Consider the following 57,671-nt stretch of genomic DNA (forward strand, 5'->3'; position numbering starts at 1 on the left):
GCGTCTTCTTGATCTGCAAGATAGTGAAGAGACAATCTTCCATGGTTACCATAGTCATCAATTAGAGAGTAATATAGCGACAATTTTAGTCGATGGCGAAAGTGTTCCCGCTGTTGCAGAAGGAATGGAAGCGATTCTTATTTTGACAGAGACCCCTTTCTATGCAGAAGCAGGTGGACAAGTAGGTGATACCGGCACTATTATCGGCGATGGATTTGAATTCTTGGTGAAAGATACAAAGAAACAGCAAGATATCTTCCTCCATATAGGCGTTGTTAAATCGGGCGAGATTAAGGCAGAATCGGTCGCTTCTGCAAAAGTTGATCATACTCGTCGTGATCTGATCAAGAAGAATCACTCAGCAACACATCTTCTTCATCATGCACTTCAAACAGTTTTAGGGGATCATATCGAACAAAAAGGTTCACTTGTGACTGATGATCGTCTTCGCTTTGACTTCTCTCACAATAAGCCTGTGACATTTGAAGAGTTACAAAATATTGAGCGTCTCGTGAATGGAGCGATTCGTGAGAATTCATTAATTGAGATTAATGAGATGCCGATCGATGCTGCAAAAGAGAGAGGCGCTATGGCGCTCTTTGGCGAGAAGTATGGCGATGTTGTACGCGTAGTTGAGATGGGAGATTCTATCGAACTTTGTGGGGGAACACATGTCTCTGCAACAGGTGATATTGGCCTCTTTAAAGTTACGCAAGAGACCGGCATTGCTGCTGGTGTTCGCCGTATTGAAGCAGTGACCGGTGGAACAGCAGTTGAGATTATGCTTCAGCAGAGCGCAACATTACATCACTTAGCATCAACTTTGAAGACAGATCATGCACACATTGAGAGCCGTGTTGATCAAGCGCTTGATGAAGCTAAATCACTTCGTAAAGAGATTGCTGCGTTGCAATCAAAACTGGTCTTTGCAAGTCGTAATGAGATCCTCAATAGCGCTATCGAAATCGATGGTATCAAGGTTATAGTTGCCGATATTAAAGGCGCTGATAACCGCTCACTGAGAGAGCTTTGTGATAACTTACAAGCAGAGACAGCGGGAATCACGCTTCTGCTCTCTGAAGTTGATGGGCGCGTTGCATTAGTCAGTGGTGTCGCCAAAACATTAACAGACCGTATCAAAGCAGGTGAGCTTCTCAATGCGGCAGCACAAGAGGTTGGTGGTAAAGGGGGCGGTCGTCCCGATTCTGCAACAGGTGGTGGTAGTGAGCCAGCACACATCAAAAAAGCAATTGAAGTTGCAATGACCTTTATCAAAGAGAAGTTATTATAGATAAAAAAGGCTTTTACATACTGAAAGTACTGTAAATACTGATAGAAACGGTGCATATCTAATCGTGATATTGCACCGTTTTTTTATTCACAATTGATCTCTTCCCTCCCCTTCTGAAGAATCCCCTCTTGCAATGAGGTAATGAGGTAATGGGGGCAATGGAAATTATTTGGTATTGATGATGACGGCACGATAAGATGTATCAAGTTATCTATAAAAAAGCTATAAAAGCATCCATAAAAATATCCATAAAAGCATCTATAGAGATAGATGTGGAAATAGCAATTACCAAGGGAAATGTTCACTATTATGAAACTTATCACTCAAGAAGCATTAAAGCCTTATGAGGCAAAGCTGATCGCCTATCGTCGCCATCTCCATCAATATCCTGAACTCTCATTTGAAGAGTTTGAAACAAGTCAATTTATTGCTAAGGAGATGTCCAAGCTCCAACATGCGGAGATCCTACCTCTGACTAAAACATCTCTTTTAGTTAAATTTAGAAGTGGGAAGCCTGGTCCTAAAATTGGTCTGAGAGCTGATATTGATGCCCTGCCGATTCATGAAGAGCGAATCGATTGTGATTTTATCTCTAAAAATCCCGGCAAAATGCATGCGTGTGGTCATGATGCTCACACCGCAATCTTAATGGCTGCTTGCCACTACTTTAATGATCATTTTGAGGAGTTAACAGGAGAAGTTTGGGCTGTCTTCCAACATGCTGAAGAACTTCTTCCCGGCGGTGCTAGAGAAATAGTGGCATTAGGTGTTTTAGATGAGCTCGATTTTATGTATGGACATCATCTCTGGTCGATGCTTCCTACCGGCGTTATCGATCTTAAAATAGGCGCAGTTACAGCAAATACCGATATCTATAAAGCAAAAATTATCGGCAAAGGAGGACATTCCTCAGAGCCTCAAAACTGTATCGATCCCGTCTTAATTGCCTCTCAAATTGTCTGCCGATTACAGAGTATTGTCTCCCGGCAATTAGCCCCTTTAGAAGCAGGTGTGATTAGCAATACCTATATTCGTGCCGGCAATCCCCTAGGACTCAATGTGATTCCCGAATATGCAGAGATCGGTGGGAGTGTTCGCTCAACAACGCCAGAAACGCGAGCTCTCTTTAAGCAGCAGATTGAACGAATTATTACCTCAAGCTGTGCCGATTTTGATGCCTCTTATGAAATTGATTACACCATCGGTTATGGTATTACAAAAAATGATGCAGATAAGACGGAAGTTGTTAAAAAGATTGCCGAGATGATTGGGGAAGCTAAGGTGATTGCCGATCCGCCCTACCTTTGTGGTGAAGATTTTAGCGCTTATTCAGACATTCTTCCCACTACTTTTGCCTTTATTGGTGCCGGCAATCAAGAAAAAGATTATATCTACCCTCATCACCATCCTCAATTTGGGCTCGATGAGGATTCCTTTATCTATGGGTTACAGATGTTTATCAATGTCGTTTATAACTTTTCAGACGAAAATAGCAAACTCAAGATCTAATCAAGCGCTTATTAAGAGAGGAAAATAGAAAAATAACTACGACATAACCCTTAAATTTTAAAATTATATTTCTACATACAAAATAGTTACGCTTAATATTATGAATAAATCTTATAAATAAGCAGGTTATGCGTTTTCTCTCTTCTCGCTGAACAACCCTTATTCTTCTAGGCTCTCTTTTATTTTCCCGTTAAGGTAAAATGGGTGTTAAAATTTAGAGATAGAGATAATAGAAGAGGAGCTTATTGAGGGCTCCTCCTTGCTTCACATTCTTATAATTTAGATAGATCTGAGGTTTGTTCTAATGCAAAAAAATAATCGAAAAAAATATATTATCGGTGGCGTTGTCATCCTCGCCCTTATCGTGATTGCCAATATGTTCTTAAATCGTGATGAGATGGCGGGATTTATCAAGAGTAATGGCCGAATTGAAGTTACGCCGCTCGATATTGCGACCAAGTTTCCCGGTCGTGTTGACCATATTTTAGTGGATGAGGGAGACTATGTTGATGCTGGCGATCTTTTAGCGGTGATGCAACTCGGCTCGCTTGAAGCGCAACTTTCAGAGGCTAAAGCATATCTTGAACAAGCAAGACATCAAGCAAATTCAGCTGAAGCGATTATCAAATCGAGAGAGAGTGATAAAGTTGCGGCAAAAGCAGCTGTTTCCGCAGCAGAGAGCAAACTCTATGCCGCAGAACGTAAATTAGCCCGTATTCAGACTCTAGTGAAACGAGGCGCAGCAACGGAGCAAGATCTCGATGACCAAGAAGCTTACACTCGTGTCTTAAAATCTGAGATTGCAACAGCAGAATCGCAAGTATTAGCTGCGCAAGCTGCGATCGATGCCGCAAAAGCACAGTTTGTTGCCGCAGAATCTCAGGTTTCTGCAGCAGAAGCAACGGTTAAACGTGTTGAATCCGATATTGAAGAGAGCAATCTTGTCGCGCCTGTTAGTGGTCGCATCCAATATCGTATAGCAGAACCTTCAGAAGTTTTAGGCGCTGGTGGCAAAGTCCTCAATCTTCTCGATCTCTCTAAAGTCTATATGACCTTCTTTGTGCCAACAGAGTATACCGGGCAATTAATTGAAGGAGAGAAAGATGGTACGGAAGTACGAATTCTTCTTGATGTCGCTCCCGATTCCCCTATCCCTGCTCGCGTAACCTTTGTCTCGCCTGAAGCGCAATTTACACCAAAAACAGTCGAAACCCAAAATGAACGTCAAAAATTGATGTATCGCGTAAAAGCGAAGATCGATGATGATCTTTTAGAGCGCTATCAAAAATATATTAAAACGGGCGTTACCGGCGAAGCATATATCAAGCTCGATCCTGATAAGAAATGGCCTAAATTTCTTCAAGGACCGCTCACTGAAGGCAATGAGGAATAATTAAAAAGCCGCGAAAAAGTCGTGAAATAGCCCCTAAAAAAGCTATTAATGCCCCTTTAAATCACCCCTTAATCATCATCTTCTGTAGATAAGGATGCTTAAATGAGTATGAAAGAACCTGTAGTCACCATTAAAGATGTCTCCTTCTATTATGGCGAAAATCGAGCATTAGAATCATTCTCCATAGAGATACCGCAAGGCGTTATGATGGGACTGATCGGTCCTGATGGTGTAGGGAAATCAACTCTACTCTCCCTTATCGCCGGTTCCCGCGCTATCCAGACGGGAGAGGTGATGGTTTTAGGGGGAGATATGCGTCAAAAAGAGGTTCGCGATAGAATTTGCCCTCGGATTGCCTATATGCCGCAAGGTCTTGGGAAAAACCTCTACCATACCCTCTCTGTAGAGGAGAACCTTCAATTTTTCGGACGTCTCTTTGGTCATGATGCTAAAGAGCGCCGGGAACGTATCGATGATCTGACTAAAAGTACCGGACTCTACAACTTCCTCGATCGTCCTGCCGGGAAACTATCAGGGGGGATGAAGCAAAAACTAGGACTCTGTTGTGCGCTAATTCATGATCCCGATCTTCTTATTCTTGATGAACCAACAACAGGGGTTGACCCATTAGCACGGGCGCAATTTTGGGATCTCATCAGTAGAATTCAGAAAGATCGCCCGGAGATGAGCGTTATTGTCGCAACAGCCTATATGGATGAAGCCGAACGCTTTGAGTGGATCTTAGCGATGGATGATGGGAAAATCTTAGCAACGGGGACGCCTAAAGAGCTCCTCGAGCGTACCGATAGTGAATCATTAGAATCCGCCTTTATTAAACTCCTCCCAGCAGAGAAACGTGCAGGATATGAACCGGTTGTGGTCCCGCCGTTAGAGATTGATGAAAATACAGCAGTTGCCATTAAGGCTGAGGGTTTAACTAAACGTTTCGGAACTTTTACTGCCGTTGATAATGTTAGCTTTGAGATTCAAAAGGGGGAGATTTTTGGCTTCTTAGGCTCAAATGGTTGTGGAAAATCGACCACAATGAAGATGTTAACAGGTCTCTTGCCGGCAACTGAAGGGGAAGCTTGGCTATTTGGTAATCCGATCGATTCGGAAGATATCAATGTCCGTAAACGAGTGGGTTATATGTCACAAGCTTTCTCACTCTATAGTGAATTGACGGTGTTACAGAACCTTGAACTACACGCAAAACTCTTTCATGTCCCTAAAGAGAGAATTGATGAGCGGGTTGCAGAGATGGTCAATCGCTTCGATCTTCGCTCTGTGTTGAACAAATTACCCGATGATATTCCTCTGGGAATGAGGCAGCGTCTCTCTCTTGCCGTTGCGATGGTTCATAAACCAGAGTTACTGATTCTCGATGAACCTACCTCCGGTGTAGATCCTATCGCACGAGATAATTTCTGGCGCCTATTGATTGAACTCTCGCGAAAAGATGGTGTGACGATCTTTATCTCTACCCACTTTATGAATGAAGCATTGCGATGCGATCGAATGTCGATGATGCATGCCGGAAAAGTTTTAGATAGCGATACCCCTCAAAATCTGATTATCAAACAGGGAACAGAGACGCTCGAAGAAGCTTTTATCAAATATCTTATCGATGCCGGCGCCGGGGATGATATTCCGGCAGATAACGCCAATAATGATGTCGCACAAGAAGCACTCAAAGAAGCGGTTGATCAGCCCGATGAAACGACTCCTCCGAAACGATTTAGCCTGCAGCGCCTTCTTAGCTATACATGGCGCGAGGCCTTAGAATTACGCCGAGATCCTGTTCGAGCAACATTGGCGCTTTTGGGATCACTCATCTTAATGGCAACGATCGGCTATGGAATTACCCTAGATGTGGAAGATCTTCCCTACGCGATCTTAGATCGAGATCAGACAACACTCAGCAATAGCTATGCCAATAATATCTCAGGCTCTCGTTATTTTATTGAACAAGATCCCCTCTACGATTATGAAGAACTTGATCGGCGAATGCGAAATGCAGATATCGCCTTAGCGATAGAAATTCCGCCCAACTTTGCACGGGATGTGGCAAAAGGTCACCCTGTCTCTATCGGTGTCTGGATCGACGGTGCGATGCCCCAAAGAGCGGAGACGATCCGAGGATATGTTCAAGGAATGCATCTCGATTGGCTCAAAAAAGAGGCGAAATATAGCCATGGTATCGCCCTACCTAGTGACTTTAATATCGAAATGCGTTATCGCTACAATCCCGATGTTAAGAGTTTAGTCTCCATCGTACCTGCGGTGATTCCCATTCTACTCCTAATTATTCCGGCAATGTTAGCAGCGCTCTCCGTGGTACGAGAAAAAGAGCTTGGCTCCATTCTCAATCTCTACGTCACCCCTGTCACTAAATTTGAGTTTCTATTAGGGAAACAGATTCCCTATATTGTCATCGCTATGCTGAACTTCTTTATCATGGTGATATTGGCGATTCTTGTATTTGGTGTACCGATAAAAGGAGGACTACTCTCCTTAACATTTGCCGCCCTGCTCTTTTCAATCTTCTCTACCGGCTTTGGTCTCTTTGCCTCAAGTTTTACCAGTAGCCAGATTGGAGCGATGTTCTTCACCTTAGTAGGGACATTAATTCCTGCGGTTCAATTTGGAGGGATGATCAATCCTGTCAGTTCAATGGAGGGCTTCTCTCGACTCTTTGGGGAGATCTATCCGGCATCACACATGTTAACAGTCTCTCGCGGAATCTTCAGTAAAGCACTCTACTTCAACGATCTGACAGGAGAGATGATGATTTTAGCGATTGGAGGTCCTCTCATTGTGCTCTGTAGTGTCCTTCTTCTTAAAAAACAGGATTCCTAAACGATGAAAACAAAGTTTGCAAATATCTACAATTTGGGAGTAAAAGAGCTTTGGTCACTCTTTCGTGATCCAATGTTACTTATTCTTATTGCATTTACCTTTACCGTTTCGGTCTATACAGCAGCAACAGCTGTACCTGATGGCTTACAGAATGCCGCAATTGCGATTGTTGATGAAGATCGCTCCACTCTCTCTGAGAGAATTCAGAGCGCGTTCTATCCCCCTCAATTCACATTACCCGAGGAGATCACCCTAAGTGAGATGGATTCTGGTATGGATCGTGGGAAATATACTTTCGTTCTCAATATTCCACCCTCTTTTCAGCAACATCTATTAGGTGGAAGAGAACCAACGATTCAACTCAATATCGATGCAACGCGTATGACTCAAGGTTTTACCGGCAATATGATTATCAATCAGATCATCAATGCTGAGGTAAGAGAGTATCTTAAACGTGAACGAATTGATGCCGATCTCCCGGTCAATATTGTAGAGAGAATGCGCTTTAACCCGAATCTCACCGCCTCATGGTTTGGTGCCATTAATGAAGTTATCAACCTGGTGACGATGCTTTCGATTATCTTAACGGGAGCGGCAGTTATTCGAGAGCGGGAGCGTGGAACGATAGAGCATCTTCTTGTTATGCCACTAACCCCATTTGAGATTATGTTATCGAAAGTTTGGGCAATGGGCTTAGTGGTTTTAATCGCATCGAGCCTCTCTTTAATCTTTGTCGTTCAAGGAGCTTTAGATGTCCCTATCGAAGGCTCTATTTTGCTCTTTATCTTCGGCGCAGCGCTAAATCTCTTTGCCACAACCTCTATCGGCATCTATCTGGCAACAATTGCACGAAATATGCCTCAATTTGGGATGCTATTACTTCTGGTTTTAGTCCCTCTACAGATGCTCTCAGGAGGAATGACGCCGAGAGAGAGTATGCCGGAGTTGATTCAAAACATTATGTTATTAGCGCCAACAACACACTTTATCGAATTAGGTAAAGCGATCCTCTTTAGAGGTGCAGGATTAACGATTGTTTGGCCATCGATGATCTATCTGATTCTAATCGGTGTTGCTTTCTTCTACTTTGCAAATCGTCGCTTTAAAAATACGATTGGGCAGATGGCATAGCGATCACCTCAAGGAAGGATTAAATTCCATAAATATTTTTCCTCTAAAAAAGAGAGATAAAAAATGCCGCTTTCTAATGAGAGTGGCATTTTAATAATTGACTAGATAGTAACCTAAAAAAATATAGCGTAATCTTTAAGACTACTGTACTACATCAATTTTTCATTAATAGCTTCTTAATACTATAGGAAACTTCTTCTCTAAATTGTATCCAAGAGGGATGTTCTTCTTGAAAATATTGATATTGGATAAGAGGCTCTAAAATCATTCCCGTATAGAGAGAAGTTAATGTCGCTAATGAAAATCGCGAATCGATCTCATCTGAAGCTATCCCCTCTGCCAATAGCTGTTGCATCCAAAAATGGGGTTTTAACTCATCTTCTACCATTGTCCAAAATTTATATTGAGAGAGTAGTGCAAACTGGACACTTGCAGAATCGGCATAATAGAGATCATAGGTATAACGCTGCATCTCTTGTAATCGCTCAATAATACTTAAGGAATCATTACGCGCAATCATGCCAATTTCAGCAGTATATCGTTTTAAAATTAAGCGAAAGAGGTAGAGCGCCATCTCCTCTTTACTCTTAAAATGTTTATAGAGGGCTGCTTCTGAGGTTCCCGCCTCTTTCGAGATATCGCGTACCGAGACAAGATCATAACCACGTTCAGCAAAGAGTGTTAAAGCAGCAATGAGATAACGGCTTTTGCTCCCCTCATTTGAAAAATCAAATTTCATACGCGCCCCTTTTCAATTATTTGGAGTTTTAATTTAAAGTTTTAACTTTGAGTCATATACTTTGTGATGACAGCCTGATAGAACGCTCTCAATTGAGTAAAATTAATCCCCAAACGAGTCATTCAAGCTAACAATTGTTAACGTTTAGTATAGCAGAAATTGTCACTCATCCCCCCTGTTTCTCTATCGCTTGACTCCCTCTCTTTGTCTAAGACTTTATACACTCACTACACTGACTGCACTTGCTACAATTAGGCATCATCGAATGACTAAAACTAATAAAGTTAACAGTTGATTACTTTTCTGCTTGACTTCAATGATAGAAGAGCATAATCTAGCCGAAGTTAACTATCGTTTACCTTACGCTTCATCTTCTAATTAAATGGTAATAGAGGTCCGCTATGCGCCGATTCTTATATCTTCTCTTTAAATTGCTCTATCGAATAGAGCTCAATATTGATCCTCGCAGTAAAATGGTCGAGGGGATTATTATCTGTAATCATCAATCTTTCTTAGATGGAATATTGCTAGGACTCTATCTTCCACAGCGTCCACTCTTTGTAATTGATCGTAGAATCGCGGCACGTTGGTATTTTCGTCCACTTCTTCGCTTTGTTTCCCACTTAACGGTTGATCCACGCCACCCTATGGCGATTAAGCAACTGCTACAACATGTGGAAAAAGGGAAAAGTGTTGTGATCTTCCCTGAAGGACGTATCACGCTAACAGGGAGCTTTATGAAGTTTTATGAAGGTGCCGCTTTTATCGCTCAAAAGAGTGGTCGGCCACTTATCCCCGTCTATATTGATGGCGCACAGCTCAGCTACTTTAGTCGCTTAAAAGGTATTATCAAACAACGCGCCTTCCCAAAGATCACTATCGATGTTGACGCACCCCACTATCTATCAGACAAACAGAAATCCACGACAGATAATGATGTAGATAATAGAAAAAATAACCGAAAAAGAAGACTCTCTCACCATGAACTTGCCAATAAAACGCAGGAGATCCTCATGAATACCCGCTTACATACTTTTCAACCCACCTCGCTTTTTGCAACACTTCTCTCTGCACGTGAGCAATTTGGTAAAAAAACAGCAGTCCTAGAAGATATTGAACGCAAGGCATTGAACTATCAACAAATTATCACCTATAGCCTGCTCTTTTCCCGCCTCTTTTCTCGCATAACAGAGGAGAAAGAGCGTATTGGTCTGATGTTACCAAATAGCTCTGCAGCGGCAATCTCTCTCTTTGCTCTTAATGCGATCGGCCGTACAGCGGCGATGATCAATTATACTTCCGGATTAGAGAGCATTCAGACCTCCCTAATTGCCGCCGATATTCAACAGATCATCACTTCTAAACGTTTTCTTAAAGAGGCTAAGTTAGAAGGCATTGTCGCAGCGCTACCACATATTCAATGGCACTACCTTGAAGAACTGAAACCACAGATCACTTTCAAAGATAAATTATGGGCTCTTTGGGCGCGTCGTAACCCTCTACGTCAACTCCCTAAAGTTGATGCCGATGCAGAAGCAGCCATTATCTTTACCTCAGGATCGGAAGGTATCCCTAAAGGCGTTGTCCATAGCAATCGCTCTCTACTCACCAATGTTAAGCAGCTACACACCGTGGCAGACTTCTCCCCTAAAGATACCTTTATGGTGACACTCCCTCTATTTCATGCATTTGGTTTAACCGTTGGATTACTCACCTCCCTCTTTTCTGGGGCAAAGGCTTTTCTCTATCCCTCTCCGTTACACTACCGTATCATTCCTGAGCTTATCTATGAGACACAAGCGACCGTTCTCTTTGGAACATCCACCTTCTTACAAAACTATGCACGCTATGCTCATCCTCTTGATTTCTCATCACTTCGTTATGTTGTTGCCGGCGCAGAGAAGTTAAATGAACATGTTAAGGAGAGTTGGTTGGAGAAGTTTGGTATCCGTATCTTAGAAGGATATGGCGCCTCCGAATGTGCGCCGGTGATCTCCATCAATCTCCCAAGCAACTATAAAGCTGATCGCTTAGGAAAGCTTCTTCCTGGTATGGAAGCAAAGTTACTCCCCATTGAAGGGATTGCAACTGGTGGGAAACTCTTAGTTAAGGGGGGAAATATTATGAAAGGATATCTCTTTGCCGATCAACCCGGAGTCCTTTCTACTACTTATCTCGACAATCATAATGGTTGGTATGATACAGGTGATATTATCACGATTGATGAAGAGGGCTTTCTGAAGATTGAAGGGCGCGTCAAACGCTTTGCTAAAATTGCCGGCGAGATGGTCTCACTAGAGACTACAGAACGCCTCTTTCATGAAGCGTATCCTGACTTTCAACACGCTGCGGTTATTCGTAAAGATGATAAAAAGGGAGAAGCTATTGTCATCTTCACAACTATTCCAGGAGATCCCGATCGGAAAGCATTAGCAGAGACTGCTCGCCTTTTAGGTCTGCCAGAATTAGCAATTAGTAGAGACTATCGCTACCTCCCAGAGCTTCCAAGATTAGGTAGTGGAAAGGTCAATTATCAAGCTCTTAATGAACTAATCGAGAAGAGATCGATAGAAGAGGCCTCAATATGATCAATGGAATCGATAGAATCGATAAATTAAGAGTAAAAAATAGTAAAAACCTCTCTTCAATCGATCGGGAGCAACTCTTTAATAGAGGCATCATTACTACCGCAAATGCACAATTCTTCTCTGCATTTGCCGATAACGCACTCTTTTTTGCCCTGCTAGAATTACTCCAAAGTAGTCATTATGGAAGAGAGAGTAGTTATATCCTTCAAGGTTCTTTTCTCCTCTTCTATATTGCGCTTGCCCCACTTGTCGGCTTTCTTGCAGATAATATTGCCAAATCGAAGATTCTGTTGTGGGGAAATGGATTAAAGATTGTAGGTGTACTCTTGCTCTTTATCGATGCTAGCCCTTTTCTAAGCTATGCTTTTGTTGGCTTAGGTGCAGCAATCTATTCGCCGGCAAAATTTGGCATCTTAAGTGAATTTGTTACAGAGAAATTGCTGATTAAAGCGAATGGGCTAATTGAGGGATCAACTATTATCGCAATCTTATCAGGTGCCGCCCTCGGTGGATTTCTTGCAGAGAATAATCCTCTCTATGCTATTTTACTAACATTGGTCGCTTATCTATTAGCCACTCTCTTTAATTTTTTAATCCCGACTATTATCGTGGAAAAACGTGCCCCATTTAAACCAAGGGTCATTTGGCACCTCTTTACTACAACACTTAAAACGCTCTTTCAAGATCATCGGGCCCGCTTTGCAATTATGGGAACTTCCCTTTTCTGGGCAGGAGTCGCCACTTTAAAACTGCTTCTTAATGATTGGGTCAGAGATCGTTTAGGTGCCGGCACAGAAGTTGTCGCTCAATTAAGTGTTGTCGTCGGCATAGGAGTCATTATTGGTACACTCTTTGCCGCCCTCTTTATCCGAAGTGGCAATCTCTTTATTAGCCTATTTTCCGGCATTCTGATGGCTGGATTGATCTTTCTCTTTCTTCTACAGGAGAGTTATTATCTCACCATCTTTATATTACTACTGATCGGTGCTTGTGGCGGTGCTTTTTTAATTCCACTCAATGCACTGCTCCAGACACGCGGCTCGCTCTTTAAGAGTGTAGGAAGTGCCATCGCCATTCAAAATCTGTGTGAAAATAGTGTCATGCTTCTAATGATCGGGCTCTTCGGTGCTCTTGCTAGTTTTTCCCTCATCTCTATTCAATGGTTAATGGCACTCTTTGCTCTGCTCTTTCTCTTAAGTGTCATGATGCTCTTTGTTGAAGCGCGACGTTATCGAATCTTTGCACGACAATGATAGACATAAGCAGGAGGGAAATTTTTAACCACCCGCTTTCGCTCCCACTGAAAGTAGCGGGAGAGTACACGCTCCATTCTTTGGGTATATTGAAAAAGAATAAAATCACCACCGGTATGTTGCAAAATCGCTAAGACTGAGCGCAAAATCTTTAAGGAGACACGCAGAGGAAGGGATAAAAAAGGAAGACAAGAGAAGATAATATCGTAAGGTTGACTCAACCGCTCTGCTGAATGTTTATGGAGCGTAAGGCGCTGATCACTGATCCCTTCCAAGTCGGCAAAAAAGAGTGGATTGATCTCATATGCCGCCAATGTTGAATCTGCAGGCATTGCATGAAGTATATGCTTTGTTAAAACACCATCACCAGCACCTAATTCCGCCACTCTTAAATTGGGTTGATTCCAATCTAATTCTGAAACCATCGCTCGGCAGAGTGTCGGCGATGAGGGCATCAATGTTCCAATACTACGAGGCGATTTAATAAAACCTTGTATATAGGTGAGATGCTTCTTATAAGAAGGTGCCATAATTATTTCATTATCCTTTGTAGGGAGCTCAATTGTTTTAGCCCAATGGCACTATTATAGCAAAAGCGACCAGCTCTTGATCAATTCTCTCTATCAATCCCTCTTATCATTTTCATAGCACTCTTATAGCGCTTTTAATAATGCTTTTTCAGTTTTTTTACAATTCTTTTATAGTTCTATATTTCTCTTTTATGGCGTTTATCTATAACCCTTCCATAACTTTTTGTCGGGCATCGATTAAGTGACCAGAAAAGCTGTAAGAATTATTTAAATTGCACATTTGTTCTCCAGGAGGTTACTTTTATCCCATACTCATTACATAATCATCATCTCGAAGAGAGAAAAGATCAGATCGCTTGAGTTTTAAATGAATTGCCCTCATGTAGTTAAAACGTAGTCTCAAACTTTTTTCTATGGCATCATACTCTTCATACTCTTTAACATCGCTCTCACATTAATAGATTTTATAAATTTATAAAATTTATAAAACTCATAGATTGAGTAGAAAATTGAGAAATCGAGGGATAGAGAATTGAGCGTTTAGAATTTAGAATTTTATTGTATCTAAGTTGTATCTAAGAATAACCCTTTGAAACTTAAACCTTTGAAGTAAATATATTTATCACTAATTTATCACTGAAACTATAAGGAGTAATCAACTTATGACCGATTTTCGTATTGAAAAAGATACCATGGGCGAAATGAAAGTTCCTAATGAGCAACTTTGGGGCGCACAAACCCAACGCTCATTAATGAACTTTAAGATCTCTACCGAGAAGATGCCTAAAGAACTTATTGAAGCGCTCGCAATTGTAAAGCGTGCGGCGGCAAAAGTGAATATGGATCTTGGTACTTTAGATGCTAAAAAGGCAGAAGCGATTATCGCAGCGGCTGATGAAGTTTTAGCCGGCAAACATAACTCTGAATTCCCCCTCTCTCTCTGGCAGACAGGTTCTGGTACTCAGACTAATATGAATATGAATGAAGTATTAGCTAACCGTGCAAGCGAACTCTTAGGTGGCGCTCGAGGTGAAGAGCGCTTAGTCCATCCGAATGATGATGTCAATAAAGCACAAAGCTCTAATGATACTTTCCCAACAGCAATGCATATTGCGGCAGTATTAGAGATCAAACGCCTTCTCCTTCCTATGTTAGATCGTCTCCATACAACTTTTAAAGCAAAAGCAGAAGCATTTAAAGATATTGTCAAAATTGGTCGTACTCACCTTCAAGATGCAACACCATTGACATTAGGGCAAGAGATCTCTGGCTGGGAAGCGATGTTAGCTCATAGTAAAAAACATATCGAAGCAACACTTCCCCATCTCTATGAATTAGCACTTGGCGGCACTGCCGTTGGAACAGGCCTCAATACCCATCCAGAATATGCTGTTCGTGTTGCTAAAGAGATTGCAGATTTCACAAAAGAGCCTTTTGTAACAGCACCGAACAAGTTTGAAGCTTTAGCAACAACCGATGCCATTGTTCAAGCACATGGCGCATTGAAAGGCCTTGCAGCATCACTCAATAAGATCGCTAATGATGTTCGTTGGTTAGCATCAGGTCCTCGCTCTGGAATTGGTGAAATCTCTATTCCTGAAAATGAGCCTGGAAGCTCAATTATGCCGGGTAAAGTGAACCCAACACAATCTGAAGCTTTAACAATGGGCTGTGCGCAAGTATTCGGTAATGATGTTGCAATCAATATTGGGGGTGCATCAGGCAACTTTGAGCTCAATGTATTCCGCCCTATGATTATCAATAATTTCCTGCAATCTGTCCGTATTTTGGGCGGCGGTATGGAGAGCTTTAATGATCACTGCGCCATCGGTATTGAACCTAACCGCGATCGCATTACAGAATTAGTCAATAACTCTTTAATGCTAGTCACTGCACTTAATACCCATATTGGATATGATAAAGCGGCAGCAATTGCGAAAAATGCTCATGCTAAAGGGACAACACTGAAAGAGTCTGCGCTTGAGCTAGGCTACCTAACTGCTGAGGAGTTTGACCAATGGGTTGTTCCTTCAGAGATGGTAGGAACACTCAAGTAAAAACTCACTAATGTAGAGAAGAAATAGAGCCTTAGAGTATTTCTTAGAGTGTTAATTACTCAATAGAGAGAGTGCTCGACGGAACGCTCCTAAAACAGCTTTTAAATTTACTTTTAAAATTGCTTTTAAAGTTGCTTTTAGTGCTAAAAGAAGACGTCACCTTACAAAGGGTGGCGTTTTTTTTATATTATCGTGCAATTTATAAACAGCATCATAGGTTGTTATTATGGAGTAGTAATGATATATCTTTACAGATCTTTTAATTATTAAAATAAATGCTCTTTAGTGATTGATAATAAAGTATTTATTTTAATGATTAACTTAATCACCAAAAATGATCACCTCCCATTAATGAGAGAGTTTCCAAGAATCAGAGAGGCGTTAGACCTCATCTAAGCCACTATGTAAGCTGTTGCTAAGAGGATAGATTCAACTCCAAAGGGAGAGGTATCCATTAAATACCCATTAAATATCGATTGGTATCGATTGATTGGCATCAATTGATATCGATTAATATCCAGAAATTTCTACCATTTTTATCAGTTGTAGTATCCGATAGCACTAATAACGCAAAAAGTGTCAAAAAATGTAAGCCATAAGATTTAATCAATAAGTTTAATATCTGTTTAATGTTTAAGCTATTGCGCAACTACTATCAGGCTATTGAACTCTTAATATTAAGCTTTTAGCCTTTATTAAGCTTTTAGCCTTAAGTTTTTAGATTAAATCGATAGATCTTCACATCAGAGGAGAATGAGTGATGCTCACAAAAATTTTACAAGATCAACAATTACCGGCATTATCCCCCGCGGAATTCTTTCCATTGATCGGTAAAACTTATCTTGAAGATGAGGTTGTCTGTGTTAACAGATTAAAAGAGAGTTTAACATTTGATGCATCCACATCGAATAAGATCCGCCAAGAGACCTACTCTCTTATTAAAGATATTCGGAGTAAGCCCGATATTGAGAGTTCGCTCGATGCACTGTTACGAGAATATAATCTCTCAACAAAAGAGGGATTGGTTCTAATGTGTCTTGCAGAAGCATATCTGCGCATTCCTGATAAAGCCTCTGCGGATGCTTTTATTAAAGACAAACTTACCGGTATCGATTGGGAGAGCCATCGCGGTAATAGCGATAAGAGCCTTGTTAACTTCGCCACTTGGGGCTTGATCTTAACGAGCAATATTATCGACGTCAATGAAGCGAGCGGTCTTTTCAAACGTCTCTGTAATAAATTGAGTGAACCGATTATTCGTCGTGCAACCTATCAAGCGATGAAAGTGATGGGTAAACAATTTGTCTTAGGAGAGACGATTGAAGAAGCGCTCTCTAATGGACGAAAACTACGAGAAGGCGGCTATACCTACACCTTTGATATGCTTGGTGAAGCGGCGATGACAGAAGATGATGCTGCTCGCTATTTTGAAGATTATAAGCAAGCACTCTTAGCTGTAGGAAAAGAGAGCCCTCTTCCTAAGAGCCCAAAACCTTCCCTCTCTATTAAATTATCGGCACTGCACTCTCGCTACAATGTCGCTAATCATGATCTTGTGATGAGTGAACTCTTTGAACGCGTTAAAAAGTTAGCGCTTTTAGGGAAAGAGCGTGAAGTTGAGATCAGTATTGATGCTGAAGAGGCTGATCGCTTAGAGCTCTCTTTAGAGCTCTTTGAAAAGCTACTCGCTGAAGAGGAGATCACTCAATGGGGTGGACTTGGCTTGGTAGTACAAGGATATGCTAAACATGCGCTTCCAACGCTGATCTGGGCAACGCTTCTTGCTAAAGCAAAAAATACCACGATCCCTATTCGTCTTGTAAAAGGGGCCTATTGGGATACCGAAATTAAAGATTCACAAGTACGTGGATTAAATAATTTCCCCCTCTTTAGCCGTAAAGAGAGCACCGATATCTCCTATCTTGCATGTGCGAAATATCTTCTCTCTCCTATGGCGCAAAACCATATCAAACCACAGTTTGCAACTCATAACGCACAGACTGTAACGGCTATCCTCAATATTAGCGATATGGCGCAAAATCCTAACTTTGAATTTCAACGTCTCCATGGCATGGGAGAGGCACTCTATAATGAAGTGATTGAAAAACGTGGCTGTAGCGTGCGTATCTATGCCCCTGTTGGTAAGCACCATGACCTTCTACCCTACCTTGTCCGTCGACTTTTAGAAAATGGAGCAAACTCTTCATTTGTCCATCAATTGGTCGATCCAGAAGTGACAATCGAATCATTAGTAGAAGATCCTATTTCACTCCTTTCTCAATATGATTCTATTAAAAGCCCTGCAGTGATCTATTCTGATGATCTCTATGGTAAGCGTCGCAACTCTCGCGGTCTTAATACCAATGTGAGCGCCACTTGGAATCCCTTCTCTCAAGCTTATGAGAAGTTTTTACAAAAAAGTTGGGAAGCATCCCCTATTATTGGTGGCAAAAAAGTGAGTGGCAATCCCGTTGTAGAGAGCTATTCACCGGCCGATCAGAGTCTTTTTGTTGGAAAGGTGAGTACCGCAACTGCTGACAATGTTGAATCAGCCATTACAATGCTACAATCTGCATGGTTTGATTGGAACGCTTTAGGTTTTGAGAAGCGTGCAGAAATTATTGAAACATTTGCCGATCTATTAGAAGCAAATCGTGAAGAACTCATTGCACTTTGTAGCTTAGAAGCGGGAAAAACAATCCAAGATGGTGTTGATGAAGTTCGTGAAGCGGTCGATTTTTGCCGTTACTATGCAATGGAAGCGAAGAAGTATCAAAATGAGATTCTCTTCCGCAGTGCAACCGGTGAACGCAATACACTCTTCTATAGTGGAAAAGGGGTGATTGCTTGTATTAGTCCTTGGAACTTCCCGCTAGCGATCTTCCTTGGTCAAGTTGTTGCCGCACTTGTGACGGGAAATACGGTATTAGCAAAACCGGCAGAAGCAACGCCGATGATCGCTTATCGCGCTGTAGAGCTTCTCTTTGAAGCGGGTCTACCCCACGCTGTAATTGCCCTTCTCCCCGGAGATGGAAAAGTACTAGGAGATCTCTTTACTAAAGATCCTCGCGTCGTTGGCATCTGCTTTACAGGCTCAACAGGAACAGCAAAAGCGATCAATCGTAATCTCGCTGAACGTGATGGGGCTATTCCGATGTTAATTGCAGAGACAGGTGGACAAAATGCGATGTTTGTTGATTCAACGGCACTTCCCGAACAGGTGGTGCGCGACGTTCTTCAATCTGCTTTTGTGAGTGCCGGCCAACGTTGCTCTGCGCTTCGTGTTCTCTATCTCCAGAATGAGATTGCGGATCGCATTATTGAGCTTCTCAAAGGTGCGCTTGCCGATTATGTTGTCGGACTCCCCTTCGAGCGAAAAACCGATGTAAGCACCGTTATTGATGCGCGTGCAAAAGCGGGCTTGATGGAGCATATTGAGAAATTAACTGCAGCTGGGAAACTGATTGCACAAGCACCTGAAAGCCCTTGCCAAAATGGCTTCTATATCTCACCAGTAATCTTTGAGATCGATTCGATCCTAGAGTTAGAAAAAGAGCAATTTGGACCGATCCTCCATATTGTTCGTTACCATCGCGATGATCTTCCTCGCCTATTAGATGAGGTGACCCGTTCAGGCTATGGCTTAACAATGGGGATTCATAGCCGTAATGATACCTTCGTCAATGATATTGTGGAGCGCGCTCGTATTGGAAACTTCTATGTCAATCGTAACCAGGTAGGTGCGGTGGTTGGTGTACAACCCTTTGGTGGCATGGGACTTTCAGGAACAGGCCCTAAAGCAGGTGGTCCTAACTATCTACTTCGCTTTATGAGTGAGCATTCACTCTCCATCAACACGGCCGCAATTGGCGGTGATGCTGCACTCTTCACCCAGGCTTATGCCGTGGATGAGGGAAATCAGAGCGATCATCCGGCAACAGAGGAGCGCTCTTCGTCTAAATAATATTCATCGAGCTGAGATCATCCCCACTTTCGATACAAAAATGGCATAATTAGCCTTTTTTGTTCCATTGTGGTGGATGACTCCATTAAAATATGACTAGAAATAATGACGATCATTCTCAAGCGATCGATCATTACATACCACCAAAATGAATCAAAGGAGCATTACATGAGTGGATTACAACCGCTGCATATAACCTTCTTCATCTATATTATTGCGATGATAGGAATCGGGTTTTATGCTTATAAATCAACAAAAGATCTTTCAGACTATATTTTAGGGGGAAGAAGCTTAGGAAGTGTCGTCACCGCTCTCTCAGCAGGAGCATCCGATATGAGTGGCTGGCTCTTAATGGGGTTACCCGGTGCCGTCTTTATTGCCGGCATCTCCGAATCCTGGATCGCCATTGGCTTAACATTAGGTGCCTATCTCAACTGGCTCTTTGTTGCCGGTCGTCTGCGGATGTTTACAGAGAAAGCAAATAATGCTCTAACACTTCCGGACTATTTCCATAGCCGTTTTGATGATAAGAGTAAAATTCTTAAAATTATCTCTGCTGTTATTATCCTCTTCTTCTTCGTCATCTACTGTGCATCAGGTGTTGTTGCAAGTGCAAGACTCTTTGAGTCTACCTTCAATATGCAATATGACGTTGCCATTTGGGTCGGCGCGATTGCGACAATTGCTTATGTCTTTATCGGCGGATTCCTTGCTGTAAGCTGGACCGATACGGTTCAAGCAACATTGATGATCTTCGCTCTACTCTTAGTACCGGTTGTTGTTATTCTAAAGATCAATAACTTTGGTGAGTTTGACATTGTGAATACTATCGAAGTAGTTCGTAATGAGAGCGAGAAGCATCTTAACTTTACCCATGGTCTCACTTGGATTGCCATTGTCTCTCTCCTTGCTTGGGGCTTAGGTTATTGTGGTCAGCCCCACATTCTTGTTCGCTTTATGGCGGCAGACTCTGTGAAGACTATCCCTGCGGCCCGTCGTATCTCTATCACTTGGATGGCGCTCTGTCTTATCGGTGCGGTCTCTGTTGGTTTCTTTGGTTATGCCTACTTCTTAGAGCATCCTGAAGAGGGAATTAATGTCTTAGGTGGCGTTAATGCTGCTGGCGAAGTTGTGAAAGGTAATGCAGAATCGATCTTTATGGAGCTCGCTAAAGTACTCTTAAATCCATGGATTGCAGGAATTGTTCTTTCAGGTGTTTTAGCGGCAGTTATGAGTACCTTAAGTTGCCAATTACTGGTCTCTTCAAGTGCTTTAACAGAAGATCTCTACAAAGGATTCCTCCGTCCAAAAGCAACTGATGGTGAGTTAGTCTGGATTGGTCGTATGATGGTCTTCCTTGTTGCCGCGATCTCGATCTACATTGCTTACAATCCTGATAGTAAAGTTCTTTCGCTCGTCTCCTATGCATGGGCAGGATTTGGTGCCGCATTTGGACCTGTTGTGATCTTCTCTATCTTCTGGAAACGTACTTCACGTAATGGGGTTCTCTTCGGCATGATTGTTGGCGCACTCACTGTGATTATCTTCCCGAAAGTGAAAGAGTGGTTAGCGGCAAGTGGTAATGTTGAAGTTGCTGATATCCTCGCACAATTCCCAATCCTCAATCTTTATGAGATTGTGCCTGGATTTGTTCTCGCTTCAATCACGATTGTCATCGTCAGTCTCTTTAGCCGTCCTTCACAAAAAATTATGGATCGCTTCGATGAGACGGCAGTTGCCTATAAAGAGGCGATGCGTTCGTAAATGCTATTGCACAACAACTATTGATAACTCACTATTTTAAGCGTCAAATGACCCAAGTGAGTTAATGAGTTAATGAGTTAATGAGTTAATAAGCTACATAGGGCCTCTTCTTTAAAGAGTGCCCTTTTTTATTCCTCTTACCTTCTTGTTAAACCAAAGAGAAGCTGATGAATTGCCAGAGATTACCCCTGCACGCTTCCATTAATCCCGTGCCGGCAAGTATCGCTACTTTAACAATACTTATCCCCGGCATCATTGATGCCGATTTGCGGGCATACAGTCGTGATAAGAACGAAATTGTTCTCTCCCGTCCTTCCACAAACTTTCTTATAGGATCAAATAATAAAGGGTAATGAGTTGTCACAAACCTTCCCCTACTTTATTGCTAAGTTGTACAAGAAACTGTACAATTAAAATCTATATTTAATATTTAGATCGATAATAATAGATTGACTCAACAGGAGACCAATATGCATATATTTACCTATTCAGATGCACGTAATAATCTCAAATCTGTCTTAGATAAGGTTAATAATGATGCTGATGTTGCATTTATTACTCGAAAAGAAGGGGGTCATGCCGTCATTATGGGACAAGAACATTATGATAGTTTGATGGAGACTTTATATCTTCTCTCATCTCCCAATAATGCTAATCGCTTAACTGAATCAATCGCTCAATTGCGTTCCAGTAAAAAAGTTGAGAGAGATCTAATTGAGGATGAATAGTAGAACAATCGAATGGACAATACACGCATGGGAGGATTATCTCTACTGGCAAACACAAGATAGAAAAACTCTTAAACGCATTAATAATTTAATCAAGGAGTGTCAAAGAACACCTTTTGAGGGTACCGGCAAACCGGAGGCACTAAAGGCTAATCTTTCTGGATTTTGGAGTCGAAGAATTGATGAAAAACATCGATTAGTCTACGAAGTAACAGATGAGAGAATATCGATTGTTCAATGTAAATTCCATTATTAACCGATGCGATTAAAGTCTATATTAAAATTTTTAGGTTCAATCAAAACAGATAAAAAATAGAATAAAACAGGGCTTCATGCCGGAAAAGTGATGATCTTAAGAATCATTGATTAAAAAGAAGCTGAACGCTGTCGGATCTTACTATCCCGTTCTTCCAAAAATCTCATGCCGACAGATGGCAATCTTTCTGTTGCCGGCCCTTACCATCGCATGCTCCTCAAAATCACGCGCCGACAAGTATCGCTACTTTAACAATATTATCCCCGGCTATCATTGATGCCAATCTGCGGGCATACAGTCGTGATAAGAACGAAATTGTTCTCTCCCGCCTTTCCACAAGTCCTCTTATGGAATCAAATATAAAAAATAGAGTAGGGAAAATTAGAGAGATAATTAGAGAGATCTGATTTGCTAATCTAACAATTGAGTCCACCGATAAACTCTGATACTTTCAAATAGAGCAGATAGAAAATCGCTTACACCCCGATCTTAAATCCCCATATTTGAAGGATTTAAGAAAATAATAAGAATAGATAATAACCACCCTTAAATAGTAGATATAGCAGAGATAGATCAGAAATCGATAGCAATGACCCTACCAATAACGGTCGCTATCGAAATGATCATAAGAGGATAGAGAGGAATATGCAGACTCGCTCATTACAGACAGCAGTACCGATCCTATTGATGTTAGGATCAGCCCATATGCTTAACGATTTTATACAATCGATGCTCACAGCCATCTACCCTATGCTGCAAGAGCTCTTCCTTCTCGACTTTGCTAAAATCGGCCTTATTAGCCTAATCTACCAATGTACCGCCTCTATTTTACAGCCCGCCATTGGACTTTGGACCGATAAATATCCTAAGCCCTACCTTCTCCCTTTTGGCATGTTAATTACGACAAGTGGCATCACTCTACTCGCCTTTGCGACAAGTTACCCTCATCTTCTAATAGCCGCGGCGATGATGGGCGTCGGCTCATCAATCTTTCATCCGGAAGCCGTACGACTCACGCGCATCGCATCGGGTGGACGCTTTGGATTAGCACAATCGATCTTCCAAGTTGGTGGCAATATGGGATCTGCTTTTGGCCCCCTCATTGCCGGGATTGTCATTGTAAAATATGCCCATCAAGACAATATTCTCTACTTTGTTATCGCCGGCATTATCGCGCTTATCCTCCTTACCTATCTTGGTCATTGGGGCGCGGAATATCAACGTAATGAACAGAAGGTGAGAGAGAGAAAAATCACCTTTCCTTATGGTAAAAGACGCACTATTTGGGCCTTGATTATTTTAGGCGTTCTTATTTTCGCCAAATATTTCTATATGGCTAACTTTACCAACTACTTTAGCTTCTATCTTATTGAAAAATTTGATATTGAACGCTCAAATGCCGTGATCCTCCTCTTCCTCTTTCTTGCTGCAATTGCAGTGGGAACCTTTGCCGGCGGGCCGATTGGCGATAAGATTGGCAGAAGAACCGTTATCTGGTTTTCAATGCTCGGAACACTCCCTTTTACCTTGGCTCTTCCCCATCTTCCCTTTATGGGAGTGATGATTTGCGCTGTAATTATTGGTCTTATTTTGGCCTCTGCCTTTTCGGCAATTGTTGTCTTTGCACAAGAACTCGTTCCCGGCAGTGTCGGAATGATTGCCGGCATCTTCTTTGGCTTAATGTTTGGTATGAGTGGCATCGGCGCCCTCTTCTTAGGTTGGCTCGCTGATCTCACGTCGCTACAAACAGTCTTTGTATTAACCTCTTTCCTCCCCATTATTGGGCTTTTAACTTTCCTTCTTCCTAAAGAGGAGGAGAAATCGCTTTAAAAATAGAAGGTTAAAAAAGATAAGGAGAGATCGAATAAAATTGAGCAAAAGAGAGCATCACTGAATGGCTTGATGCAGTCTATCCCTATTAATGGCATAATTGAGAACTGAAATATTATTTTTGGTAAAGATATGACGCAATTTCTCAATTACGGTAAAAGTATTAAACAACAACTTCATCGATTGATTACATGGGCTCTCAAAAGTCGTCGTAATCGACGAATAGCGGCTCATCTATTAGCCTTTATTCCTGTCGGATTATGGTTAGCCGTTCATTCTCCCTTCCACAATAATATCTCCATTATTAGCCTGATCTTTATTGTCCCGGTGACCCTCTTTATCTTTAGTATGCTCTACAATGCGCTACTGACGGGACTTAAACGTTTTATCCTCTATGCGAAAACGCCTAATGCATCGATCATTTTAAAGCGATTAAGTAGCCAACATAGCCTCTTTGTAATGGGAATCTTTGCCATTCCAATGGTATTGATTCTCTCACTACTCTTTGTTGATATTGTTTCACTTATAGCCCAAGTTCCCCCATCAAAGCTCTACGGAGGAGAATACACCTTTCTGACCTCACTCTACTTTGGTGCATTTGCCGTCTTAGGATTTAGTGTCTCTGCCTATGTGGCCTCAGTACGCCATCGCTCACTGCGCCACTCAGAGAAACATCTTGAATATACCCAGCAGAAAGATCGTGAAAGTGAAGTCGATCGCCGAATGTTAGAGGGTATTAAGTTACTCGGGGATAAGAATGAATCAGTACGTTTAGGAGGGATCTATATCTTATGGGAGATTGTGAAAGATGCAGTAAAAGCGCTTCCTTACCTCGATAGCCGTTACTACAATGTCTATTATCATCGCTATAAAGATTATCCCATTATTCCTTATATGACGAGTAAGCCGCTTTCAGCTGCTGAAACAAAGGGACAATCTTCCTTAAAGAAGCGCTATCTTCAACAATATCCCGCAGACCAATCGCAAATTAAAGCTTATCTCAAAGCTTTTTCACTCCATGAGCAGGTCTTGAGCATTCTGTGTGGTCATATTCGTACTTTAACCAATAGTGAAGAGTATCTTCTAACCTACTACCCTTCTATTGCAAAGACTCGATTTTCAAGAGCTTATGCAGAACGCTACGATGATGACTCTAAAGTGATTCGTCAGCATGAAGAGGAACCTGGCAATGAGATTGCGATCCTCTTTCGTCTCTTGAGTAAAAAAGAGCATAGTCACGATAAGACGCTTGTCCGGGCGCTCAACTTTAAGCTCAATTTAGCTAGCTCGATCCTCAAAGGGGTCTATAGTGATCATGCTGATCTTGAAAATATGAATCTGCGTAATGTGAACTTCACTTATGCGCGCCTCAACTATGTTACTTTTGATAATAGTAATTGCTTCGATACCAACTTCAATTATGCAACCCTCAATATCTCAAGCTTCACCATGACTGATCTAACAGAAGCGAGCTTTGAAGAGGCGCAAATTACCAATACCACCTTCAAGTATGCCAACTGTATTCGTGCTAATTTCCAACATATCTTCCATAAGGCCTACTTTTATGGAACAACGATGCAACATACCCGTTTTACGCTTGAAGACTTTATGGAGGATCGCATTGAATTCTTAGGGATCAACGGTCTTCCCGGCTTTGCAAATGTTACCAGTCTTGAACAAAAGGCGATTATAGAGCTTCATCCTCGCCATCCGGAAGATGAAAAAAATCAGGGGCTTAGCTTCCCCATCTATATCAATCCCAATAAACCGGAGAGTATCAAAGAGATCAGGGAGATTCCCGATCTCTATATTCAATATCAACGTTTATTAGAGCAACCTCGATGGCGCATTCCAATTGTCGAGGCAAGACAAGCGCATGAAACATTGATGCGAAGCGGTTCTAACCCTCAGCCGGGAGAAGTTTATAGTGGTCATCGCAGTTTAGAGCAGATCAATACCCGGGAGTATCTTGCCGTTTTTCATCGAATGTTTAAGGAGAAGAATCGGCAGTATCAAGCTTTCTATGATGCTCTTAACCATAAAGAGAAACGACTTGTAACGCGAATGTTTATCGACTTCGATCAATCACAACGTCGGGAAGCGAAAGAAGAGGAGAATTGTCAAAGTGAGAAAAACAGACCACCATTACAGCCTCCACTGCCAACAAAAGTAGAGAAAGAGGGAGAAAAAATACAAACACCCTCACAGGAGATCAAAAAGGCCAAAGAAGCCAAAAAGATCAAAGAGAATAGAGAGGATAGAGAGGATAGAGAGAATCTGGAAAGTCAGAAAAAAGAGCGTAAAAATGGATCTAAAAAACCAAATAAGCAGTAGTACTACTCACCAAAAGATCGAAAAAGAGAGCGGGAAAAAGGGATATGAGATCCTCTTAATTGGTGATTTTGCCGGTGTCGGTAAGGTCTCTTTTTCGGTTATGACACCACTTCTTACAGCAGAGAATAGAACACTTAGCTACCTTCCTACTGCCGTTGTCTCTAATAGTTTCGATTATGGTGATGCGGTCGTTTATGAATTGACAGATTATATGGCACAGAGCTTAGCGATGTGGCAAAAACATCAATTCCAATTTGATCTCTTTATTACCGGATTTCTCTTTTCAGAGGCTCAAGTCGTTCTTATCAAAGAGTTAATTGCGACACAAAAAAAGCGTCCTTTTCTGATTGCTGATCCTATTATGGGCGATTGGGGTGAGCTCTATAGTGGGCTCTCCCATAAGCTTGTTGCCGGTATGCGGGATATCGTTATGCTCTCTGATCTCATTATTCCCAATCTTACTGAAACATTACTGATTTTAGGGGAAGAGCAAGAGTATCACCATGTCACTGAAGAGAAGGTCTATCACTGGCTCGATATGCTCCATCAAATGGGGGCAAAATCGATCCTTATTACCAGTGTAAAGATCGATGATCACTTCTACATCTTCGGTTATAGCGAACGTGAACAACACTACTTTAAAATTCCCTATAAGATGATTCCGATCCATTTTGGCGGCACGGGAGATATCTTTACCGCTATGATCGCAAATAGCCTTCTCAATCAGCCTGAACTCTCTTTAGAAAGAGTGGTGACACATGCCGCACAAGTGATCTCTACTATTCTTGAAAAAGAGCAGTCTTATCCAAGAGAGAGGATCGATGAGGTCTATTTTCAGCGCTATCTTCCTCAATTACGCGCCGCGATTCCCGGCAAGTAGATGATAGATCAAGATTCCAGCGGCAACCCCAACATTGAGAGACTCTGTAGCTCCAAGCATCGGAATTTTCACCTTCTGTGTTGCCATCGCTAATAATGTTGGGGAGACACCTTGCCCCTCATTCCCCATCACTAATGCACAACGCGCAGGCACGCGCAGATCACTATAAAATTGTGCCTCTTCCAAAGTGGTAACCCAAGAGTGATATCCCGCCTTATGGAGCAGAGGCAATAATTGAGGCAGAGAAACCCCCGTTAAAATTGGGATCTGAAAGAGCGCTCCTTGGGTTGCTCGGATACTTTTAGGATTATAGAGATCGGCAGATCCTTCACCTAAGATAACCCCTTGAAAGCCAGCGGCTTCTGCCGTTCGAATCATCGTTCCCACATTGCCGGGATCTTGCACGCTGTCGAGCAACAGAAGATGAGCAGATGGTCGCCCCTCTCCCGCGATTAGAAAATCCTCTAAAGTACGCTTAGGCTGTCGAACAAGCGCAATAATCCCCTGTGGAGTTGCCGTATCTGCTAATGATTTAATGATACTCTCTGACACGACAATCGCCTCAAGTGATATTCCACCTTCCCTATCGGAGGCGCCATGCTTCTTTATAGATCTAGACTGACCGAAATCTCGATCTGTATCTCGATCCGAATACCGATCTGAATGCCGATCTAAATATTGCTCTAGAGCAGCTTTAATCTTCTGCCAATCAGTAGGATGTTCCGCAACCATCCCTTCACTATAGAGAATACTCTCAATTTCCGCATCATTGAGCAACGCTTCTTCGAGGAGATGAAATCCTTCAATAAGATAAAGCCCCTCACGATCTCGCTCTCGCTTCTGCTCCAATTTCCGCCATCCTTTTACTCGAGGATTGCTCGGGGAGCTAATTTCTACATTCTTCAATCTCATCTCTCTCATCAATATCTCTCCTTTCTACCCACTCTACTCTTCCGAAAAAGCCATTGCATCTTGAAGATTGACCGATACTAGACGGGAGACGCCCGGCTCTGCCATTGTGACACCAATTAAGGAATCGGAGATTGTCATTGTCGCCTTATTGTGGGTAATAAAGATAAATTGTACCTTTTCACTCATCTCATCGATCAATTTTCCAAGACGGCGAACATTTGCCTCATCAAGCGGCGCATCCACCTCATCGAGCATACAAAATGGTGCAGGATTGAGATTGAAGATAGAAAAGACCAATGCCATCGCCGTTAAAGCCTTCTCTCCCCCTGAGAGAAGATGGATCGTCCCCGGCTTTTTACCAGGTGGATGAGCAATAATATTGATCCCGCTCGTTAATGCATCCGCTTCTGTGAGTTCAAGATAAGCTTTTCCGCCACCAAAGAGACGGGGAAAGAGGGTTGAGAAATCATCATTGATTGCTTCAAAAGTCTCCATAAAACGGGTGCGCGTCTCTTGATCAATCTCTCGAATCGCTTTTTCAAGCATCGATAACGCAGTTTCGAGATCTTCATGTTGGGTATCGAGATACTCTTTACGCTCCCGAAGCTCTTCACTCTCAGCTATCGCCATCAAGTTAACCGCTCCCATCTTCTGAATAGCACTCTGAATCTCTTTTAACTTCTCTTCTAATACCTCTGCTTTTTCAGATTGATAATGCTCTTTCGCTATTAATAGCTCTTCATCTGAGATCTCCGAAACAATCTTTTCCCACTGCTCTAATATGATGGCGCGTTTTGTATTGAACTCCGCCTCTCGGATGGAGAATTGATTCATCTTTTTCTTCAACGCTTCTAAAGAGCTATTGAAGATATCGCGACGCTCTTCAAGTGTGGTGAGTGCAATACGCCCCTTCTCTACCTCATGCTCTAAAGCTTTAAGCTCAGATTCAAAGGTGACAAGTCGCTCAATGGCGATCACCTTTTCAACCTCAAGATCGGCAATTTGATCCTGATAATCTCCCACTTTCTCTTGAGATTTTAAACGTTTCTGCAGTAGCGTTAACTCCTCTTCAGCTCTGTTGTGACGCTCTTTAAGACGAACAAAGTGATGCTCTAATTGATCAACTTGCCCCTTTCGTGCGCGATGACTTTCACGCAACTGCTCCATCTGCTGTTTCTGCTCACTATAGTGACTCTTCTGCATCTCATATTGAAGCAATGATTCTTCAAACTGTTCTTGGAGAAGCATCTGCTCCTCTTCTGCAACTCTTATTTCGGTAGCAAGATGAGCAAGTTGTGTTTGATGCTTACGCTCCTCTTCAACTAACTCATCAAAGCGCCGTTTTGCCCGATGACGCACCTCTGCTTGATGACTCTCAGCTTGTAGCAGCAGACTCAATTTTTTCTCAAGATCATAATATTCCCGATTAACTTTTTGTAACGCTATACGCGCTCTATCAAGAAGCTGTTGACGCGCTTTTAACGCCTCCTCTTTCTCATAGAGGGTCTCATCGAGAAATTCCAATTTTTGATCGATCGCTTGACGCTCCGAGATCGCATTCTCTAAAGAACGCTGCCGTGCTAAGATCCCAAATTGGGCATCTTGTGTATTGTAGAGCGCCCAATCAGGACCGAAGAGTAGCCCAGATTTTGTTACGATCATCTCATAGAGTGCTAACTTTTCTCTGCGGGCCATAAAGCCGGCATCTTTCTCTACCGCAAGAGGATCGAGATGGGAGTCATCAAAGATATAGAGATGTGAGAGCAGTGAGCCCATCGCAATATCACTCTCAATATAGTATCCCAGTTGATGGGAATCATATTGATAGGGATGCTCCCCAATCATATAGCTGCTTCCCCGCTGCTTCTCTGTCTCTACCATTAAAAATTGTTGTAAAACAGTATCCACCGCACTATTCCATCCCTCTTTAACAACGAGATGTTCAAAGAGTGGGGAGCGTGATTTTTTCTCATCTTGATTGAGCATCTTCTGCAACATGCTAATTTCGCCGGCAAGTTGATTTCTTGTGGCTAATTCTTGTCGCTGCTGATCTTGTAAACCGCGAATCTCTGCCTTTAAGGTAATAAGCTCACTATCCCCAACTTCTATTTGAGTATTGAGTTCACTCTGCTCTTTACGATAGGTCACTAATGAAGCTTCTAGCGCTCGAGACTCTTCTGAAGCTTCCGGCACCTCTTCAGAAAGATCTTGCAATTCTAAAGTTTCACGCTCTGCGATCACTTGCGTTAAGCGCTCTTGATGAAATTGCCGGCTCTGTCTTGCCAATTGAAGCTTCTGCTCTAACTGCTTTACTTGATCACGCAGTTGTTGTGTTCGCTTCTCTGCAGACTCGAGCGACTGCTCTAATGTCATTAACTGATCACGCTCTTGCCAAAGCTGCTCTTCGAGGGACTCTAAGGTCAGTTTCTCTTCCGTTAGATTCTCTTCCAATGTGGCAAGCTCAGTAGTGGTCACCTCTAACTCTTGAGAGAGTCGCTCGCCATTCTCCTGCCATTCCGATTGTGATTCTAACGCCTGTTTTTGAAGATCTTGAAGTCGTATCTGCTCATGATTAAGATGATCTACCGCCTGTTTATAGGGATAGAGTTCACGATTTCGTTCCGCAAGAGTCGCCTCAAGCGTTTCAAAGTGCTCTTTTTGTACCACGATTTCTGCACTGATCTCCTGATATTGCGCTAAAACCGCTTGAAACTGCTCATACTCCCCAACATGATCCTGATGAAGCTTCTCAATATCTGCCTCGATCGCTCTCTTCTGCTCCGTCACTTGCGAGTAACGAATCGTTCGCTCTTGCTCTCTTAAGGCTTGATAACGTCTTGCCGCATCTGCTTGCCGCTCCAATTTTGTGAGCTGTTTTCCGAGCTCTAGGCGGATATCGTTAAGTCGCTCTAAATTCTCGCGTGTATGCTCTATCCTCTGCTCTGTCTCATGCCGGCGCTCCTTATACTTTGAGATATTAGCCGCTTCTTCAAAAAAGATACGCAATTCATCGGGTTTTGATTCAACAATACGAGAGATCATTCCCTGCTCAATAATGGCATAGGAGCGAGGTCCCAATCCGGTCCCTAAAAAGATATCGGTAATATCGCGTCGACGACAGCGAGTATTGTTTAAAAAATATTGACTCTTTCCATCCCGATCGAGTGTTCTTCTAATACTAATCTCTCGATATTCTGACCATTTGCCCCCTAAACGCCCCTGATCATTTTCAAAGATCAACTCTATAGAGGCCATGCCGGCAGGTTTTCTACGCTCAGAGCCATTGAATATAACATCACTCATCGACTCCCCACGTAGCTGCTTAGCGGAAGATTCTCCCATGACCCAACGAACGGCATCGATAATATTAGATTTACCACAGCCATTAGGACCGACGATACCATTTAGCTTGCTCGTTAAAACAAAAGTTGTCGGCTCAACAAACGATTTAAAACCAGAGAGTTTAACTTTCTTTAAGCGCATAAGTGACTCTTTCCGTACTCAGTTGGGGGAATAATAAAAAGGATATAATCTAGCACAATTTTACTCGCTTTACTCCCTCTTTACCCGCTTATTGATGAGCGTTTATTGATGAAAAGTAGATGAATAAAAGAGAAAGACAAAAACATACTTATCATATATAATCAGTTTCCATTATAATTCATAACTTGCAATTCATAACTTGTGATTCATAACAATTAATCTTAAGCTAACCATAGAGTAGAGTCAGTCAAAAGAATCGATTCCTCAAAATGAATGAGCAGTAGATGATCTGATCGATCACTAATCGATCACAAAAAGTGACTAAAAAAGCAACTATAAAGCGTACTCAATTAAATTCTTATAAGAGAAGGAGCAGATCATGCCTGAGAGTATCGGCACCCCACAAACCCCGCTTTTTCAAGGGGCTTTCTTTGAAAACTTCTTAGCGATCTCCCGCTATGAGACGATCATTGGTCTACTGATATTAGCGATCGCCTTTTGGATTATCTACCGTCTACAGAAGCGTAAATCGAGCTTCTTTATGCGCATGTCTGTTGGGCTCATCTTTGGCGCCCTCATTGGTTTAGGAATCCAGGCATGGCAAGGCTTTCCCGATCAAGCCAATATTGTCTTAAAAGAGACGGCAACATGGTATGGACTCTTTGGCCGAACCTTTATTGCCTTTATTCGTATGCTCGTTATTCCACTTGTTTTTGTCTCCATTGTTAAGGTGATTTTAGATTTTGGTGGAGATCAGCGCCTGACCAAAGTGGCGCGTCGCGGAATATTCTGGCTGCTCTTTACAACAGGTATTGCAGCCCTGCTAGGGATCTTTATCGCCAATATTATGAATTTAGGTTATGGCGATGCATTAGTTGAGACGGCGGCAAAAGAGCGTGAATATACCACTTTAGTCGATACTTTTGTCAATCTTGTACCCAATAATATTATCTCGGCAATGAATAATAACAATATCATTGGGCTTGTGATCTTCTCGGCGCTAGTGGGAGTTGCAGCTAATCGTATGCGCCCGAAAGCGGTTGAAGCGATCGCAATTTTCCAAAAATTGATCGATGCACTTCATAAAATCGTTATGAGCATCACCATGACTATTATTAAATATATGCCCTACGCAATTATCGCACTACTTGCCGGTACTATTATGACAAATGGTATTCCTGCCGTGATCAAAGTTTCAAGCTTTGTCATTGCGATCTATGTTGCGACATTTATTATGATTATGATTCATCTCTTAATCGTTGCCGGACATGGTCTCTCCCCATTAATGTTTCTCCGTAAATCACGCGATACATTAGTGATGGCTTTCTCTAGCCGCTCATCTGTAGGAACGCTACCCCTTGCAATCTCCACTCTGACAGAGCGAATGGGAGTTTCTGGTAGTACCGCAAACTTAATACCCTCCCTTGGAACAACAATGGGGATGAATGGTTGTGCCGGCTTCTTCCCTGCACTATTAGTGATGATGGTAGCGCATATGGTGGGTATTGAGACAGATCTTCAATTCTATATCATGTTATTGATTGTGATCGTCATTGGATCGATCGGTATTGCCGGCGTCCCAGGTACGGCAACCATTGCTGCAACCATTGCTCTCTCAGGCATGGGGATGGGAGAATATTTTCCCTTAATCGGTATGGTGCTTGCCATCGATCCAATGATCGATATGGGTAGAACAATGACCAATATCTCAGGTGCGCTAACCGCATCAGTAGTCACCGATAAGGAGTTAGGATTACTTAATCAGGAACGATTCCAAGATCCTAATGCCTTTTTAGAAAGTGGTGAGCAAGCATCATAACCTTACAGAAGATCGTCTGATTATTTTGATCTATTCGATTCTATTCGATCGAGTCAATCATTAAGAATTAAGGTAGATCTCAACGATCTCAACCATCAGCTCAAATCAGTAAAAGCGCTAGATACTCAAGCAAAATATGCCGAAGATCCTAGCGCTTTTTTATATTCACATTGATATTCACATTTATATACACACTTTTATATAAGATCGGCTATAGCTTCTTTTTATAAAATGACTAAAATAGAGGCAGATTTAGAGACGCCCATAAAAAGAGATCTCCATCAAAGAACTTAAATAGAGGTCTCAAGAGAGATATCAAAAACAAACATCTATCAATAAACTGATCCTATTACGCTACACTCTTTAGGAGCTAATACTTATGCGCCGCAAAAAACGTGAACAACGCGAACCCTTCAATTGGTTATTTGTTATTACCATCTCCTTTATTGTGATGACTTGGTTAATCGCAATCTATCTAACACTTAAGAGCCCGAACAATGAGAGTATCTTTTTCGATGCGATCGTGGCGCTCTTTACCGGCGTTGCTTTTACCGGCGTTCTTTACTCTCTTCACCTACAGCGAGAAGACTTACAACTCAATCGCGAAGAGTTAGCTATTAATCGTGAGGAGCTAGGGAGAACGCGAGAAGAGATACGGGAGCAGAAAGAGGAGGCGAAAAGGCAGCTCTTTAACCAACACTTTCAGATGATGCTACTCACCTTTTCCCGAAAAGTTGATCTTTTATCAGAACACTATCTGACCGAAGAGTATCTTGCGGATCTAAATCTTACCGCCCAAAAAGAGCGCATTACGCTCTCTGAAACACAATTTATTGAGAAGTTTACCCCCGAGCGACTCAATGCCATTAAAGTCTTTAATGATCTCCTCTACTATTATGATCAACATTATAGTTTTAATGATAAAGAGCACTCGCCGGCACTCTATCTTCTCACCCTTTCGGTAACAGCAGAGCTCGCCTCGCTTCTACGGGTTATCAACTGCCTTAAATTAGAAGATGAAAACTTTGCCTATCTTCAGCCACTTCTTAAAAAATCGATGGAGAGTGCGATCTTTCTAGCACAAAAATATCGCGTAATCTCTTTTTCTTAAAAAGAGTTCTTAAAAAGAGCTCTTCGGCGCTCTTAGCGCCACTGATCCCGATAATTGAGGATCTCATGGCGCGCAAAATGGCAGACTGGCAAAACATCATAATGATCCGTTTCACAGATTAAGGGCGTTGTATAAGGAAGAAGATGATATCCTCGCGATACCATACAGACCTCAACCGTCGCTCTGCCATGAATAACCTGAATGGGATCTCTTCCTCCCATTCGTTCACTAATTCCTGACTCAATCGCATTTGCAGCATCTAAACACTCTACAAAGTCCCGGGTTCGTAATGCTGAAGCTTCGGGAGTGAGGCGGATCTCCTCTCTACTACTTCCCTTTTGCCAAACTTTCTCTTGATACCATCCTTCCGCTTGATAGAGTTTCTCACGCTCTTTAGCATCGAGCTTTACCTCTTCAAGGATTATTGATCGATAATGATCCATCGCCTCATTTTGAGAATGCATCACAGAGCTACATCCCGTCAATAGCAGTGTGCAAGCAATTAGTAGTCGGCGAAAGTGCTTAACTCGCCCCTCTCCTCTCTCTTCTCTATTCATCTATCTCAATTCCTTCTCTCGATATAAGATCGATATAACATCATTAGGAGATAATATCATCTGTTATCATCAGCGGTCATTAGTCGCAATTATTGACTATCGATCCATTGCTATTATCGATACATTACTATCGATTATTACCATCGACTATGCCTCCGCGCCATTAGCGCCCTCTATCATATCACTACTCCCATCAAGCTCATCGAAGTTCATCGAAGCCTCTTATCATCTCACGCTATTACTTACCTGAATTACTTACCTGAGCTTGTTAAAGTAATGGGAATAGAGCGCTAATCTTCTCGACGGGTAGGAGAACTGATATTACTTTGGAAGCCATACCATTTTTCGTATATAATACGGGGTTAATTTTCACTCTTCATGAAGGATATACAAGTGATTGATCCACGCTTATTAAGACAGAATTTAGATGATGTTGTTACTCTACTTGCAAAACGTGGCTACAACTTAGACACGGAGCAATTCAATAAACTTGAAGAGAGTCGTCGCACATTGCAGATCTCACTTCAAGAACTACAAAATGAGCGCAATAAACGCTCAAAAGAGATCGGTATCGCAAAATCGAAAGGGGAAGATGCCTCTGAGATCTTGGCTTCTGTAGCGGATTTAGGTAATCAACTCTCGAAAATTGAGGCTGAACTCAATGTTGTCAGCGAAGAGTTAGAAAAGATTCTCCTCGATATGCCCAATCTTCCACACAATGATGTGCCGGTTGGTAAAGATGAGGATGATAATGTTGAAATTAAACGCTGGGGAACGCCTCGTGAATTTGATTTTGAGCCGAAAGATCATGTCGCTTTAGGGGAATCTTTAGGAATGGATTTTGAAGCAGCGGCTAAAATTAGTGGTTCACGCTTTGTTGTTCTTAAATCAAATATGGCAAAACTTCACCGCGCATTAGCGCAATTTATGCTCGATACACATACTGAAGAGCATAACTATATGGAGGTAAATGTCCCGGTTGTCGTCAATCAAAAGAGTCTTTATGGTACGGCACAATTACCAAAATTTTCTGAAGATCTCTTTAAATTAGAAGATGAGCGCAATTTCTATCTTATCCCAACAGCTGAGGTTCCTCTCTCAAATCTAGCGCAAGATGTGATCTTAGAAGAGAGTGCGCTTCCGACCCAATTAGTGGCTCATAGTAACTGTTTCCGTTCTGAGGCGGGAAGTTATGGTCGAGATACACGCGGCATGATTCGCCAACATCAATTTGAGAAGGTTGAATTGGTTCACTTCACAAAACCAGAAGACTCTTACGATGCATTAGAACGTCTTGTTCGCCATGCTGAGGTGATCTTAGAGAAATTAGAACTCCCCTACCGCCGTGTCGTCCTTTGTACCGGAGATATGGGTTTTTCTGCGGCAAAAACTTATGATTTAGAAGTTTGGTTGCCGGGACAACAGAAATATCGTGAGATCTCTTCCTGCTCAAACTGTGAAGATTTCCAAGCACGTCGTCTAAAAGCGCGCTTCCGCAATAGCGAAAGTGGCAAACCTGAGTTAATCCATACACTTAATGGCTCTGGTCTTGCGGTTGGACGTACATTAGTAGCGGTATTAGAGAATTACCAAGAAGCAGATGGTCGTATTCGCATCCCTGAAGTACTTAAACCCTATATGCAAAATAGAGAGTATCTATAACCACAATCGGATGCAATCTATCTTCATCTACCATCTATTTATATATGATATGTATGATAGCTTCTTACCGCCTCTGCGATCGATCTCTAATAGATCCTGAATAGATCGTAAAGAGATCACAAATAGAATTCTAATGGTTATCTGATCGATATCTATAATATGAGATCTATAATCCGAGATCTACCACCCTATTTTCCTATCGTAGAGTGAGTAGAGAAGCTATAATGATTAGCCCATAATAACGTTGTCATTTTAGGAGAAAAGCAATGGCATTAATGATTACTGATGAGTGCATTAACTGTGATGTATGTGAACCTGAGTGCCCTAATGAGGCAATCTCAATGGGACCTGAGATCTATGTGATCGATCCCGATAAATGTACAGAATGTGTCGGTCACTTCGATACACCACAATGTGTTGAAGTCTGCCCGGTTGAATGTATCCCTAAAAACCCTGATCGCGTCGAGACGCAAGAAGAGCTCATGGAGAAATTCCATAAGCTTCAGGGATAGTAGGATTTCCTCCACGATCTAACCTTGCTGAGAAGTAATATATGAAATTGAAGCGCATATTATTAGCCGTTGGTTTCCTCGTATCCTCTGCATACGCCCAAAAGTATGTTGAGTACCAAAAGCCCAAAGCGGGTGATGATGTTATTGGTGAGCTCGTCTATGTCACCCCTAAAAAACATGAGTCACTTGTCGATCTTACGATCCGTCATGAGATGGGTTATGATGAGTTGCGCTGGGCAAATCCCGGGATTAATGCCTGGATGCTCAATGAGAACCAACCCCTTGTACTGCCCACCCAATTTATCTTACCAAAAGGTAAACGTTCGGGAATTGTCTCCAATATTCCTGAAATGCGAACCTATTACTTCTTAGAAGGTTCAGATAAGGTCTATGTCTACCCTGTAGGCGTTGGTCGGATGGATTGGAAAACACCATTAGGCTCCTGGTCGATTACCCGTAAACAGGAGAATCCCGCATGGTATCCACCAGAATCAATTCGTAGAGAGCATGTCGAGATGGGGCGTGGCACACTTCCTAGCGTTGTTCCGGCAGGCCCAGACAATCCCTTAGGAACTCGTGTACTACGTCTTGCGCTACCTAGCTATCTCCTTCATGGAACAAATGATGAGACCGGCATTGGTATGCGTGTAACTCATGGTTGTATGCGTTTTTACCCGCAGCATATCGAGCATCTTTATGATATGGTCCCAACTAATACCATGGTCACCTTCCTCAATCAGCCTGTGAAATATGGCTTTTTGGGTAATGATATTATGATCGAAGTGCATCCCCCATTAGAAGAGGATAATCTCTCTATACCGGCACTCAAAGAGCAAGCGTTGCAACAACTTGCCGAGTTTATAAAACCCTATCCTAATGCATCGATCAATTACGATATGGTAAATCTCGCCGTCCAACAGCAGACCGGGATCCCTATTATTATCGGGGAAAAAGTTTCCCATATGCCCAATCATATGCCCAATGCTCATCAACAACATGAGCAAGCCTCAACTACATATATGCCGGCAACAGCACCAGTAGCAGCACCTTCAATAGAGCTGATGTCAAGCCCAGAGATGCCCGCTATCGAAATACCTGCACCGGCAATGAGTACAATCGGTTCTGATGGTATCGGCACTCGCGTCAATACACAATATAGTCGCCCGAATCAAACAGCTGAAACGATTCAGCCATCACCTGAAGAGCTTGCAAAAGAGCGCCGGGATGAGACCTATAAACCAGAGTCGACCCTTAAGATGAAAAAGAGAACCATCACTAAAGAGAGTCGCTTAGGTGAACCTACAATTGAGACAGAAGAGGTGGTATTTCCACCCTCTGCCAGAGAGCGCTAAGAGCAGCGTCACTCATTTCAATAATGTAGATTAGAGCTCTATCTGATAGGTATAACAAATCTGATCGATCTCATGACTGTAGATCATCATAAAGAGTAATACGACCTATCGTTATCAGTAGTGTTGTAGTTGGTGGTAGTTAGTAGTAATTAGTAGTAGTTAGTTGTAATTAACAAATCAATAAAATTTAGGATAAAAAAGCATGGCAACCATAGAAGAGAGTCTAGAGATTATTCAACGTGGTACTGATGAAGTGATCTCCATTGAAGATTTAACCGCTAAATTGAAAGAGAATCGTCAGCTCCGCATTAAAGTAGGATTTGACCCTACAGCTCCAGATCTACATCTCGGACATACCGTCGTAATCAATAAGATGCGTCACTTCCAAGATCTTGGTCACGAAGTGAACTTTCTTATCGGTGATTTTACCGGCATGATCGGTGATCCATCAGGTAAAGATGTTACACGTAAACCCCTTACTCGTGAGCAAGTTTTGGCAAATGCTAAGACCTATGAAGAGCAGATCTTTAAAGTACTCGATCCTAAGTTGACTAAAGTCGTCTTCAACTCACAATGGTTAGGTGAGCTAGGCACCGCAGGCATGATTCAACTCGCATCGCGCCATACTGTAGCGCGTATGTTAGAGCGTGATGATTTTGAAAAACGCTATAAAGCACAACAACCTATCGCCATTCATGAGTTTATCTATCCTCTACTTCAAGGCTATGACTCTGTACATCTAAAAACAGATGTAGAGATCGGGGGAACAGATCAGAAATTTAATCTCTTAATGGGTCGCGATCTACAGCGCGCTTATGGTAATGACAAGCCACAATGTGCCATTACTATGCCCCTCTTGGTCGGTCTTGATGGTGTTAATAAGATGTCTAAATCTTTGGGCAACTATGTTGGCGTTGATGAGGCACCCGATGAGCAATTTGGTAAATTGATGTCGATCTCTGATGATCTTATGTGGAACTACTTTGAGCTCCTAAGCTTCCGTTCAAATGCGGAAATTGCACGCCTCAAAGAGGAAGTTACAGCAGGACGCAATCCGCGCGATGTAAAATTTGAACTTTGTGGAGAACTCATCACCCGTTATCACAATGCTGAAGCCGCCGCTTCTGCGCAACGTAACTTTATCGAGCGCTTCCAGAAAGGAAATCTCCCTGAGAATATCGAAGAAAAAGTAGTGATTTCAACAGATGGCGTGATTGGTATCGCCCAAGCAATGCGAGATGCTGGACTCGTCAGCTCAAATTCTGAAGGCTTTAGAATGATTACAGAAGGCGCGGTTCGCATCAATCAAGAGCGCATCGAAGATAAAGGACTGACTCTCTCAAAAGGGGATAATGTTATTATTCAAGTCGGTAAGCGCCGTATTGCCAATGTGATTGTAAAATAGATTGTCAAAATTAGAGGAATCTATTAGAAAAACCTATAAAAAGAGCTCAGTTAAATTAGGAGACCCATATCACTCTTAATCGAAACTGAGCTCTTCTTTCTATAGAGCTTACTAACTCAGAACAATAACTCTAGAAAATTAACCCCAACAATGCTACCGATTACCACTTGTAATCACCTCTCAATAGCGTCACAATAAGCTTTAAATCAAACTAATCGTAAACATCTTATTAATTTACACCTGAACTGATCTTTGGAGAGTTATCAATGACATTTGTCGTAACAGATAATTGTATCTTATGTAAATATACCGACTGTGTAGAGGTATGCCCTGTTGACTGCTTCCATGAAGGACCGAACTTTCTTGTGATCGATCCTGATGAGTGTATCGACTGCACCCTTTGTGAACCTGAATGCCCTGCCGGCGCAATTCTTGCAGATGATGATCTAAGCGAAGATCAGATGATTTTCCTAGAACTCAATGCGGAATTAGCACGTAAGTGGCCTGTTATTACAGAACAGAAACCGCCTCTTCCCGATGCAGAGAAGTGGGATGGTGTTCCTAATAAACTCCCCCATCTTGAAAAATAGAGAGCGATAATAAAAGATGAGCCGCCGCCTTACGAATCAACAAAAAAGGGTGATTGAAGCGCGTCAACAAGCGCTTCTCTCTAATGAAGAGCTACAAAATGCAACGCCCGGTCGGGTGATTGCACAACATGGTCAACATGTGACACTCGAAGATGGCGAGCTAAATCTCCATAAAGCAGCTGTCAGGCAGAGCCTTGGAGCCATTGTTTGTGGGGATTATGTCTACTATCAATTAGAGCAAAATGAACCGGTGGTGATCGCTCGTCTACCACGAGAAAACCACTTCTCACGGATCGCTTTTGGCGGGGCTGAAAAGATTTTAGCCGCTAATATTGATCAGCTCTATATTGTGATCGCCCCTAAACCTGAGCCAAGCCCTTCACTGATCGATCGCTATCTGATCGCAGCCTACTACTTCGGCATTGAAGTCTCTTTTATTCTCAATAAGATCGACCAAATTGATGATTCTATCGATCTCTCCTTCTTAGAGGATTATCGCAAGCTCTCTATTCCTATTTTTGAGACCTCTATCTACCAGCCTGAGTTGATCACTCAATTAGAAGAGGAGCTAGAGGGGAAAACATCGATTTTTGTCGGTCAATCTGGCGTCGGTAAATCTTCACTGACAAATCACCTCATCCCCTCTTTAGCGCTGCAGACACAAAAAATTAATGCCTCCACGGGATTAGGGAATCACACAACGTCAACAACTACCCTCTACCATCTGCCGATGACAGAGAGCTATCTTATCGATTCTCCCGGCGTTCGTAGTTTCAATATTGAACATCTCCCACTCGCTGCAATTGATGAAGGCTTTCCTGAGCTAAAAGCGATTACAACACCATGTCGTTTTAGCAACTGCAGCCATACCGATGATCCCGGTTGCCGTTATCAAGATGCGATTCATGAAGGATTGATCTCTCCTCGACGCTTAGAGAGTTATCTTCAAATTCGCACAAGTATTGCGGAGATGCAAGAGCGACAAAGTCGTGGAAAAAGACGACGTTAGCGCCTTTCAGAGTCAGGACGCAACATCTCAAAGAGATTATCCTGCTCACTATACCACCCTCTACCATGCATTCTGGCGATCAGATTTAACTTCTTTGCATCTACGTAACCGGCATCAGCATCTATTAAAGCTTCATCAATCAAGTGAAGCATCACCACTTCGCCGAGAATAACTGCTTGATTCTCCCCCGTTGGGATCTCTTGATAGAGTCGACACTCCATCTTAATGGGTGAACTTGCGATCAGTGGGATAGGGAGAAGATCTCCGGCTATCACTTCAATTTGATGCTCTTTGAGTTCATCAACGCTTGCATCATAATCTCTACTGGTTAAATTCATCAGCTCAGCATCATCTCTATTGACCAGATTGATGCCAAAAATTTTTTGCTCACGAATATTACGCAATGTATCTTTAGCACCACCATCCGCCGAATGTTGAATTCCGAGTGCGACAATCGGTGGTTCGCTCCCCATCATATTGAAAAAGCTAAAAGGAGCAGCATTAGATATGCCCATTTGATCAACTGTTGTCACCCAAGCGATCGGCCTCGGGACAATCGTAGAGGCTAAAAGTTTATAGATCAGCTGAGGATCTCTATTTTGAAAATGATACTTCATCTCTACCACCAACGATAAAAATGGTGTGTTGGCCCAATGCCTTTCCCGACATGTAGTCGATCGGCATGCTCAATCGCCCCTTCAATATAGGCTTTTGCTAAACGAACACCATTTTTTAATCCATGAGAAGGATAGAGGGCGGCAATTGCGGCAGAGAGTGTACAACCGGTACCATGCGTATTTTGGGTCGCAATACGCGCTGCATTAAAGAGCTCAATCCCCTCTTCTGTTACCAAAAGATCGGGACTCTCCTCACTCTCAAGATGCCCACCTTTCATCAAGACTGCTTTAGGCCCTAAAGAGAGAAGCGCTCTTCCCTGCTCTGCCATCTCTTCAATATTTTGCGCCTCCTTCACTCCTAAAAGCGCCGCAGCTTCGGGTAGATTGGGCGTAATAATATCTGCTAAAGGAAGTAGCGCTTCACGAATAGCTGTCACGGCCTCCTCAACTAATAGTGGATGTCCACCTTTTGCTATCATCACCGTATCTAAAACAACAAAAGGGATCGGTCGCTCCGTTAACAATTTTGCAACCGTTGTAATAATCTCACTATTGACAAGTGCCCCCATTTTAACGGCATCAACATCGATATCATCCATTAATGTATGGTACTGCTTCTCAATAAATTCTGTAGGAATCGGCAAAACACCCGTAACACCTTGCGTAGATTGAGCTGTCAATGCCGAGAGAATCGCCATCCCATAGCACCCAAGTGCCGAAAAGGTCTTCAAATCTGCCTGAATACCGGCACCACCGCTAGGATCAGATCCGGCAATTGTTAAGATCTTATTCATTCTCACCTCGCACAATCGATGCCAATCGTCTTGTAGCTGACGCAATATCTGCCTGCCCACAGATAGCGGAAACAACGGCAATTCCATCGACACCGCTCTTCATAACACTTGCTGCATTATCAATATTAATTCCACCGATTGCGACCTTTGGAATATCTCTCTGCGCGGCAATCATACTCAAGCCATCAATCCCTAAAGCCTTTCGTGCATCTTTTTTTGTTGAGGTTGCAAAGACAGGGCCAATTCCAACATAATCGACATCTTGCAGTTTAACCTGCTCCATCTCATAGATTGAACCGACAGAGAGCCCTAAAATTTTGTTAGGACCTAACAAACGACGGGCGACATCTGCCGGCAGATCCTTCTGCCCCACATGAACACCATCTGCATCAATAGCTAGCGCCACATCGATATGGTCATTCACAATGAGCGGCACATCATAATCTTCTAAAAGCGCTTTCAGTAATAATCCGGCATCATACCAATAGCGCTTATCCACCTCTTTCTCTGAACGTAGCTGCACACAGGTAACCCCTCGCTCAACCGCTTCATAAACCGTTGAGACCATCCCCGCAATACCACCACAGAGCTCAGTGTCGAGCACAAGATAGAGCGATAGATCAAATGAGGTACGACTCAACTCCCGACGAATTTTCGGATATCCCATCCTTTCTCCTTTACATATTCACTGATTGTTTGATTGTCCAATACTCAATTATTAAAACTGAATCTCGGGAGCTTCCCTTTTTGCAATCTCTAATAATTTCTCAGGAGTCATATTAGAGATCTCATCGAGATATTGAAGGGCGAATGAACCCATTCCTGTCGCTTTTTCAGCAGCAAATTCGCCGGCAAGCGCAACTAAATAGCAAGCTGTCGCAGCCGCTTCTAGCGTATCTGGTGTTGAGCCGATCATTCCGGCAACAAGCGCAGAGAGCGAACAACCTGTCCCAGTCACTCGCGTTAAGAGTGTCGTTCCAGCAGAGACGGTATAACCTCGACTGCCATCGGTAATATAGTCTACCTCACCAGTCATCACCACTATTGTCTGAAATTCTCTAGCAACCATCTCTGCATATTGAGCCACATCATCCCCTGACTCTTGAGAATCAACCCCTTTTACCGTAGCATCAACACCTGCTAACACCATTATTTCGGCAATATTTCCCCGAATGACGGTCGGACGATAAGTTAATAATTGATTAACTATCTTTGTACGAAAATAGAGCGCAGGGCCAATACCGACAGGATCTAAAACCCAGGGGGTTCCCGTCACCATCGCCTCCTTGGCTGAATGAAGCATCGCTTCTGCTTGGATCTTCGTTAATGTCCCAACATTGATCAAGAGTGCGCTTGCCACTTCGGTAAATTCTGCACACTCCTCAATATCGGGAATCATTGCCGGACTTCCCCCCGTCGCTAAGAGTAGATTAGCCGTAAAATTTTGGACAACATCATTTGTCATACAATGAACTAATGGTGATTTCTCTTGATACTCCATCAAGTAGGGGATCGCATTTAAGGCGGAAAAGGGAACCATAGAAAAAACTCCTCACTTATCTTAATCTGTTCTTCATTGACGCTCTTTATCAACGCTTTTCATAAACATTGTCCTAAACGCTTTACGTCAACCAATCTCACTTCAACTCACTTCAACTCTCTGTACTCTGCTGACGCTTAAACTCTCTATCTTACACTGAATGTGTCGAGTAAACATGATAATCATCAGTGAAAAATCGGACAAAAAGTAGCGGTTTTTGCATCAATTATCGAATCTCATTCCCGATTTCTAACCAATTTCACCCAAAAAGAGAAGAAATCCGTATAATAACACCCTCACTATATTGCGGAATAAGATATGAAAGACCTCTACATCGATACTCAAGAAGCCTTAGATCAGTGGTGCCAAAAGCAGCTCCAGGAGATTGAACTGTTAGCGCTCGATACAGAGTTTCTTCGGGTTAAAACCTATTTCCCGAAGCTCTGCCTTATTCAACTTGCAACAGAGACAGAAGCAGTCTGCATCGACCCTTTAGCGCTTCAAGATTTTACCCACCTCAAAGCACTCTTAACAGCAGAACATATTACAAAAATTATCCACTCTGCGAGTCAAGATCTTGAGGCGATTGTCCATGCGCTCGATATTCTTCCCACGCCGGTATTCGATACCCAGATTGCAGCACAAATCACACAACAGCAGAAGGTCGGCATGAGCTACCATGATCTTGTTCTGCACTATTGCAATGTTGATCTTATTCGCGATCAGACTCGTACACAGTGGGATCTTCGCCCTTTAACGAGTGAGCAACTAAAATATGCATATGATGACGTTCACTACCTGATTCCTGCATACCACAAGTTACAAAAAGAGATTCATGATGCCGGCAAAGAGGGAGAATTGCGTTCCCACTTCACCCCCTTAACTGAACGAGAGCGTTATGAACCCCAACCAGAGCAGGCATGGCGCAAAGTGAAGGGATATAAACGTTTAAGAGGGGCGGCTAAACAACTTCTTAAAGCTTTAGCAAAGATGCGGGAGCTGATTGCCATTCAGAAAAACCTCCCTAAACGTTGGATTATTAAAGATGATATTTTAATTCGCATTGCTGAAAGTTATGCCAAAAAGGATCACAAGCTCTATAGCGACTATGCTGTCGGCTCCTATTCTGAAGAGATTCAGGAGAGATTAATTCGAACAATTGAAAATTTTTGGCAACAAGGCACGACATCTCAGTCTGAAGAGGGAGATGAAGAGTGATGAGTCAGTTTAAGTAGATTGAGTGGATTGAGGGGATTAAGTGAATTAAGAGAAATAGGTAGATAGATTTAGTAGATAGATTTAGCAGATTCATCAGAGCATCACTTTATTAATATTACTCTATATCACTCACGCTACTTCTCCCGCGCTGCTTCTTCTACATTGCTTGCCTTCAATACTTTTTAAAAACTTCTCTTATTGCTTTATTACCTTATTGTTTCACAGATTATTGCTTCACAGATCCTCTACCCATCGATCATCGATCAGAAGCGGTCGCATATCAGGTAATGATAAAAAAGCATCTGGAAAGAGATATTCCCCGGCAACTCCCGGCAAAGATAGTTCCTGCCAACTCAACTGAGTGGCAAGATGTGGCGCAAATTGTTGTAATGGAATCTCTAAAAGTGTTGTGCAGTAGAGATTCTCCTCCTCACGCCCCTTTAAGATATAAGGCTCTCCTACCCTAGCTGCAACCATTTCTGCAAAATAGAGTCGCTCGATATCAGGCAGAAATTCTGGTCGCGCAATCAGATAAGTTTTAGCAAATGTTGGGGAGAGAAATTTCTCAATCGGTGTTGCTAAAACTTGATTAGGAAGCGCCTCTTCATCATTTGTTGTGGCATGAGTCACAATAATCTCCGGCTCAACTGCGGTAATCAGTGCTATATGGGAAAACTCCCCACCACTGATCCACTGCACAAAGCGACTCTCCTTCCCATATGCCGTACGAAAAACAATATCGCCTACAGCTAATTGGTCACGATAGGTCGAATCCCACGGTTGGTAATACTCCTGATCACTAAAAGGATTGAGATCAATCTCTAAGACGACAATAAGCGCTATCAATAATGTTATGCAGAAGAGAGATAGCACAATAAGGAGTAATCTCACACGCCGATTGATACTTCTGACATACCCTTGAGCTAATCGCCCAAGCGATAAGAGAGCAGATAATGGGCGAAAAGTTTTAAAATAATTGCGTTTAGGATAATTGCGCATAAATGATCGCCCTAAAAAATGGATAAATCTAAGCTTCTAAAGCATATAAAAAAAGAACGCTGTTAACGTTCTTCTTCTCTATCGATCTTCTATTGATCTCTCAGATTAATCTCAACATCAAATGTCAACATCACCTAAATGAGAGATCTAGAATGAATTGGATGAAAGCTCAGCAATTAAATCATCAATTAGATCAACAATTAGAACTTTACTCTCCAACCCTCTTTCCCTTTCATTGTTTCGATCTCTTCTGGATCTTCACTTGTGCCATTTTTATAATGAACTTGGAAAAGTACTGTAGCCTCTGTCTTGCTCTTATTATACTCTACATTATCGAAGGTAATATCTTTAAGCCCACCTTGTGAGTCATAATAGTTTTTCCCCTCTTCCGCAAGAAGTGATAACTTCTCTTGAACAACAGCTTTGCCGAGCGCCTCTTCCGGTGTATTAGCTTCATCAGGAATATAGACAACATTGGTCCAATTAGAAGCATCACCCGTTGCAAACATCTCTACAAATTGACGCACAGCACCTTCTGGTGAATCTTTATCGGCAGAACATGCGGTCACAACGAGTGCAACAATCAGCGCAGTAAAAAAATACTTCAGTTTTTTCATAAAATTAATCCTTAATATTAAGGTAAAGAAATTAAGCAGATCGTTATAGACCTTTTATTGATATCTCTAGATGATGCCAAAGAACCACACTATGGTGAAAATATTACTCAACATGAATTAATTAATATTTAACATATATTTAACATCAAGTTACTCAATATTCAGTATCTCAACATAGAAGGTATAGAGTGCTCTGCTTTGGGCAAATATCATACTAATTTTCAATTATAGCCTGATCTTTAAAATTTAGATTGTCAATATAATAGACACTTTCCTAATAGCATCTTCTCGATATAGAATCTGCCCGCTATAGTATCTTCTCGATGGCGCCCTCAACAAACATTCCTATCAGCCGATTATTTACTATCTCCATTTTTTAAACATCATTTTTAAACATAATAACTTCAGGATGATAACTTAAAGGTAATCGACACAGCTATCGTTCAGTGACTCCTCCCTTAAAATAGCTGAAAATCAATATGATAAGTGATGCGCTCATTTTTTTAGCAATAAAAATACTTGTGTTTTTACAGAAATAGATTATCATCTTTCCTCATAGTTCATTGCATTGCTCAAGCAGCAAGAGAGGCAAAATAGGCAACTCAAAAAGTCTTGACAAGCAATAAAGACAATGTATAATTTACGGCTTATGCGAGCGTGGCGAAATTGGTATACGCGCTAGACTTAGGATCTAGTGGTTCATCCGTGAGAGTTCGAGTCTCTCCGCTCGCACCATATTGAGTTATGGTGATAGAGATCACCTTAATAAGTTGAAGAAGGTGCTTGCATGAGCACCTTTTTTTATATTTTCAATTTTAGAATTCAATCTTAGAATCGGGTATATAATTATGTCAGTAGAAACATTAGAAGGCCTCAAACGCCGCGTCGTTATTGAGCTTGATGCAGAGCAAGTTGAGAAAGATATTGAGTCGCGTCTTAAAGAGTTAGCTCGTCGCGTTCGCGTTGATGGATTCCGCCCTGGTAAAGTTCCAGTTAAAGTTGTTCGCAATATGCATGGCGCTGAAGTTGAAAATGAAGTGATCGGCGAAGCGATTGGCAAAAAATATCAAGCAACGATTACTGAACTTAAGCTAGAGCCAGCAGGTCAACCGGTGATTGATCGCCCATCAGAAGAGAACAAATACTCTTTTACCGCTGAGTTTGAAGTGATGCCCGAAGTTAAATTAGACAACCTTGACAAGCTCGAAGCAGTTAAGTTTGAAGCTGAAGTAACAGATGCTGATCTTGAGAATATGCTCAAAACGCTTCAAAAGCAGAGCCAAACATGGAAAGAGAGTGATGAGGCTGCGAAACTTGAAGATCGCGTCAACATCAACTTTGTAGGTCGTGTTGATGGTGAAGAGTTTGAAGGTGGTAAAGCTGAAAACACACCATTAATTTTAGGTTCTAACAGCATGATCCCTGGATTTGAAGATCAGATCGTTGGAATGAAAAAGGGTGAGACTAAAACAATTAAGGTCACCTTCCCTGATGATTATCAAGCAGAACATCTTGAAGGTAAAGAAGCTGAGTTCGATATCACTGTTAACAGTGTAGAAGTTGGTGAATTACCAGAGATCGATGCTCAATTTGCAGAGCGTTTCGGTATTGCTGACGGCGATGTTGAAAAGCTTCGTTCAGAGTTACGCAAAAATATGGAGCGTGAATTAAATAACGTTATCCATAACCGCTTTAAATCTTCAGTTTTAGAATCACTTGAGAAAAATCATGAATTAGAAGTTCCACAAGTGATGGTTGTATCTGAAGCACAAGCGATGGCGCAACAATCAAACTTCCCTCAGCCACGTAGCCAAGAAGAAGCGAATCAATTAATGGAATTGATCACACAAATCTTCTCAAAACAAGCTGAGCAAAAAGTTCGTTTAAGCCTTCTTGTTAGCAAATTTATTGAAGATAACAAAATTACGCCGGATGAGAGCTACGTTGATAAACGTTTAGAACTTATTGCTTCAACTTATGAAGATCCAGCAGAAGTGATCGAACACTTCAAAAAAGATAAAAACAGTATGCAAAATATCCGCAATATCGCTTTAGAAGATCAAGTTGTAGATCTCTTAGCAGAAAAAGCGGCGATTGTTACTGAGAAGAAAACTTTCGATGAGCTTATGAATCAAGCTCAAAGATAAGTAGCGCATTCATGAAATAACCCCTTCTATTGATATTATCAGTTGTTGGGGTTATACTAGTGAATTGGTGCTCTTATTACATTTTGTATAAGAGCAATTTATTTTAACCTATTAATAATTGAGGTGATGTTCAATGCCTTCCGTCAAAATTCGTGAGAATGAACCATTTGACGTTGCTATGCGTCGTTTTAGACGGTCTTGCGAAAAAGCAGGTATCGTATCTGAGGTGCGTGCACGTGAGTACTATGAAAAACCGACCGCTGAAAGAAAGCGTAAGAAGGCTGCGGCTCAGAAGCGCCATTATAAACGTATAATGCGCGAATCTAACCGTAGAATCCGTTACTACTAATTGATCAATATCGATCTTGGGTCTATCTCTAGATCGATACCGTATCGAGTAACGATAAAGCCCTAGATATCTTATCTAGGGCTTTTTTTATAACTTAAACAATCAACTTAAATAATCAACTTGAGCTGCTAAAATAGCTAAAAATCGCTGAAATCACTTAAATCACTTAAATTAAACCTCTTAAATTTATTTGATATTGAGCGCTAAAAAGTCGTTATAATGCTCAAATTGAGCAGAGAGAATTGAACAAAGAGCTAATATTAAAAATGTTAATATTGGAAGTATTAGCATTGGAAGCGTTAATATAGGAAACGTTAATACTGAAAACTCACCGACATTATTATAATTGTGGAGATAGAATGATTAGATGGATTAAGCAGAGCAAACGAATGTTTCCCGTAATGATGATAGTTACCCTACTTATCTTGAGTGGTTGCGCAGCAAGTGGTGGGAGCGCATCTATCCAAGGGAGAAATGATGCGGGTCCCCATCTATACGGTCGTATCGGCGTTGGATACTCTATCTAATCCTCTTTTGCTAACCCTATTTTTGGGGGCTTGCTTTCTGGATCGGAACAATAGCATTTGTCACTTTAATTGTTGAGATTAACTTACCACTCTTTTCTGAGTAGATATTCACATCCCAAACATGACTTCGACGCCCTTTATGGAGAAGATCAGCTTTCGCGATCACCGTATCACCTATACTTGCCGAAGAGAGATGGCTTGCACTAATCTGCATTCCGACACAAGCTTCATCGAGAGGCAATATAGCATAAGAGCCTATCCCCCCGACAGTTTCTGCCAATGCAATTGTTGCACCGCCATGGAGATAGCCCATCGTCTGTTGAAGCGATTCTGTTACCGGCATCTTTGCCTCAGCATACTTCTCCCCTAGCTCAACCATCTCGATACCGAGTGTCTTTAACAGGTTCTTACCTTGATAGCCATTAACACTCTCTACGCTTCTTTCCCCAGTCATATTTTCTCCTTTTATCTGCTTGTTTGATACTTGTTTGTTATAATAACAAGAAGTTTTATAATCTCATTTTTTGTCGATCAAGGAAAGGTCCCGTATGAATATCCAAATTTGGTCTGATTTTTCATGCCCATTTTGTTATATCGGTAAACATAATTTAGAACAAGCCATCATGCAATTGAGTGAAGAGGAGATGGCGATGATCAAAATTCAATATCGCAGCTTTGAACTTGCGCCTGATGCACCTCTCTATACTGAAGAATCTCTAGCTGAAGTATTAGCTGAACGCTACCAAACAACGGTTGAAAAGGCGAAGGAGATGACGGTCAATACCGCGGGAATGGCTGCAACCGTTGGCCTTACGATCAATAATGATAAAATCATTCCTACAAGCACATTTTTAGCACATCAACTTCTTCACTATGTTGCCAATAGAGCACCTAGTAAAATTAAGGCTTGTGCGGATCTTCTCTTTAAGGCTTACTTTCAGGAGGGCGTTAACCTGAGTGATATCGTTGCTCTGATTGAGATTGCCGATAAACTAAAACTCGATCTTACCGATGTGAAGAAAGCTTTAGATGATGAGACTTATGTAAATGCCGTTCGTGATGATGAAAAGATCGCACATCGCATCAATATTCAGAGCGTTCCTTTCTTTGTGATCGATAATGAGATCGCGATTCAAGGCGCACAAAAAGTAGAGGATTTTCATGATTTTATTGTGAAATATCTTGAAGAGAAAAAGAACCAACCTTTAGATGCTTAGGCAAAATCGATATCGATCTGATACAACAGACCTCTTATAAGGAGTTTATAACATGGAAATAGTTTTAATCGGTTTATTAGCGCTTCTCATTATCTGTTACATCGTTTCGCTCTTCCTTCTCACGAAAGAGGGCGTTAAAAAGTTGTGGATGTCACTCTTTCTTCTTGTCTATGTCGTCGCTGTCATTGCATTGATTATGCTTCACTTTAAGACCGGATTACTGGCAGACATCAAAGATATGTCAGAGCTCTACTTTGCTTACTCTGTGATCACCATTCTTCTTCTTTTGGGGCTTATCAATATCTGGGTCTTCAAAGGTGTTATCATTCGTGTCTTTAGAGGGAAAGATTTAACCTTCACAGATGGGGGTGAAAAGGAGAAGAAAAAATAGCAAGTAATCATCAATCCCTTATGCAAGATGCATAGAATATATAGATAGAAGAGAAGCCGAGAAGTGATGATCTCGGTTTTTCTACTTTTGTAATATTATCTTTAGAAGATTCACACGATAGTATCGACACAATATCGATATAACTCAAAGAAGAGGAAGATCTATGAGCAAATCCCATGAAAAGATACAGAAAGCGCCTGCTTATTTTGCGATCAATTTCACCGGTAGAATTGGACGCCTCGAATTTGCCAATCGTTTTACAACCTATCTCTTATTGGCGATTGTGATCTATTGCATCTACTACTTTGTGATTGAACAGGGTATTTTCTCCCTAACTGAATCTGCTGATAAATCGATCGACATGACTCAAACATTGGGAAGAATCATCTTCCATGCCGGCTTTATTGGGGCTGTTATTCTGCTTAATATTCGTGCCGTCGTGATGCGCCTTCATGATATCAATCTCTCCGGATGGTGGGCGACGCTCCTCTTTATATTCCCCTACTCATTAGAACTCATTATTATTATGATGCCGATGACATTAGATAAAACGGTCTACTATACACTCTTCTTTATTCTAATCTCTTTAGCGCTCTTAATTCGACTCTTCCCCTTTATTATGCCGGGAAGTGCGGTGGCTAATCGTTATGGAATGCCGATTCCACGAGGAAAGCCTTATGGACTCATTCTCCTACTTCTCTTTGTGACTATCGGGAGTTATTTCCTCTATCAATATATTACGCTCCAGACAATCACTATCACTTTCCTCTATGCCGCGGTTTAATAACTCGGTTTAATAGCTTATTAATAGAAAAAAGCTGATGCGCTGCCGGATCTCACTATCTCGTACTTCCATGAATCATGCGCCGGCAGTTAATGATCTCACGCCGGCAAATGACATCAATTTAATACTATTTTCTCGGCATCATCGATGCCGATCTGCGGGCATGCACCGGTGAAAAGAGCGAAATGGTCGGTTCCCGCCCTTCCATAATCCTTCTTATTTATTAAAACAACAAAGATTAATGAGTTGCCGGAGATTACCACTGCGTTCTTCCAAAAGTTACATGCCGGCAAGTATCACTACCTGAACGGTTAATCCTTCTGAAATAAAAAAGCTGATACGGTGCCGGATCTCACTATCACGTTCTTTCATGAATCATGCACCGGCAGTTGATGATCTCACGCCGGCAAATAACATCAATTTAATACTATTTTCTCGGCATCATCGATGCCGACCTGCGGGCATACACCGGTAAAAAGAGCGAAATGGTCGGTTCCCGCCCTTCCATAATCCTTCTTATTTATTAAAACAACAAAGATTAATGAGTTGCCGGAGATTACCACTGCGTTCTTCCAAAAGTTACATGCCGGCAAGTATCACTACCTGAACGGTTAATCCTTCTGAGACAAAAAAGCTGATACGGTGCCGGATCTTACTATCTCGCACTTCCATGAGTCATGCCCCGGCAGTTGATGATCTCACGCCGGCAAATGACATCAATTTAATACTATTTTCTCGGTATCATCGATGCCGACCTGCGGGCATGCACCGGTGAAAAGAGCGAAATGGTCGGTTTCCGCCCTTCCATAATCCTTCTTATTTGTTAAAACAACAAAGGTTAATGAGTTGCCGGAGATTACCACTGCGTTCTTCCAAAAGTTACATGCCGGCAAGTATCACTACCTGAACGGTTAATCCTTCTGAAATAAAAAAGCTGATATCTCAAGAGAATAATCTCTTAAAATATCAGCCTCACTCAACCACTCCTATGCTCGCGTACGCTTCTCTAATCGTTTTTTTACCCTAAAACCAATATAGAGCACAATAATCCAGATCGGAATAACAATCACGGCATAAACCATACTGCCCGATTGCGTCATCATCACAAGAAGCAATGCCAAGAAAGCTAATGCAATAAAGTTACTGATCGGATAGAAAGGGACTTTGAAGGTCAAGCTCTTCTCATCTACCTGCTTTCTAAACTTATATTGCACAATCACTATCAATCCCCATGTGATAGTTGCAGCCGCTACCGCAAGAGACATAATGCGCATAAATGCGCCCTCCGGCACTAAGAAGTTGATGACAACAGCAATCAAGGTACAAAGTGATGAGAAGAGAATAGCCACCACCGGCGCGGAATTACGATTGAGCTTCATAAAAAATTTAGGGGCATTCCCCTGTTCTGCTAATCCAAAGAGCATCCGCCCATTACTATAGATCCCACTATTGTAGACAGAGATCGCCGCCGACAATACGACAATGTTGAAGAAAGTCGCCGGGATATTGATCTCACCCAATGGGGTATTCACAATACCAAAACCCATCTCTTTAAAGATAATCACAAAGGGGCTACCATCCGTTCCGATCTCATTCCAAGGATGCAAAATCATCAATACGGCAATCGATAAGATATAGAAGAGAAGAATACGCCAAATTACCTGCTTGATCGCTTTAGGAATTGACTTTTTAGGATCATCTGCCTCCCCTGCCGTTATACCGATAAGCTCTGTCCCACCAAAGGAGAACATCACAATGACTAAAGAGAGAAGAAACTCTTTAACACCATAAGGGAAGAACCCACCATGCTGCCAAAGATTAGCAATGGAAGCACTATCGGTGCCGGTGATAATAAGATAAGCACCTAGAGCGATAAGAAGCATAATGGCCAATACTTTTACCAATGCAAACCAAAACTCAAACTCACCATAGATACGAATCGAGAAGAGATTAATAATGGTGATGATGATCAATACCGTCAATGAGGAGACCCAAAGCGGAATCTCCGGAAACCAGACCTGTATATAGATTCCAATCACCGAAAGTTCTGCCATGCTCACCAATATATAGAGAAACCAGTAGTTCCACCCTGCTAAGAAGCCCGGGAATTCGCCCCAATATTTATAAGAAAAGTGACTAAATGCGCCGGCAACAGGCTCATGAGTCGACATCTCCCCCATCATCGTCATAATAAGATAGATAATAAATCCACCCAATAGATAAGCGAGTAGAATCGCCGGTCCGACCAAAGCGATCGACTCAGCTGATCCATAAAATAACCCAGTACCGATTGCGCCGCCTAAAGCGATCATCTGTATATGACGATTCTTAAGCCCCCGCTTTAACTTTGTTTCTTCCTTTCCTGCTGCTTGGCTCATGACCTTCTCTCTTCAATTGATGCCCAATGTTAAGTGCCACCATCTCTTCTTGATCGAGAATGGGGCTAAATCTTAGGTAGTATATCAACTTTACCCCGCCTGAGTGTAAGCTTCTTTCTAAGAGGAGAATTGCCACTTTTTTTGATGCTCTTTTCAAAATAAGCACTTCAAAATATGAATCCACAATATGAATCCACATTCCCGGTAGTCACGATAGTCACGATAGTCACGAGTCATCTTGATCTATCATTAATATCTCAATGTATCATTATTAGTAAGTCGCAATACCCCTATCATTCCCATTCATCACAATATAAAATAGAGATTCGATAGAGATTCGAAAAATAGAGGATCGTTATAAAACAATCATCTGTAAAATAATCATCTGTACAAGTTAGCTGTACGAGTCAATTGTAAAGCCCACAGTAAAACCCACTTAAAAAATAGCATTAGATAAGAGGATAGAAGAGATATCATGATCGGAATCATTGGTGCGATGGCACAAGAAGTTGCTCTCTTAGCAAGTATGATCAATTCCCCAGAAAAACGCATTATTGCTGGTGTTGAATTTATTCAGGGAGAGCTACAAGGTCATCAAGTAGTTCTTCTTCGCTCCGGCGTAGGCAAGGTGCAAGCCGCAATGGCAACGACGCTTCTTCATGAACACTACCATCCATCGATGATTATCAATATCGGTTCTGCCGGTGGCCTCATTTCTGGTATGGAGATTGGTGATATCATTATCTCTAGTGAAAGTGGACATCATGATGTCGATCTCTCCCCTATCGGTTTAGAGCCGGCGGTACTTCCCGATCTGCCGAAAACATTTCCCTCCGACCCTGAACTTGTCGCATTGGTGGAAAAGGTTCTTACAGAACTCGATATCAACTCTAAAATTGGTCTTATCGCTACAGGGGACGCCTTTATTGCCGATCAAAAGCAGGTCGCAGTGATCAAAGAGATCTTTCCTAATGTTTTAGCAGTAGAGATGGAAGCTGCGGCTATCGCTCAAGTTGCACATCTCTATCAAACCCCCTTCATCGTGATGCGCGCACTCTCTGATCTTCCTGACAAGGAGATGCCGATGAGTTTTGTTGAATATCTCGATCTTGCCGCTAAAAACTCTAGTCAGATCGTTCTTAAAGTCTTAGAAGCGCTTCCTGCTCAACTTTAGAAAAAGATTATCAAAAATAACGCCGGAAATAGCACATTAAAATAATCATTTAGCCATTAAAAATAGAGATTAAGAATCTATCTTAATCCACCTTGAGTCTATCTTCGGCAATCAATTAGCGACGATCCCAATGGAGAAAAGCCCATGGTCGGATATCGTGATAAAGTTGCAAAAGACGCTCATGATTAGCCCAATAGTAATGCTCAACTCGCTCTTTTTCCAAAGGTGAGAGTGGCCCTAAAGCGTGATCAACCTCTTCGATAAACTGTGCTAAAGAGGGGACCTCTCTTTCCCGGCGATGATCTGCCGTAATAAAATCAACAGCAACATTATAGCCTTGTTGATAGAGAAGATTGAGGGCATAGATATAGGTCGGAAATCCAATATATTCACGCTCTAAAAGATCGAGAAACTCCCGATTAATATAACCTTGGCGCATCGTCATGGTCATATAGACCGCCTTTTTTGCACGACTGTTGAGCTTATCGAGTGCTGCCTCAAGATCAGAAACCATCGAAGAGCGAGAAGAGAGCGCAACATCACAGACCGGCACATCAGACCAATCATCCTCCCACGAGAGGAGAATCGTTTCAATATTATCGATGCCGGCAACTTCTGCCTTCTCCGCTAAAAGCGCCAACATCTTGGGACTATGATCAAGCGCATAGACCTTCTCCACATAAGGGGCAACCGCAAGCGCTATCGTACCACTCCCTGTCCCTACATCTAAAAGCGTTGTAACTCCGGACAAATCCATCCGCTTTAAAAATGCTTCCGCATAATCATTATTGCTGCCCTCTCCTGCCACGGCTAGCTTTTCAGCTCGAGCATCCCAGTCAGCTGCCGTTTTAGGCCGGCGCAATGAAGCTTTTGCATGTTCTCTATAGAGCGCCCCAAAATCGATCTCATCAATCATCTTAATCTTTGCCATACCTTAATCTCCTAGCTCAATATCATAATTCTTCTCTACCCTACCACATCCTCTAAAAAGACCCATCAGCCGATAGGCTAATAATAGATAGACTCATAATAAAATTGAACGAATCTCTCTTAAACCTCTCTTAAATTTCTCTCAAATTTCCTTCAAGTTCCCCCTAAAATTTTCTCGAAATAGTGTGACAATAGCTTTATGAAAAGATAAAAAAGATAAAAATAAGTGAGCTAAGTCAGCTTGAGTAGAAATTGCGCAACATTTTACAAATTCTTTAATTGTTATTTATCCAATAAAAATCAATATGATAAGAAAAACCAAGAGTTGTCCCCGTCTAAATGTTATTCATTCCTATTAGTAAAATGGGTGCATTGCGTAGAAGCGAGGTCTATAATGATTTTACATTTAAAATTTATTAGGAATTAGCAATTATGGCATTTCAAACAGTTAACCCTTACACAAATGAAGTG

General features: G+C 42.0%; 49 protein-coding genes and 1 tRNA gene (2 of these 50 cut by a window edge). 35 read left to right on the forward strand and 15 right to left on the reverse strand.

Going from position 1 to position 57,671, the window contains the following annotated elements:
• The 5 genes from alaS to AC0SAP_RS01405 form a co-directional block, all read left to right on the forward strand.
• On the forward strand, positions 1 to 1,291 hold the end of the coding sequence (gene alaS / locus AC0SAP_RS01385) for an alanine--tRNA ligase (protein ID WP_473382520.1). Its footprint begins 1,316 nt before the window's first position; only the last 1,291 of its 2,607 coding nucleotides appear in the window; its start codon lies beyond the left edge, outside the window; the stop codon is at positions 1,289 to 1,291.
• A 309-nt stretch (positions 1,292 to 1,600) separates the two neighbouring features.
• Complete coding sequence (locus tag AC0SAP_RS01390; protein WP_473382522.1) at positions 1,601 to 2,800, forward strand: amidohydrolase; 1,200 nt, start codon at positions 1,601 to 1,603, stop codon at positions 2,798 to 2,800.
• Between the two features lie 304 nt (positions 2,801 to 3,104).
• On the forward strand, positions 3,105 to 4,193 hold the full coding sequence (locus AC0SAP_RS01395) for an HlyD family secretion protein (protein WP_286479349.1): 1,089 nt from the start codon (positions 3,105 to 3,107) through the stop codon (positions 4,191 to 4,193).
• 108 nt (positions 4,194 to 4,301) lie between these two features.
• Positions 4,302 to 7,052, forward strand: coding sequence for a ribosome-associated ATPase/putative transporter RbbA (gene rbbA, locus AC0SAP_RS01400; RefSeq protein WP_473382979.1), 2,751 nt, complete (start codon positions 4,302 to 4,304; stop codon positions 7,050 to 7,052).
• A 3-nt stretch (positions 7,053 to 7,055) separates the two neighbouring features.
• The gene (locus tag AC0SAP_RS01405) at positions 7,056 to 8,183 is read left to right on the forward strand and encodes an ABC transporter permease (RefSeq protein ID WP_473382523.1); all 1,128 of its coding nucleotides are present in this window, start codon (positions 7,056 to 7,058) and stop codon (positions 8,181 to 8,183) included.
• Between the two features lie 154 nt (positions 8,184 to 8,337).
• Here AC0SAP_RS01405 and AC0SAP_RS01410 read toward each other — a convergent pair whose 3' ends face one another.
• A complete protein-coding gene (locus AC0SAP_RS01410) occupies positions 8,338 to 8,922 on the reverse strand; it encodes a TetR/AcrR family transcriptional regulator (RefSeq protein WP_473382525.1) in 585 nt (194 codons plus the stop codon).
• A 401-nt stretch (positions 8,923 to 9,323) separates the two neighbouring features.
• Here AC0SAP_RS01410 and AC0SAP_RS01415 point away from each other — a divergent pair, with 401 nt between their 5' ends.
• Together AC0SAP_RS01415 and lplT are read left to right on the forward strand one after the other, a co-directional pair.
• A complete protein-coding gene (locus tag AC0SAP_RS01415) occupies positions 9,324 to 11,510 on the forward strand; it encodes an AMP-binding protein (protein WP_473382526.1) in 2,187 nt (728 codons plus the stop codon).
• A complete protein-coding gene (gene lplT / locus AC0SAP_RS01420) occupies positions 11,507 to 12,763 on the forward strand; it encodes a lysophospholipid transporter LplT (RefSeq protein WP_473382527.1) in 1,257 nt (418 codons plus the stop codon). Before AC0SAP_RS01415 ends, lplT begins: the two co-directional genes overlap by 4 nt.
• Here the strand turns inward: lplT and AC0SAP_RS01425 are convergent.
• Positions 12,739 to 13,293 carry a class I SAM-dependent methyltransferase gene (locus AC0SAP_RS01425; protein WP_473382529.1) on the reverse strand — a complete coding sequence of 185 codons (555 nt, stop codon included), beginning with the start codon at positions 13,291 to 13,293 and terminating at the stop codon, positions 12,739 to 12,741. The genes lplT and AC0SAP_RS01425 overlap by 25 nt on opposite strands.
• A 662-nt stretch (positions 13,294 to 13,955) precedes the next feature.
• On the opposite strand from AC0SAP_RS01425, the gene fumC reads away from it, so the two are divergent.
• From fumC to AC0SAP_RS01470, 9 genes are all read left to right on the forward strand, one after another.
• The gene (gene fumC, locus AC0SAP_RS01430) at positions 13,956 to 15,350 is read left to right on the forward strand and encodes a class II fumarate hydratase (protein WP_473382530.1); all 1,395 of its coding nucleotides are present in this window, start codon (positions 13,956 to 13,958) and stop codon (positions 15,348 to 15,350) included.
• Between the two features lie 760 nt (positions 15,351 to 16,110).
• Entirely contained in the window at positions 16,111 to 19,314 is a 3,204-nt protein-coding gene (gene putA / locus AC0SAP_RS01435; protein ID WP_473382532.1) for a bifunctional proline dehydrogenase/L-glutamate gamma-semialdehyde dehydrogenase PutA, read from the forward strand.
• A 168-nt stretch (positions 19,315 to 19,482) separates the two neighbouring features.
• The gene (gene putP / locus AC0SAP_RS01440; RefSeq protein WP_473382533.1) at positions 19,483 to 21,078 is read left to right on the forward strand and encodes a sodium/proline symporter PutP; all 1,596 of its coding nucleotides are present in this window, start codon (positions 19,483 to 19,485) and stop codon (positions 21,076 to 21,078) included.
• 167 nt (positions 21,079 to 21,245) lie between these two features.
• Positions 21,246 to 21,431, forward strand: a complete 186-nt coding sequence (locus tag AC0SAP_RS01445) for a hypothetical protein (protein ID WP_473382535.1) — start codon at positions 21,246 to 21,248, stop codon at positions 21,429 to 21,431.
• A 117-nt stretch (positions 21,432 to 21,548) separates the two neighbouring features.
• Positions 21,549 to 21,806: a type II toxin-antitoxin system Phd/YefM family antitoxin gene (locus tag AC0SAP_RS01450; RefSeq protein WP_286479371.1), complete on the forward strand. Its 258-nt coding sequence runs from the start codon at positions 21,549 to 21,551 to the stop codon at positions 21,804 to 21,806.
• Positions 21,799 to 22,062, forward strand: coding sequence for a Txe/YoeB family addiction module toxin (locus tag AC0SAP_RS01455; protein ID WP_473382537.1), 264 nt, complete (start codon positions 21,799 to 21,801; stop codon positions 22,060 to 22,062). Before AC0SAP_RS01450 ends, AC0SAP_RS01455 begins: the two co-directional genes overlap by 8 nt.
• 645 nt (positions 22,063 to 22,707) lie before the next feature.
• A complete protein-coding gene (locus AC0SAP_RS01460) occupies positions 22,708 to 23,892 on the forward strand; it encodes an MFS transporter (protein WP_473382538.1) in 1,185 nt (394 codons plus the stop codon).
• 132 nt (positions 23,893 to 24,024) lie between these two features.
• The gene (locus tag AC0SAP_RS01465) at positions 24,025 to 26,226 is read left to right on the forward strand and encodes a pentapeptide repeat-containing protein (RefSeq protein ID WP_473382539.1); all 2,202 of its coding nucleotides are present in this window, start codon (positions 24,025 to 24,027) and stop codon (positions 26,224 to 26,226) included.
• Positions 26,198 to 27,106 (forward strand): bifunctional hydroxymethylpyrimidine kinase/phosphomethylpyrimidine kinase, encoded by a 909-nt coding sequence (locus AC0SAP_RS01470; RefSeq protein WP_473382541.1) that lies wholly within the window; start codon positions 26,198 to 26,200, stop codon positions 27,104 to 27,106. The genes AC0SAP_RS01465 and AC0SAP_RS01470 overlap by 29 nt, the downstream gene beginning before the upstream one ends.
• On the opposite strand, the gene AC0SAP_RS01475 is transcribed toward AC0SAP_RS01470, so the two are convergent.
• Together AC0SAP_RS01475 and AC0SAP_RS01480 are read right to left on the reverse strand one after the other, a co-directional pair.
• On the reverse strand, positions 27,080 to 28,027 hold the full coding sequence (locus tag AC0SAP_RS01475) for a TrmH family RNA methyltransferase (RefSeq protein WP_473382542.1): 948 nt from the start codon (positions 28,025 to 28,027) through the stop codon (positions 27,080 to 27,082). The two genes, AC0SAP_RS01470 and AC0SAP_RS01475, sit on opposite strands and share 27 nt — an antisense overlap.
• Before the next feature lie 24 nt (positions 28,028 to 28,051).
• Complete coding sequence (locus AC0SAP_RS01480; protein ID WP_473382543.1) at positions 28,052 to 31,501, reverse strand: AAA family ATPase; 3,450 nt, start codon at positions 31,499 to 31,501, stop codon at positions 28,052 to 28,054.
• Positions 31,502 to 31,880: 379 nt separating this feature from the next.
• Here AC0SAP_RS01480 and AC0SAP_RS01485 point away from each other — a divergent pair, with 379 nt between their 5' ends.
• On the forward strand, positions 31,881 to 33,320 hold the full coding sequence (locus AC0SAP_RS01485) for a cation:dicarboxylate symporter family transporter (RefSeq protein WP_094568103.1): 1,440 nt from the start codon (positions 31,881 to 31,883) through the stop codon (positions 33,318 to 33,320).
• Between the two features lie 379 nt (positions 33,321 to 33,699).
• Positions 33,700 to 34,431: a hypothetical protein gene (locus tag AC0SAP_RS01490; RefSeq protein ID WP_473382545.1), complete on the forward strand. Its 732-nt coding sequence runs from the start codon at positions 33,700 to 33,702 to the stop codon at positions 34,429 to 34,431.
• 32 nt (positions 34,432 to 34,463) lie between these two features.
• Here AC0SAP_RS01490 and AC0SAP_RS01495 read toward each other — a convergent pair whose 3' ends face one another.
• The gene (locus AC0SAP_RS01495) at positions 34,464 to 34,988 is read right to left on the reverse strand and encodes a hypothetical protein (protein ID WP_473382547.1); all 525 of its coding nucleotides are present in this window, start codon (positions 34,986 to 34,988) and stop codon (positions 34,464 to 34,466) included.
• Positions 34,989 to 35,381: 393 nt separating this feature from the next.
• Here AC0SAP_RS01495 and serS point away from each other — a divergent pair, with 393 nt between their 5' ends.
• The 6 genes from serS to rsgA all read left to right on the forward strand — a co-directional run bounded on the left by serS (position 35,382) and on the right by rsgA (position 41,518).
• Positions 35,382 to 36,650: a serine--tRNA ligase gene (gene serS / locus AC0SAP_RS01500; RefSeq protein ID WP_109235510.1), complete on the forward strand. Its 1,269-nt coding sequence runs from the start codon at positions 35,382 to 35,384 to the stop codon at positions 36,648 to 36,650.
• Between the two features lie 266 nt (positions 36,651 to 36,916).
• A complete protein-coding gene (locus AC0SAP_RS01505; protein ID WP_094568107.1) occupies positions 36,917 to 37,162 on the forward strand; it encodes a YfhL family 4Fe-4S dicluster ferredoxin in 246 nt (81 codons plus the stop codon).
• Positions 37,163 to 37,203: 41 nt separating this feature from the next.
• Positions 37,204 to 38,514: a L,D-transpeptidase family protein gene (locus AC0SAP_RS01510; protein WP_473382548.1), complete on the forward strand. Its 1,311-nt coding sequence runs from the start codon at positions 37,204 to 37,206 to the stop codon at positions 38,512 to 38,514.
• 202 nt (positions 38,515 to 38,716) lie between these two features.
• A complete protein-coding gene (gene tyrS, locus AC0SAP_RS01515; RefSeq protein WP_473382550.1) occupies positions 38,717 to 39,919 on the forward strand; it encodes a tyrosine--tRNA ligase in 1,203 nt (400 codons plus the stop codon).
• 266 nt (positions 39,920 to 40,185) lie between these two features.
• Complete coding sequence (gene fdxA, locus AC0SAP_RS01520) at positions 40,186 to 40,509, forward strand: ferredoxin FdxA (RefSeq protein ID WP_286479401.1); 324 nt, start codon at positions 40,186 to 40,188, stop codon at positions 40,507 to 40,509.
• A gap of 16 nt (positions 40,510 to 40,525) precedes the next feature.
• Positions 40,526 to 41,518 (forward strand): ribosome small subunit-dependent GTPase A, encoded by a 993-nt coding sequence (gene rsgA, locus AC0SAP_RS01525; RefSeq protein ID WP_473382552.1) that lies wholly within the window; start codon positions 40,526 to 40,528, stop codon positions 41,516 to 41,518.
• Here rsgA and AC0SAP_RS01530 read toward each other — a convergent pair.
• From AC0SAP_RS01530 to thiM, 4 genes are read right to left on the reverse strand one after another with little or no spacing between them, the layout of a single operon-like run.
• A complete protein-coding gene (locus AC0SAP_RS01530; RefSeq protein ID WP_473382554.1) occupies positions 41,515 to 42,135 on the reverse strand; it encodes a flavin reductase family protein in 621 nt (206 codons plus the stop codon). The genes rsgA and AC0SAP_RS01530 overlap by 4 nt on opposite strands.
• A 2-nt stretch (positions 42,136 to 42,137) precedes the next feature.
• The gene (gene thiD / locus AC0SAP_RS01535) at positions 42,138 to 42,929 is read right to left on the reverse strand and encodes a bifunctional hydroxymethylpyrimidine kinase/phosphomethylpyrimidine kinase (protein ID WP_473382555.1); all 792 of its coding nucleotides are present in this window, start codon (positions 42,927 to 42,929) and stop codon (positions 42,138 to 42,140) included.
• Positions 42,922 to 43,596, reverse strand: coding sequence for a thiamine phosphate synthase (gene thiE / locus AC0SAP_RS01540; RefSeq protein WP_473382557.1), 675 nt, complete (start codon positions 43,594 to 43,596; stop codon positions 42,922 to 42,924). Before thiE ends, thiD begins: the two co-directional genes overlap by 8 nt.
• Positions 43,597 to 43,647: 51 nt before the next feature.
• Positions 43,648 to 44,469: a hydroxyethylthiazole kinase gene (gene thiM / locus AC0SAP_RS01545; RefSeq protein ID WP_473382558.1), complete on the reverse strand. Its 822-nt coding sequence runs from the start codon at positions 44,467 to 44,469 to the stop codon at positions 43,648 to 43,650.
• A gap of 318 nt (positions 44,470 to 44,787) precedes the next feature.
• Between thiM and AC0SAP_RS01550 the strand changes: the two genes are divergently transcribed.
• Entirely contained in the window at positions 44,788 to 45,687 is a 900-nt protein-coding gene (locus AC0SAP_RS01550) for a ribonuclease D (RefSeq protein WP_473382559.1), read from the forward strand.
• Positions 45,688 to 45,921: 234 nt separating this feature from the next.
• Here AC0SAP_RS01550 and AC0SAP_RS01555 read toward each other — a convergent pair whose 3' ends face one another.
• Positions 45,922 to 46,686, reverse strand: a complete 765-nt coding sequence (locus tag AC0SAP_RS01555) for a C40 family peptidase (protein ID WP_286479412.1) — start codon at positions 46,684 to 46,686, stop codon at positions 45,922 to 45,924.
• A gap of 200 nt (positions 46,687 to 46,886) precedes the next feature.
• Positions 46,887 to 47,303 carry a DUF4878 domain-containing protein gene (locus tag AC0SAP_RS01560; RefSeq protein ID WP_094568118.1) on the reverse strand — a complete coding sequence of 139 codons (417 nt, stop codon included), beginning with the start codon at positions 47,301 to 47,303 and terminating at the stop codon, positions 46,887 to 46,889.
• A 651-nt stretch (positions 47,304 to 47,954) separates the two neighbouring features.
• Between AC0SAP_RS01560 and AC0SAP_RS01565 the strand changes: the two genes are divergently transcribed.
• The 4 genes from AC0SAP_RS01565 (at position 47,955) to AC0SAP_RS01580 (ending at position 50,326) form a co-directional block, all read left to right on the forward strand.
• Positions 47,955 to 48,038, forward strand: a tRNA-Leu gene (locus tag AC0SAP_RS01565).
• Between the two features lie 113 nt (positions 48,039 to 48,151).
• Entirely contained in the window at positions 48,152 to 49,450 is a 1,299-nt protein-coding gene (gene tig, locus AC0SAP_RS01570) for a trigger factor (RefSeq protein ID WP_473382561.1), read from the forward strand.
• A 133-nt stretch (positions 49,451 to 49,583) separates the two neighbouring features.
• On the forward strand, positions 49,584 to 49,799 hold the full coding sequence (gene rpsU / locus AC0SAP_RS01575) for a 30S ribosomal protein S21 (RefSeq protein ID WP_094568120.1): 216 nt from the start codon (positions 49,584 to 49,586) through the stop codon (positions 49,797 to 49,799).
• Between the two features lie 359 nt (positions 49,800 to 50,158).
• Positions 50,159 to 50,326 carry a hypothetical protein gene (locus AC0SAP_RS01580; protein WP_473382563.1) on the forward strand — a complete coding sequence of 56 codons (168 nt, stop codon included), beginning with the start codon at positions 50,159 to 50,161 and terminating at the stop codon, positions 50,324 to 50,326.
• Positions 50,327 to 50,342: 16 nt separating this feature from the next.
• On the opposite strand, the gene AC0SAP_RS01585 is transcribed toward AC0SAP_RS01580, so the two are convergent.
• Positions 50,343 to 50,780: a PaaI family thioesterase gene (locus tag AC0SAP_RS01585; protein ID WP_473382564.1), complete on the reverse strand. Its 438-nt coding sequence runs from the start codon at positions 50,778 to 50,780 to the stop codon at positions 50,343 to 50,345.
• Between the two features lie 94 nt (positions 50,781 to 50,874).
• On the opposite strand from AC0SAP_RS01585, the gene AC0SAP_RS01590 reads away from it, so the two are divergent.
• From AC0SAP_RS01590 to AC0SAP_RS01605, 4 genes are all read left to right on the forward strand, one after another.
• Positions 50,875 to 51,543: a DsbA family oxidoreductase gene (locus AC0SAP_RS01590; protein ID WP_473382566.1), complete on the forward strand. Its 669-nt coding sequence runs from the start codon at positions 50,875 to 50,877 to the stop codon at positions 51,541 to 51,543.
• Between the two features lie 52 nt (positions 51,544 to 51,595).
• Positions 51,596 to 51,934, forward strand: a complete 339-nt coding sequence (locus AC0SAP_RS01595) for a hypothetical protein (RefSeq protein WP_473382567.1) — start codon at positions 51,596 to 51,598, stop codon at positions 51,932 to 51,934.
• A 163-nt stretch (positions 51,935 to 52,097) separates the two neighbouring features.
• A complete protein-coding gene (locus AC0SAP_RS01600) occupies positions 52,098 to 52,718 on the forward strand; it encodes a DUF805 domain-containing protein (protein ID WP_286479428.1) in 621 nt (206 codons plus the stop codon).
• A gap of 37 nt (positions 52,719 to 52,755) precedes the next feature.
• Positions 52,756 to 52,893: a hypothetical protein gene (locus tag AC0SAP_RS01605; RefSeq protein ID WP_473382569.1), complete on the forward strand. Its 138-nt coding sequence runs from the start codon at positions 52,756 to 52,758 to the stop codon at positions 52,891 to 52,893.
• 541 nt (positions 52,894 to 53,434) lie between these two features.
• Here AC0SAP_RS01605 and AC0SAP_RS01610 read toward each other — a convergent pair.
• Together AC0SAP_RS01610 and AC0SAP_RS01615 are read right to left on the reverse strand one after the other, a co-directional pair.
• Positions 53,435 to 53,611, reverse strand: coding sequence for a hypothetical protein (locus AC0SAP_RS01610; protein WP_473382570.1), 177 nt, complete (start codon positions 53,609 to 53,611; stop codon positions 53,435 to 53,437).
• Positions 53,612 to 53,704: 93 nt separating this feature from the next.
• Positions 53,705 to 55,096 (reverse strand): amino acid permease, encoded by a 1,392-nt coding sequence (locus AC0SAP_RS01615; RefSeq protein ID WP_473382572.1) that lies wholly within the window; start codon positions 55,094 to 55,096, stop codon positions 53,705 to 53,707.
• Positions 55,097 to 55,568: 472 nt separating this feature from the next.
• Between AC0SAP_RS01615 and AC0SAP_RS01620 the strand changes: the two genes are divergently transcribed.
• Positions 55,569 to 56,270: a 5'-methylthioadenosine/adenosylhomocysteine nucleosidase gene (locus tag AC0SAP_RS01620; protein ID WP_353623182.1), complete on the forward strand. Its 702-nt coding sequence runs from the start codon at positions 55,569 to 55,571 to the stop codon at positions 56,268 to 56,270.
• A gap of 115 nt (positions 56,271 to 56,385) precedes the next feature.
• Here the strand turns inward: AC0SAP_RS01620 and AC0SAP_RS01625 are convergent, their stop codons facing one another.
• The gene (locus AC0SAP_RS01625; RefSeq protein WP_473382573.1) at positions 56,386 to 57,201 is read right to left on the reverse strand and encodes a class I SAM-dependent methyltransferase; all 816 of its coding nucleotides are present in this window, start codon (positions 57,199 to 57,201) and stop codon (positions 56,386 to 56,388) included.
• A gap of 431 nt (positions 57,202 to 57,632) precedes the next feature.
• On the opposite strand from AC0SAP_RS01625, the gene AC0SAP_RS01630 reads away from it, so the two are divergent.
• Positions 57,633 to 57,671, forward strand: partial view of an NAD-dependent succinate-semialdehyde dehydrogenase gene (locus AC0SAP_RS01630; protein WP_109235528.1) — the start only. The gene runs 1,353 nt beyond the window's last position; only the first 39 of its 1,392 coding nucleotides appear in the window; it begins with the start codon at positions 57,633 to 57,635; the stop codon falls past the right edge of the window.

Source organism: Ignatzschineria sp. PL_is040, assembly GCF_055813795.1.

What these genes read in the sequence shown, in the direction of transcription:
- AC0SAP_RS01505 (WP_094568107.1), top strand. Translation starts at nt 36,917, where the DNA reads ATGGCATTAATGATTACTGATGAGTGCATTAACTGTGATGTATGTGAA.
- AC0SAP_RS01585 (WP_473382564.1), bottom strand. Translation starts at nt 50,780, where the DNA reads ATGACTGGGGAAAGAAGCGTAGAGAGTGTTAATGGCTATCAAGGTAAG.
- AC0SAP_RS01550 (WP_473382559.1), top strand. Translation starts at nt 44,788, where the DNA reads ATGAAAGACCTCTACATCGATACTCAAGAAGCCTTAGATCAGTGGTGC.
- lplT (WP_473382527.1), top strand. Translation starts at nt 11,507, where the DNA reads ATGATCAATGGAATCGATAGAATCGATAAATTAAGAGTAAAAAATAGT.
- AC0SAP_RS01495 (WP_473382547.1), bottom strand. Translation starts at nt 34,988, where the DNA reads ATGAATAGAGAAGAGAGAGGAGAGGGGCGAGTTAAGCACTTTCGCCGA.
- AC0SAP_RS01475 (WP_473382542.1), bottom strand. Translation starts at nt 28,027, where the DNA reads ATGAGAGAGATGAGATTGAAGAATGTAGAAATTAGCTCCCCGAGCAAT.
- AC0SAP_RS01605 (WP_473382569.1), top strand. Translation starts at nt 52,756, where the DNA reads ATGCGCTGCCGGATCTCACTATCTCGTACTTCCATGAATCATGCGCCG.
- AC0SAP_RS01395 (WP_286479349.1), top strand. Translation starts at nt 3,105, where the DNA reads ATGCAAAAAAATAATCGAAAAAAATATATTATCGGTGGCGTTGTCATC.
- rbbA (WP_473382979.1), top strand. Translation starts at nt 4,302, where the DNA reads ATGAAAGAACCTGTAGTCACCATTAAAGATGTCTCCTTCTATTATGGC.
- AC0SAP_RS01510 (WP_473382548.1), top strand. Translation starts at nt 37,204, where the DNA reads ATGAAATTGAAGCGCATATTATTAGCCGTTGGTTTCCTCGTATCCTCT.
- AC0SAP_RS01450 (WP_286479371.1), top strand. Translation starts at nt 21,549, where the DNA reads ATGCATATATTTACCTATTCAGATGCACGTAATAATCTCAAATCTGTC.
- AC0SAP_RS01470 (WP_473382541.1), top strand. Translation starts at nt 26,198, where the DNA reads ATGGATCTAAAAAACCAAATAAGCAGTAGTACTACTCACCAAAAGATC.
- rsgA (WP_473382552.1), top strand. Translation starts at nt 40,526, where the DNA reads ATGAGCCGCCGCCTTACGAATCAACAAAAAAGGGTGATTGAAGCGCGT.
- tig (WP_473382561.1), top strand. Translation starts at nt 48,152, where the DNA reads ATGTCAGTAGAAACATTAGAAGGCCTCAAACGCCGCGTCGTTATTGAG.
- AC0SAP_RS01465 (WP_473382539.1), top strand. Translation starts at nt 24,025, where the DNA reads ATGACGCAATTTCTCAATTACGGTAAAAGTATTAAACAACAACTTCAT.
- thiD (WP_473382555.1), bottom strand. Translation starts at nt 42,929, where the DNA reads ATGAATAAGATCTTAACAATTGCCGGATCTGATCCTAGCGGTGGTGCC.
- AC0SAP_RS01555 (WP_286479412.1), bottom strand. Translation starts at nt 46,686, where the DNA reads ATGCGCAATTATCCTAAACGCAATTATTTTAAAACTTTTCGCCCATTA.
- AC0SAP_RS01390 (WP_473382522.1), top strand. Translation starts at nt 1,601, where the DNA reads ATGAAACTTATCACTCAAGAAGCATTAAAGCCTTATGAGGCAAAGCTG.
- putA (WP_473382532.1), top strand. Translation starts at nt 16,111, where the DNA reads ATGCTCACAAAAATTTTACAAGATCAACAATTACCGGCATTATCCCCC.
- putP (WP_473382533.1), top strand. Translation starts at nt 19,483, where the DNA reads ATGAGTGGATTACAACCGCTGCATATAACCTTCTTCATCTATATTATT.
- AC0SAP_RS01485 (WP_094568103.1), top strand. Translation starts at nt 31,881, where the DNA reads ATGCCTGAGAGTATCGGCACCCCACAAACCCCGCTTTTTCAAGGGGCT.
- tyrS (WP_473382550.1), top strand. Translation starts at nt 38,717, where the DNA reads ATGGCAACCATAGAAGAGAGTCTAGAGATTATTCAACGTGGTACTGAT.
- AC0SAP_RS01425 (WP_473382529.1), bottom strand. Translation starts at nt 13,293, where the DNA reads ATGGCACCTTCTTATAAGAAGCATCTCACCTATATACAAGGTTTTATT.
- fdxA (WP_286479401.1), top strand. Translation starts at nt 40,186, where the DNA reads ATGACATTTGTCGTAACAGATAATTGTATCTTATGTAAATATACCGAC.
- AC0SAP_RS01625 (WP_473382573.1), bottom strand. Translation starts at nt 57,201, where the DNA reads ATGGCAAAGATTAAGATGATTGATGAGATCGATTTTGGGGCGCTCTAT.
- rpsU (WP_094568120.1), top strand. Translation starts at nt 49,584, where the DNA reads ATGCCTTCCGTCAAAATTCGTGAGAATGAACCATTTGACGTTGCTATG.
- AC0SAP_RS01480 (WP_473382543.1), bottom strand. Translation starts at nt 31,501, where the DNA reads ATGCGCTTAAAGAAAGTTAAACTCTCTGGTTTTAAATCGTTTGTTGAG.
- AC0SAP_RS01590 (WP_473382566.1), top strand. Translation starts at nt 50,875, where the DNA reads ATGAATATCCAAATTTGGTCTGATTTTTCATGCCCATTTTGTTATATC.
- thiE (WP_473382557.1), bottom strand. Translation starts at nt 43,596, where the DNA reads ATGGGATATCCGAAAATTCGTCGGGAGTTGAGTCGTACCTCATTTGAT.
- AC0SAP_RS01580 (WP_473382563.1), top strand. Translation starts at nt 50,159, where the DNA reads ATGATTAGATGGATTAAGCAGAGCAAACGAATGTTTCCCGTAATGATG.
- AC0SAP_RS01415 (WP_473382526.1), top strand. Translation starts at nt 9,324, where the DNA reads ATGCGCCGATTCTTATATCTTCTCTTTAAATTGCTCTATCGAATAGAG.
- AC0SAP_RS01615 (WP_473382572.1), bottom strand. Translation starts at nt 55,096, where the DNA reads ATGAGCCAAGCAGCAGGAAAGGAAGAAACAAAGTTAAAGCGGGGGCTT.
- AC0SAP_RS01530 (WP_473382554.1), bottom strand. Translation starts at nt 42,135, where the DNA reads ATGAAGTATCATTTTCAAAATAGAGATCCTCAGCTGATCTATAAACTT.
- AC0SAP_RS01405 (WP_473382523.1), top strand. Translation starts at nt 7,056, where the DNA reads ATGAAAACAAAGTTTGCAAATATCTACAATTTGGGAGTAAAAGAGCTT.
- AC0SAP_RS01460 (WP_473382538.1), top strand. Translation starts at nt 22,708, where the DNA reads ATGCAGACTCGCTCATTACAGACAGCAGTACCGATCCTATTGATGTTA.
- fumC (WP_473382530.1), top strand. Translation starts at nt 13,956, where the DNA reads ATGACCGATTTTCGTATTGAAAAAGATACCATGGGCGAAATGAAAGTT.
- AC0SAP_RS01410 (WP_473382525.1), bottom strand. Translation starts at nt 8,922, where the DNA reads ATGAAATTTGATTTTTCAAATGAGGGGAGCAAAAGCCGTTATCTCATT.
- AC0SAP_RS01600 (WP_286479428.1), top strand. Translation starts at nt 52,098, where the DNA reads ATGAGCAAATCCCATGAAAAGATACAGAAAGCGCCTGCTTATTTTGCG.
- AC0SAP_RS01595 (WP_473382567.1), top strand. Translation starts at nt 51,596, where the DNA reads ATGGAAATAGTTTTAATCGGTTTATTAGCGCTTCTCATTATCTGTTAC.
- AC0SAP_RS01490 (WP_473382545.1), top strand. Translation starts at nt 33,700, where the DNA reads ATGCGCCGCAAAAAACGTGAACAACGCGAACCCTTCAATTGGTTATTT.
- AC0SAP_RS01560 (WP_094568118.1), bottom strand. Translation starts at nt 47,303, where the DNA reads ATGAAAAAACTGAAGTATTTTTTTACTGCGCTGATTGTTGCACTCGTT.
- thiM (WP_473382558.1), bottom strand. Translation starts at nt 44,469, where the DNA reads ATGGTTCCCTTTTCCGCCTTAAATGCGATCCCCTACTTGATGGAGTAT.
- AC0SAP_RS01445 (WP_473382535.1), top strand. Translation starts at nt 21,246, where the DNA reads ATGAATTGCCAGAGATTACCCCTGCACGCTTCCATTAATCCCGTGCCG.
- AC0SAP_RS01455 (WP_473382537.1), top strand. Translation starts at nt 21,799, where the DNA reads ATGAATAGTAGAACAATCGAATGGACAATACACGCATGGGAGGATTAT.